Origin of the sequence: Parvibaculum sp., assembly GCF_045863935.1 — a bacterium.
Lineage (GTDB): Bacteria > Pseudomonadota > Alphaproteobacteria > Parvibaculales > Parvibaculaceae > Parvibaculum.
Genome location: NZ_BTVP01000028.1, coordinates 1 through 50315, shown reverse-complemented (window position 1 = coordinate 50315; position 50315 = coordinate 1). Strand labels below are relative to the sequence as shown.

The window sequence follows — 50315 nt, the reverse complement described above, 5'->3', positions numbered from 1 at the left end:
CGCAATGACGCCTCCCCCAGAACCGTCATGGCCCGCTTCATGCGGGCCATCCACGCCTTTCTTCTCCGCGCCTCCGTGTCTCCGTGTGAGATTTCCCTCTCTCTCTCTCTCTCTCTCTCTCTCTCTCTGCGTCCTCTGCGGCTCTGCGTGCCGACATCTTTTCTCACGCAGAGGCGCAGAGACGCAGAGCGCAAGAGAAACCCGCCACCGCCGCCACACCCAAAGGTGTCATCCCGGCGAAGGCCGGGACCCACTCGCTGTTCGTCTTGCCGCAGCATTGGCGGTTGTCCGCCATTCTCACCCCAACCCCGTCATTGCGAGCGAAGCGAAGCAATCCAGGAGCCGCGCGCGCCGAATCCGCTGCTCCTGGATTGCTTCGTCGGTCCTGCGGACTTCCTCGCAATGACGCCTCCCCCAGAACCGTCATGGCCCGCTTCATGCGGGCCATCCACGACTTTCTTCTCTGCGTCCTCTGCGGCTCTGCGTGCCGACATCTTTTCTCACGCAGAGGCGCAGAGACGCAGAGCGCAAGAGAAACCCGCCACCGCCGCCACACCCAAAGGTGTCATCCCGGCACTCGTTGCCGGAAGCCATTGGTTCCCTCAGCCAGCGCGATAACACGTGGCGCACACGCCACCCGCTTCATCCAATGCTGCGGCAAGAGGCCCCGCGAGTAGGCCCCGGCCTTCGCCGGGGTGACACTGAGGGTGAGGTGAAGCCAAACACCTCCCGAACCCACAACCCCACCACTTCATTGCGAGCCTCGCTTCGCGCGACACGGCAATCCATCGAGCGCAATCCAAAAACAAAATTGTCACCCCGGCGAAAGCCGGGGTCCATGGACAGCGAGGCACCCGGAGGCGAATGCGAAGGGAAGGGCCCGTGCACTCCGCGCCCACCACACCCAAAGGTGTCATCCCGGCGAAAGCCGGGATCCATTCGCAGTCCTTTGCGGCCCGTCACGTTTACCCGGACAATCAATGCTGGGCTATCGAAGCATCGCAGCACAGGTTTGTTCAGTCTCAGGACGATACTTTCTGTAAACTTCGTTAATGTGCAACGACCGCCGGGCTGAAACGCGAAATTAAGGGGGGAAAAGGATGGGAAAACTCTCCCAGATTGATTGGAACATCATCGATACAAGAGTACGCAATACTCAAAGGGCGCGGAATCTCCCAACCTTGTCAACAGCCATGCTGTGGCTTGTGCTAGATCAGTTCTTCCCTGATCTGGGAGACGATCTGATTGAGACGATCACAGATGGTCCGGACGATCGTGGTGTCGATGCGATTCATGTGGTTGAAGGCGACGGTCACGCCGAAATTTACTTATTCCAGGCGAAATACCGTGAGACCGCGTCGGCGACGGACAAAACGATCAACGATGCTGAAGCGATGAAGCTGTCTTTATTCATCGAGGAGCTATTCGAACGATCGGAACATCTTCAACAGAGCGGCAATCTCTTGCTCAAACAAGCAATAGCTCGCATATGGGAGATTCACGAGCGGGGAGATTTCTGCAGATATCGCATTGTATTTTGTTCTAACGACCGAGGACTGTCAGCATCTGCCGCTGAAATTCTCGGGAGCATTTGCACAAAGCACCAGCAAGTTGCATTCGAGTATTATGGGTCAAGTGATCTCATTCGAGATTTTGCGTCGCAAGGAAAGCTCAGGGAAACAGGCTCTCTTCAGGTAATTGGAAAAGAAGCTTTTGAACGGGCCGATGGCGATGTCCGTGGTGTAATAGCTTCGGTCGATGCGAAATCATTCGTAGACTTGATAAGAACGCCCGATGGGCAATCAGTTAAGCGGTATTTATTCGATGACAATCTGCGTGTCTTTTTAGGGGCTAACGGTGGTTACAATCCTGCGATCATCTCCACGGCCACTTCAGAAGACAGCTATCTATTCTGGTATCTCAACAACGGGATAACCATCACGTGTCGCAACTACTCCTACAACAAAGGTCACGTGAATCCGAAGATTACTCTTGAGCAGTTTCAGATCGTCAATGGCGCGCAGACATCTCACTCGCTGATTGAAGCGAGCCGGATCAATCCGGAAGCGCTTGAAAATGTAGTCTTGATGGTTCGAATTTACGCAACAGATCGCGAAGATGTCGCGGCGCGCGTGGCGGTTGCAACAAACAGTCAGGCCCGAATCCAAAGCCGCGACCTGAGAGCTAATCATCCAATTTTGAAGAAACTAGAGCTGGCTTTCGCTGAACGTGGGTACTTCTTTGAACGAAAACGAAATATGCACGGGGAGCGCGAACCGGCAAAAAGGATAGACGCACTTAAACTCGGTCAAATAATTATGGCGTTTTACCTTCGTGAGCCAGATCGTGCAAAAGGTGAATCTGACTCAATTTTCGATCACAGGTTCTCAGCTATTTTTCATGACGGGTACGACATTGCAGAGCTTTGTCGTTTGTTCGAGCTGTACCGCGTTATTGAGGATATGCGAGAAGATTACATTCTAAGAAGCGAGGGACGAATTGAAGGTGGCGGCGAGCTGCAGTACCTAGTTTATGGCCACTGGTTCGTTTTGTTTGCGGCTCGCCTATTATTAGTGCAGTCAGGCAAAAGTACTCCAGTTGGCAGCGACGCAGTGGATCTGGTGATGGACGCAGTCGGTCTGGTGGCGCGAGCGTGTAGTCAGCAAAAATCAGTGGCGCACTATCAAATGTTTCGCAGTCCACGGACAAAAGACAAAATCACCGCGGAGTTGCTTGGTAAGCAAGCGAACTTCTTTGAACTTTTAGCTGAGCCAAGGACTACGGGAGACTAACCTCCTCTACTCAAACCCCTCCGTATGCACCTGATCGAGGTCCGAGAACCTTGTTACCTCCGCCTGGAACTGCAGCTTCACCGTCCCCGTGGGTCCGTGGCGCTGCTTGCCGATGATGCATTCGGCGAGCCCGTGCACGCGCTCCATTTCCTCCTGCCACTGAAGATGTTCGGGCGTGCCCTCCGTCGGCTCGCGCCGCGAGACGTAATACTCCTCGCGGAACACGAACATGACGACGTCGGCGTCCTGTTCGATCGAGCCCGACTCGCGCAAATCCGATAGCTGCGGCCGCTTGTCGTCGCGGCTTTCCACCTGGCGCGAAAGCTGCGACAGCGCCATGATCGGCACGTTGAGTTCCTTCGCCAGCGCCTTGAGGCCGGTCGTGATCTGCGTCACTTCCTGCACGCGGTTGTCGCCGCTCTTGCCCGAGCCCGCCAGCAATTGCAGATAGTCGATGACGAGAAGCCCGAGGCCCCGCTGCCGCTTCAGCCGCCGCGCGCGCGCCGCCAGCGTCGCGATGGTGAGGCCGCCCGTATCGTCGATATAGAGCGGAATGCTCTGCAGCTCGCGCGCCGCGTCGACAAGCCGGTGGAACTCGTCCTCATGAATGTTGCCGCGCCGGATCTTTTCCGACGGCACGCCGGATTGTTCCGCGAGCAGTCGTGTCGCAAGCTGCTCGGCCGACATTTCGAGCGAGAAGAACCCCACAATTGCGCCGTCCTTCGCCGTCACCGTGCCGTCCGCGTGGTGCTCGGCCTTGTAGGCCTTGGCCGCGTTGAAGGCGATGTTGGTGGCGAGCGCCGTCTTGCCCATGGAAGGGCGGCCCGCCATGATCAGCAGGTCGGAAGGCTGCAGGCCGCCGAGCCTGTGGTCGAGGTCGCGCAGTCCCGTCGAGATGCCGGAGAGCCCGCCGTCGCGCTTGTAGGCTTCGGCCGCCATGTCGATGGCGGTTTTGAGCGACTCGTGGAAGCTCTGGAAGCCGCCCTCGTATTTGCCGCGCTCGGCAAGCTGGTAGAGCATCTGCTCCGCGTCGAGGATCTGCGCGCTCGGCGTGTCGTCCACCGGCGCGTCATAGGCGCGGTTGTGGATGTCGGTGCCCACCGTGATGAGTTCGCGGCGGATGGCGAGGTCGTAGATCGTGCGCCCGTATTCTTCCGCGTTGATGATCGTCGTCGCCGCGCCGGCGAGGCGGGCGAGATATTGCGGTCCGCCGATTTCGGCCAGCGCCGCGTCGCGCTCGAAGAAATTCTTCAGCGTCACGGGTGAGGCGAGGTGGCCCTGCGTGATGAGCTTCGCCGCCGCCTCGTAAATTCGTCCGTGTACGGCATCGAAGAAATGCGTCGGCTCGAGGAACCCCGCCACGCGGTCGTAGCTCTCGTTGTTGACGAGCATGGCGCCGAGCAGCGCCTGCTCCGCATCGATGTTATGCGGCGGCACGCGGTAGTCGGCGGGGGAGCCCTCGTCATGCGAGTCGGGCGATCGGGAATAGGCGGCGGTGGTGTTGTCCATGGGCACAAGTTCTAAACGAAGCGGCCGTTCGCGTGGCCGGCAAATGCAGGGATTTCTCCGCTCGTCCCCAGCTTTCTTCTCCAGACCCTGTGGATAAGCGGGCGGAATTCCGGCAAGTCCTTGAAATCAATGGGCTTTGTCCGGTGGGAGGCTGTGGATGGCTTCGATTTTAGCCTGAGTCGCGGTTCCGCGAGGACTTATCCCGCAGACCGGGGACAACTGGCCGGCGAGGGCATGCGGGAGACGGCGAGGGGGCGGGCGAGGGGTGCCGCGGGCGGGTGGCAGGGGCGGCGTTATCCCCGCTTTCGCCTTATGTGACGTTTCGATGACATTTCGATGACAGTGGGCCGTTTCCAGGGCCCATTTGTCCCCGGTCCCGGCTCTGCCTCGTGGGCGGTTTCAATCCCCCGCGAGGAGGCGCTGCTGCTGCGGCGCTCCGGCGCTGTTGAGCCGGCGTTCCTCTTCCACCATGTAGTCGCGCGTCAGCGGCAGCACGTCGATCTGCTTTGCAAGCTGCATCTGGAAAACGACCATCCCTTCGTTGCGGAAGGATGTTTCCGATCCCGCGAGATAGAACTCCCACATGCGGCAGAAGCGTTCGTCATAGATGCGCGCCGCCGTCTCGCGCCGCTCCATGAAGCGCCGCCGCCACTCGCGCAGCGTTTCGGCATAGTGCAGCCGCAGGATTTCGACATCCGTCATGAAGAGCCCCGTGCGCTCCACGACGCCGGCCATCTCGCTCAGCGCGGGAATGTAGCCGCCAGGGAAAATGTATTTTGCGATCCACGGGTTGGTGGATCCCGGCCCGTCCAGCCTTCCGATCGTGTGGATCAGCGCCGCGCCGTCATGCGTGAGCAGGTTCGTCACCCGGTCGAAATATTCGCGGTAGTGGCCCACGCCCACATGCTCGAACATGCCGACGGAAACGATGCGGTCGAAATTCTCCTTGATCTGACGATAGTCCTGCAGGCGAAATTCCACCTGTGCCCCAAGGCCTTTTTCTTCCGCGCGGCGTTGCGCCACCTTCAATTGCTCGCGCGACAGCGTCACGCCGACGACCTCCGCGCCCGTCTCCTCCGCCAGCGTCAGCGCCATGCCGCCCCAGCCGCAGCCGATGTCGAGCACGCGCATGCCGGGCTCGATGCCGAGCTTCGCGGCGATGTGGCGCTTCTTCGCAAGCTGAGCGTCTTCCAGCGTCATGTCGGGCCGCTGGAAGTAGGCGCAGGAATATTGCTTGTCGCGGTCGAGGAAGAGATCGTAGATGCCGCCGTCCAAGTCGTAGTGATGGGCGACGTTCTTCTCCGCCTTGCCGACGGGGTTGTGCTGGTCGATCCGCCGCTTCATGCGCCTGAGCGCGCCATAGAGCTCGAAGGCCGGTCCGGCGAAACTGCGGCCGAGATTGCCGGTCAGCAGGTCGAGCAGCTCGTAGATCGTCGACGGCTTCTCGACGGTCATCCGCCCGTCCATGAAGGCTTCGCCGAGCTTGAGATAGGGGTTGAGCGCGATCTCGGTCGAGACCGTCCTGTCATGGAGTCGGATGACGACCGGCTCGCCGGTGCCGTCGCCGAACTCCGTCTGTCTGCCGTCTTGCCGTATGACCGTCAGAGAGCCGCGTTTGACGATCGTCTTCAGAAGCGCACTGAAAAGCATCTAACCCTCCCGTACCGAGGATCGAACTTCAGGTGCCTCATCCAGTCCCGGCGCGCGGGGGGATGCGGCGCGGACAAGCTTTGTGAAATTTATCTAAGGTTAATCCTCAAGCCGTTGCAAGAAGAACGCGATCCATCGCCGCGGGTTCCGAAACAAAAAGGGCGCCCTCGAGGGACGCCCTTTCATTTTCTTGTGCTACTGAAGGGATTTAGGCCTTGTCGGCCTCTTCCTCGCCAGCTGCAGCCTCGTCTTCGTCCGGCGCGAGTTCTTCGGACTCGAAGAACTCGGCGGCTTCCTGAACGTCCTCATCGGCTTCGTCGCGGCGCTGCGTCAGGTCTTCGCCTGCCGCCTGCCGCTGGGCCTCTTCCTCGGTGCGCGCCACGTTGATCGAGATCGTGGCGGAAACCTCGGGGTGCAGCACGATACGGATATCGTGAAGGCCGATGTTCTTGATCGGCTTGTCGAGAACGACCTGGTTGCGGGCCGTCGAGAAACCGCCATTCGTCATGGCGTCCGAGATGTCGCGCGTGCTGACCGATCCGTAGAGGATGCCGGTTTCGCCGGCCTGGCGCAGCACGATGAAAGCCTGGCCGTTCACCTTGGCGTGAACCTGTTCGGCTTCCTTCTTGAGTTCGAGGTTGCGGGCTTCAAGCTGCGCGCGCTGGCTTTCGAACTGCTCGATATTCGCTTTCGTGGCGCGCAGCGCCTTCTTGCGGGGCAGCAGGAAATTCCGCGCGAAGCCGTCTTTCACTTTGACGACATCGCCCATTTGGCCGAGCTTTTCGACCCGCTCCAGAAGTACGACTTGCATCGTTTATTCTCCTTTTCCGGGCCTTAGCTGATCACATAGGGAAGAAGCGAGAGGAAACGCGCGCGCTTGATGGCACGGGCGAGTTCACGCTGCTTCTTGGCCGACACGGCCGTGATGCGCGAAGGAACGATCTTGCCGCGCTCGGAAACGTAGCGCTGCAGAAGTTTCACATCCTTGTAATCGATCTTCGGAGCGCCAGCGCCGGAGAACGGGCACGTCTTGCGGCGGCGGAAGAAGGGCCGGCGCGCAGGCTGCGATGTGGTGCTCATTATTCGTTGCCTCCATCCGAATTTTCGTCACGGTCGCGGCGCGGACCACGGTCACGGTCGCCGAAACGGCTGCCGCGATCGCCACGGTCGCCCCGGTCTCCGCGATCGCCGAAACGGCTGCCACGATCACCGCGATCGCCGCGATCACCACGGTCGCCGCGGCTCTGCATCATGGCGGACGGTTCGGCCTCATGTTCCTCGACGCGAACCGTGAGGAAGCGGATGACATCGTCGCTGATGCCCATCTGGCGTTCCATCTCGGCAACCGCGGCGTGCGGTGCATCGATGTTCATCAGCGTATAGTGACCCTTGCGGTTCTTCTTCACCTTGAACGCAAGGTTGCGAAGACCCCAATACTCGGTCTTGCTGACGCTGCCGCCCTGTTCCTTGAGGATATTCGAGTACTGCTCGGTGAGCGCCTCGACCTGCTGCTGCGACACGTCCTGTCGCGCAATAAAGACATGCTCGTATAGAGCCATTGAGCCTTTTCCTTTTTTACCGGCCTCGGCGCAAAGCCCCCTTTGAGCCCTCAAAAGGCTCGAAAGGACCACCAAAGAAGCGGAGACACCGGAACCCGGACTTGTCCATCCTGCCATGCCTTGCAGGCACGACGTTCCGTTCAGCCTCCAACCAAGGCCTTCAGAAGGGGCGGAATATACGGAAAAGCCGAGGTGAAGCAAGGGGTATCTGGCTCCTTGGGCGGCTTGACTCGGGGTCCGCAGAGGGTATCACTTGGCGCCTCTGGGGACCCGAGCCCCGGATCGGCGCAAAAGCCCGGAAATCGGCCCTTTATGGGCGGCGGCGGGACCAGAGGGAGCGAGAATGACGAGGGCTTTGATCTTCCCCGGCCAGGGATCGCAGGCAGTCGGCATGGGGCGTGAACTTGCAGAGGCTTTTGCCTCCGCGCGGGAGGTCTTCGACGAGGTGAACGACGCCCTCGGCCAGAAACTCTCGAAGCTCATGTGGGAAGGTCCGCAGGAAGACCTGACGCTCACGGAAAACGCCCAACCCGCCATCATGGCCGTGAGCCTCGCCGTCATCCGCACCCTCGAACGCGAGGGCGGCTTTCGTCTCGCCGACAAGGCGGCATTCGTGGCGGGCCACTCGCTCGGCGAATATTCGGCGCTCGCCGCAGCGGATGCGCTCAGCGTTTCGGATACGGCCCGGCTGCTGAAACGTCGTGGCCAGGCCATGCAGCGCGCCGTTCCCGTGGGCGAGGGCGCCATGGCCGCTCTCCTCGGCCTTGATTTCGAGCAGGCCGCCGAAGTCGCCGCCGAAGCGGCGCAGGGCGAGGTCTGCACGGCGGCAAACGATAATGGCGGCGGACAGGTTGTCGTGTCCGGTGCGAAGGCGGCCGTCGAGCGCGCCATCGAAATTGCGAAAACCAGGGGTGCCAAGCGGAGCATGCTGCTTCCCGTGAGCGCCCCCTTCCATTGCCCGCTGATGCAGCCCGCCGCCGATGAAATGGCCGAGGCGCTCGCCGAGGTTGAACTCAAGGCGCCGTCCGTTCCGCTCGTCGCCAATGTGACGGCCTCAAGGGTCGCCGATCCTGCGACGATCCGCGATCTGCTCGTAAGGCAGGTGACGGGTATGGTGCGCTGGCGCGAAAGCGTACTCTACATGGAAGGTGAGGGCGTTTCGGCCTTTGTCGAGGTCGGCGCAGGCAAGGCGCTCTCCGGCATGGTGAAGCGCATCGCAAAAGAACCTGAACTTCTCGCTGTCGGCACCCCGGCCGATGTCGAGACCTTTCTCAAGACCGTCTGACGCATAAAGGAGTCGGCATGTTCGATCTCACAGGCAAAGGCGCGCTGGTAACGGGCGCATCGGGCGGCATCGGCTCCGACATCGCGCGGGCGCTGCACGGTCAGGGTGCGACGGTGGCGCTGTCGGGCACCCGCAAGGAAGCGCTCGATGCGCTGGCGTCCGAGCTTGGTGAGCGCACGCATGTGCTTCCCTGCAACCTGTCCGATGCGGCTGCGGTCGATGCTCTCCCCAAGCAGGCTGAGGAAGCGTTGGGCAATCTCGACATTCTCGTCAACAACGCCGGCCTCACGCGCGACAACCTGTTCATGCGGATGAAGGATGAGGAGTGGGACGAGGTGATCCGCGTAAATCTCACTGCGGCCTTCCGTCTCTCTCGCGGTGTCCTGCGCGGCATGATGAAGCGCCGCTGGGGCCGCATCATTGGCATCACCTCCGTCGTCGGTGTGACGGGAAACCCGGGGCAGGGTAATTATGCGGCCTCGAAGGCGGGCATGATTGGCATGACCAAATCGCTGGCGCAGGAAGTCGCAAGCCGCAACATCACCGCGAACTGTATCGCTCCCGGTTTTATTCGTAGCGCCATGACGGACGCGCTGAACGAGGAACAGCAGTCGCGGATCATGTCGACGATTCCCGCAGGCCGCCTCGGTGAGGCGACCGAAATCGCTGCCGCTGCCGTCTATCTGGCGAGCGAGGAGGCGGCCTATGTCACGGGCCAGACCTTGCACGTCAATGGCGGCATGGCGATGATCTAGCTGAGAGACGCTTGCAAGGCGCCGGAAACACGAGCAAATTCAGTTATATAGGGAGTAGCGTCGCCCGCGCGCGTTTGCTGGTACAGGGCAAAAAAGTGTGTTACCTAAGCCCTCGATTTGGCTTGCGGTTCTGCCTTGAAATAGGCCAGAAGAGGGGCATTCTTTCCACCGAATTCGATTACATCCAGTCCTCGATGCCTTACAGCGAGCAGCGGGATGTGCGAGGCCGGTTAAAACCAAAAGATCTGAGGACTTAAAATGAGTGATATCGCTGAACGCTTGAAGAAGATCGTGGTCGAGCACCTGGGCGTCGACGCGGACAAGGTCACCGAGAACGCGAGCTTCATCGACGACCTGGGCGCCGACAGTCTCGACAACGTCGAGCTGGTGATGGCGTTCGAAGAAGAATTCGGTGTGGAAATCCCGGACGATGCCGCCGAGAAGATCCTGACCGTCAAGGACGCGATCGAGTTCGTCAAGGCGAACGCCAAGTCCTGATACCGGTTTGATTGGCAGGGCCGGGCGCGCGAGCTCCCGGCCCTCCGGCATCTTATCGATTTCTTTCCGGCCGTCGGACCGGTGTGGGAGTGTTCATCGGCATGAGGCGAGTTGTCGTTACAGGGGTGGGTATGGTCTCTCCGCTTGGCTGCGGAGTTGAGACGACCTGGAAGCGTATTCTCAATGGCGAATCCGGCGCCCGGAAGATCGAGAAATTCGATGTTTCGGATCTGCCCTGCAAGATTGCCATGCCGGTCCCGCGCGAAGGCGAGGGCGCCTTCAATCCCGACGATTGGATGAACCCCAAGGAATCCAAACGCGTCGACGATTTCATCGTCTATGCGATGTCCGCCGCAACACAGGCGCTGAACGACGCCGGCTGGAAGCCCGAATCCGAGGAAGACAAGTGCCGCACCGGCACCATGATCGGTTCCGGAATCGGCGGCCTCGAAGGTATTGCCGAGGAAGCCTACACACTGCGCGACAAGGGTCCGCGCCGCGTCAGCCCCTTCTTTATCACTGGCCGCCTCATCAATCTTGCTTCGGGCTATGTCTCGATTGCGCATGGCCTCAAGGGGCCGAACCACTCCGTCGTGACGGCCTGTTCGACTGGCGCCCACGCAATCGGTGACGCCGCGCGGCTCATCGCGCTGGACGATGCCGACGTCATGGTCGCGGGTGGCGCAGAATCAGCCATCTGCCGCATCGGCATTGCAGGCTTTGCCGCCTGCCGGGCGCTTTCAACGGGCTTCAATGACACGCCCGAAAAAGCGTCCCGTCCTTATGACAATGATCGCGACGGTTTTGTCATGGGCGAGGGGGCCGGTGTCGTCGTCCTCGAGGAATACGAACACGCCAAGGCGCGTGGCGCAAAAATTTATGGCGAGATCGCGGGCTACGGCCTTTCCGGCGACGCCTACCATGTAACCGCGCCGCCGGAAGACGGCAATGGCGGCTTCCGTGCCATGCAGGCAGCTCTCAAACGTGCTGGGATTTCTCCTTCGGACCTCGATTATGTGAACGCGCATGGCACGTCGACCATGGCCGACACGATCGAACTTGGCGCTGTAACGAGGCTTCTCGGCAATGCGGTCGAGACTGTCTCGATGTCCTCCACGAAGTCGTCCATCGGCCATCTGCTCGGCGCGGCGGGCGCTGTGGAGGCGATCTTCTGCCTCCTGGCGATGCGGGACAGCATTCTGCCGCCCACGATCAACCTCGACAATCCGGCGACCGACACGCTGATCGACCTGGTGCCGAATGAAGCGCGCAAGAAGGAAGTGAACTACGCGCTCAGCAATTCCTTCGGCTTTGGCGGCACCAATGCGTCGCTGGTGATGAAAAAGGTCGATGGTTGACGGGCGACGGCAACACCCCGGCTGCGTCTGAGAACGGGAGCGGGACGTCTCGACCGGAAAATGCAACCGATCCCCAGGCGGGAAAGCTGCGCAACCGGCTTTTCCGCACTCTCCTCGTCGTGGCGATCTGCCTCCCCCTGTTCGGCGCCCTGCTGGCGGGCGCGGTATTTCAATACGGGAAATACCGTTTCGAGGCAGCCGGTCCTCACGGCGAAGCGCGTATCGTCATGCTCGAGCCCGGTCTCGGCGTACGCGCCATTGCCGCGCGGCTCGACAAGGCGGGTGTCATTTCCGATCCCATGATTTTCCTTGCGGGCGTTCGCCTGAACCGCGCTGAAAGCGGCCTCAAGGCAGGTGAGTACGAAATACCCGCCCACGCCAGCATGGCGGCTATCCTGCGCATCCTGCGCGAGGGGCGATCCATCCTCCATCGGCTTACCATCCCGGAGGGCCTTACCAGCGAGCAGATCATGCTGCTGGTCGAAGCGAACCCGGTGCTCGTGGGTGACATGCCTGCTGTGCCGCCCGAGGGCTCGCTCCTCCCTGAGACCTACAGCTTCACCCGCGGTGCGACGCGCAAGGAAATCGTCTCCCAGATGAGGGCAGCTGCGGACGCGCTGCTGGCGGTGCTGTGGGAGAAGCGTGCGGAGAATCTGCCTCTTGATACGCCTGAAGAAGCCATCATCCTGGCCTCCATCATCGAGAAGGAAACAGGCGTCGCCTCCGAGAGACCGCGTGTGGCTGCCGTTTTCGTCAACCGCCTCAACAAGTCGATGCGGCTTCAGTCCGATCCGACGATCATCTACGGGCTCGTCGGCGGCAAAGGCGCGCTCGGCCGTCCGATCCGGCGCAGCGAACTCGACCGCCAGACCCCTTACAACACCTATCTCGTCGACGGACTGCCGCCGGGGCCGATCTGCAATCCGGGCCGTGCCTCGCTTGAGGCGGTCCTTAACCCCCCGGAGACGGACGAGCTCTACTTTGTGGCCGATGGTACGGGTGGCCACGCCTTTTCCAAAACGCTGAAAGAGCATCAGCAGCGGGTCCGCGAATGGCGGCAAATCGAGCGGCAGAAGGCTAGATAGCGCCGGGCAGGCGCCAGATAGGCGAGAGAAAAGCCGGTTTGCGGCTGATATAGTCCTGACCAGATTGAAAGTGATTCCGGGAAAACGCGATGCCGCTCAATAGCATGACAGGCTTTGCCCGCGTGGAGGGTGCACATGGTGCCGTCCGCTGGCACTGGGAGCTGCGAAGCGTGAACGGGAAAGGCCTCGACGCGCGGCTTCGCTTGCCCCCCGGTATGGACGGCATCGAGACGACGCTCCGCACGGAGCTTGCCCGCCACCTGAAGCGCGGCAATTGCCAGATCAATCTCGTGCTCGACCGCGCGGGCGAGGCGGCGCCGCTCCGCGTCAATCGGGCAGCACTGCAGGTGGTGCTGGATGCGATCGAGGACCTCCAGAATAAAATGGAAGTCATGCCACCGCAGCCGGAAAGCATTCTCGCACTGAAGGGCGTGCTCGAGAATGCCGAGGAGGTCGAGGAAAGCGAGGAGGCAAAGGCGGAGTTGGGAGAGGCCCTGGTCGCTTCCTTCGGCGAGGGAGCGCGGGCGCTCGCCGCTGCGCGCGCGCAGGAGGGCGCGAAACTGGAAGCGATCCTGAGAGACCATGTGGCCGAGATAGAACGGCTGACGCGCGACGCGGCCGCCTGTCCGGCAACGGCTCCCGGCGCCCTGCAGGCACGGCTCAGGGACCAACTGCGGGAGCTGCTGGGCGATACCACCACGATCACCGATGACCGCGTGGCCCAAGAGGCGGCGTTGCTCGCGACAAGAGCGGACATTCGCGAGGAAATCGACCGATTGATTGCGCATGTCGAGCAGGCGCGCGAACTTCTCGCAAGCAAGGATGCTGTCGGCCGCCGCCTCGACTTTCTGACGCAGGAATTCAATCGCGAGGCGAATACGCTCTGCTCCAAGGCAGCCGATGTCAGCCTCACGCGGATCGGTCTCGATCTCAAGGCGGTGATCGATCAGTTTCGCGAGCAGATACAGAATGTGGAGTGACGACGAAAGATGACCGGAATCGCCATTCATCGACGGGGGTTGATGCTCGTTCTGTCTTCACCTTCGGGGGCAGGCAAGACGACGCTTTCGCGCCGCCTTCTCGAGAGCGATCCGGAAATCGAAATGTCCGTTTCCGCGACCACGAGGAAACCCCGTCCCGGCGAACAGGAGGGCAGGGACTATTATTTTCTTAGTACGGAAGATTTCGGCATCATGCGAAACCGGGGTGAGTTTCTGGAACACGCCAAGGTCTTCGGCAACTATTACGGCACGCCGCGCAAGCCGGTCGAGGACGCATTGGCGCGAGGGCGCGACGTGCTCTTCGACATCGACTGGCAGGGTACGCAGCAGCTCGACGAGACGGCAACCGAAGACCTCGTGAAGGTGTTCATTCTGCCACCCTCCGTTCAGGAACTCGAAAAGCGGCTGACGGCGCGCGCGCAGGACCCGGCGGATGTCGTGGCCGCGCGCATGGCGAAAGCATCCGACGAGATCAGCCACTATCAGGAATACGACTACATCATCATCAACGAAAACATGGACAGGGCCTTTACGGAGCTGCAGGCGATCCTGCGGGCCGAGCGCCTGCGCCGCCGCAGATTGACGGGGCTATCCAACTTCGTGAAACAATTGCGGGAAGCGCTTTAGCCGGGGGACGAAATGACCAAGGTGGTGATACTGGCCGGGGGGCTCGGTACGCGCATATCCGAGGAAAGCCAGCTTCGGCCGAAGCCGATGATCGAGATCGGCGGCCGGCCGATCCTCTGGCACATCATGAAAATCTATACGCATTTCGGCTTCACCGATTTCGTGATCTGCGTCGGCTATCGCGGCTACATGATCAAGGAATACTTCGCGAACTACGTGCTTCACTCGTCGGATGTGACAGTGGATATGGCGAACCATCAGATCGTCTATCATCAGAAGGCGAGCGAACCCTGGCGCGTCACCATGGTGGACACGGGACAGGATACGTTGACGGGTGGACGCATCAAGCGTGTCCGCGACTATCTTGATCCGGATGAGACCTTCTTCATGACCTATGGCGACGGTGTTGCGAATGTCGATATCCGGTCGCTTCTCGCCTTCCACAAGTCACATGGACGAAAGGCAACGCTCACCAGCGTTATTCCGCCGGGGCGTTATGGCGCACTGGAGCTCGATGGGGGCCATGTTCGCCGTTTCATCGAGAAGCCGCCAGGAGACAACGCATGGATCAATGGCGGCTTTTTTGCGCTTGAGCCATCGGTTCTTGATCGCATCGACAACGACATGACGGCATTCGAGGGCGATCCGCTGACCGGTCTCGCTGCCGACGGTGAACTCATGAGCTTCAAGCATTCGGGTTTCTGGCAGCCGATGGATACGTTGCGCGAGAAAAACTATCTCGAAGAGCTCTGGTCGGGTGGCAAGGCTCCCTGGAAAATCTGGAGGGACTGACTTGGCGATCGATGGCCTCGACAAGGCGTTCTGGAACGGAAAGCGCGTTCTGCTGACCGGTCACAGCGGCTTCAAGGGGTCGTGGGCGGCGCTTTGGCTTGCCTCCATGGGAGCGGAGGTGACGGGGTTCTCTCTCGCCCCTGAAACGGACCCAAACCTGTTCGGACTAGCCGGTATAGCCGGTACCGTTCGCTCGCATTTCGGTGATCTACGCGACGCTGAAGCCGTGCGGCGAGCGGTGGACGAGGCCGAGCCTGAGATCGTTCTTCATATGGCCGCGCAGCCGCTCGTTCGTCGCTCCTATGTCGACCCGGTCGGCACATTCGAGACCAATGTGATGGGGACGGTGAACCTCCTCGAAGCCCTGCGCGGCATTGAGACACTCAGGACCGTTCTCGTTGTCACGACCGACAAGGTCTACGAAAACACGGAAGCGGGTATTTCGTTCCGCGAAGAGGATACGCTCGGCGGCCATGATCCCTACGCGGCATCGAAGGCTGCGGCGGAAATCGTGACCTCATCCTATGCGAGGTCGTTCCTCGACGAGCGGGGCGTACGCGTCGCGACGGCGCGCGGCGGCAATGTGATTGGCGGTGGCGACTTTTCGGAAGACCGGCTTGTACCGGACATCTGGCGCGCGCTGAAGGCCGGTCAGCCGCTCGTGTTGCGCAATCCGGCGGCGGCCCGGCCCTGGCAGCACGTGCTCGACTGCCTTTGCGGCTACTTCACTTATGCGAGGGGGCTGACCGACAGGGTCGACCTGCCTCCCGCGCTCAACTTCGGGCCGCCACACGACGCACCGCCGTTGACGGTTTCGGAACTTGCGGATGCGGTGCAATCGGCACTTGGTGCGATCCCTGTCTGGGAGCCGGCGAACGACGCCGGCCCGCGCGAAATGATGATGCTCGAAATCGACAGCCGGAAGGCACGGGCCGTTCTTGGCTGGAAGGATCAGCTTGCCGGAACGCCTTGCGTGTCATGGCTCGCGGACTGGTATCGCGCGCTGAATACCGGGAACGATATGCGTGCCTGCACGCTTGCCCAGATTGCCGCCTACGAAGAACTTCATCGAGGCGGGACTTCATGAGCGCGCGCTTCGATATTCAGCACACGCCACTCGATGGCGTTGTCTCCCTCCGCCGCAAACGCATGGGCGATGAGCGAGGCTGGCTTGAGCGGCTCTTCTGCGCGAATGAGTTGAGGGAAGCGGGCTGGTGCTGGCCGGTGGCGCAGGTAAACCGTACGCTCACCGTGAAGGCGGGAACCGTGCGCGGGATGCATTTCCAGCTTCCGCCGCACGAGGAAGCAAAGCTTGTTACTTGTCTTTCGGGCGAAGTCTTCGACGTTGCGGTGGACATGCGTCCGGGCTCTGCGACCTATTTGCGCTGGCATGGCGAACGGCTTACGAACGAAAATGCGACGAGCCTCCTTATCCCGCCGGGTTTCGCTCACGGATTTCAGACGCTGACCGACAATGTCGAAATGTTCTATGTCCACTCGGCCGCCTTCATGCCTGGCGCCGAGGGCGGGGTAAGGGCAGACGACCCCGCGCTTGGCATCGATTGGCCGCTCGAAATCGGCGAACGCTCGGAGCGCGACCGGAGCCATCCCCTCCTCGGCGACCGGAAAGAATGAGGTAACCAGGTGAAATGCCGTCATTGCGGTGCGCCGCTCGAAAAGACCTTTGTGGACCTTGGTGCCTCGCCGCCCTCCAATGCCTATCTGACGAAAGAGGCGCTCGGCAGCCCCGAGGTCTGGTATCCGCTTCGCGTTCTCGTCTGCACCGGTTGCTGGCTCGTCCAGACAGAGGACCATGCGGGCCGCGAGGAGTTGTTCGCGAGCGACTACGCCTATTTCAGTTCAACCTCGGCGGGATGGCTCGCGCATTCGAAGGCCTATGTCGAGGCGATGACCGAACGCTTCGGCCTCGGGTCCGGCAGCATGGTGGTCGAGGTCGCTGCGAATGACGGCTATCTCCTCCAATATGTGAAGGCGGCCGGCATTCCCTGCTACGGCGTCGAGCCGACAGCGAGCACGGCTGCCGCCGCCCGCGAGAAGGGCATCGATATCGTCGGGCGATTTTTCGGCGTCGAGCTTGCCTCGGAACTCGCCGCGTCGGGACGGCAGGCGGACCTCACCGCCGCCAACAACGTCCTTGCGCATGTGCCGGACATCAACGATTTCGTCTCGGGATTTGCTCGTCTGCTCAAGCCGAAAGGCGTTTCGACCTTCGAGTTTCCGCATCTTCTCAATCTCGTCCGCCAGAACCAGTTCGACACCATCTATCACGAGCACTACTCCTATCTGTCGCTCGCCTCCGTCGCGCGTATCTTCGCCGCTAACGGCCTTGCCGTGTTCGACGTGGAGGAATTGCCGACCCATGGCGGCAGCCTGCGCGTCTATGCGCAACGGAGCGGCACCGGCGTCCATACGCGCACGGAACGGCTTTCGGCGCTCGAAAAGCTGGAAGCGGATGCCGGTATCGAGAGCCTCGCCTTCTATGAGGGGTTTCAGGCAAGGGCGGAAAAGGTGAAGGACGATTTCGTCGCCTTTCTCATCGATGCGAAGAGGAGAGGCCTCAAGGTCGGTGCCTATGGTGCGGCCGCGAAGGGGAACACCTTGATGAATTTCGCCGGCATCCGGCCCGACCTGATCCCCTATGTCGTGGACCGCGCGGCGGCGAAGCAGGGAAAGTATATGCCCGGCAGCCGCGTGCCCATCGTCGGCGAGGCGCATCTGGAGGCAGACCGGCCGGACATCATAGTGATCCTCCCCTGGAACATAAGCGAGGAAGTCATGCGCCAGCTCGACCATGCGCGGGGCTGGGGTGCGAAGTTCGTGACGGCCGTGCCGGAACTAACAATGAAGTCGATCTGACAGGACCGGTGCTGGAATGGCGAAGATTACGATCGGTGTACCTGTCTACAATGGTGAAGCAACGCTGGAGCGGAGCCTTGAGTCCCTTCGGACGCAGACATATCGCGACATTGAAATCATTGTCTCGGATAATGCATCCACTGACTGCAGCGCCGAGATAGCGCAAAGCTTCGCGGATAGGGATCCGAGATTTCGTGTCGTCCGACGTAAGACCAATGTCGGACCAGTCCCCAATTTCTTTTCATTGCTGGAAATGGCGGAAACCGATCTCTTCATGTGGCGCGCGGACGATGATTGGTCGAACGCTGAATATATTGCGGAGCTCAAGGCGAAGTTTGACGCTGACGGTCGGATAAGGCTCGCGGGCCCTGAAGCCGTTATCGTTCGCCGGGACGGTTCGATTGCGAACGTCAATAGTTTTGTCGCACCGTGGCAGAGACTTCGCATTCTGCGGGTTGGACACGTGCTCATGAATCTCAACGCAAGCAGCATCTACGGGCTCTGGCACAAACCCACCTTGATGGAAATACTGTCTCGGACGCGCGCGAATTACCAATATATTTGGGCGTGGGACCATATGGCGATGCTGCCGGTTATCCTTTCCGAAAGCGTCACGGGCAGTAATTTAGCGAAACTTTATGTCGGCCAGCCTGATGCGGCTAGGTACTCTGCAAAGGAGCCTGCGCGCATCATGTGGGAAATGCGCGGCGCCTTCCGCAGGGCATGCTTTGCGGAACTGTGGCAGCTCGACTGGCCACTGTGGGAGAAGTTACTCCTTGCACCTTATCTTTTGAGGTATGCGAATGTCCGTGTTTACCGGTTCTGGAAGACGGTGAGACGGCACATCAGACAGATTGTGTAGACCCGAGCTTGAAATTTGGACTGAGATGTCAGGTCCTGTTAATCGGCTGGGGTATGATGAACAATTCTGGTACAAAAAGTTGGAAATTATGAAAGTTGAGGAAGCCGGACGCTGAGCATGCGGATATTGTTGACTGGGGCATCCGGCTTTGTTGGGCGCCAAGCGGTTGCCTACTTGTCTTCTGCCGGTGTTGAGGTTCATGCCGTTTCTAGCCATGTGCCAGCTCATGAATCTGGCGTGACATGGCATAGCGCAGATCTCCTCAGGGACGGCGTAGCCGAAGCCCTGGTTGAGAAAGCCCGGCCGAACATTATCCTGCACCTCGCGTGGTGCGTGGAGCACGGCAGGTTCTGGACTGATTCCTCGAACTTGGGCTGGGTCGCCGCCACCATGCGGCTGGCATCGGCAGCGGCGGAATATGGCGTAGGCCGCTTTGTCGGGGTTGGAACTTGCTACGAGTATGACTGGCCTGTCGACGCTCCCTGCGACGAATACCGGACGCCGGTCGCTTCTCACACTTTGTACGATACCAGCAAGGACGCCTGTCGCCGTGTGCTGGAGGCGAGGTTCACAGGAGGAGAAACAAACTTCGCATGGGCGAGGCTGTTCTTCCTCTACGGCCCCCATGAAGCGCCAAACCGTCTAGTGCCGTCGGTGGTGCGTAATCTGATTGAAGGCAAGGCAGCGCCCTGTTCGCGTGGTATGGCGGTTCGCGACTTCATGGATGTTCGGGATGCCGGTGCGGCGCTGGCCTCGCTTGCTTTATCCAAGGTGGAGGGGCCGGTGAATATTGGGAGCGGTGACGGACACAGCATCGCGGAAGTAGCCTCCAAACTTGGTGAACTTTCGGGAAGGCCAGAGCTCGTCCGTATAGGAGAACTACCGGATCGGTCAGGTGAACCGCCATTTATCGTCGCCAATGTTGGTCGCCTGCGCGGCGAGGTGGGATTCCGGAGCACTTATTCGCTTGAGGACGGCCTTTCGGACACGCTTCATTTCTGGCGAATGCAAACAGGGGGCGAAGCTATCCAATGAACGCGACATGCCCTGTGTGTGGTCAGACTGCGGCGACGAGGCTGGATGAGCCGCTTTCTATGCCGATCCTGATGAATCGGATTTATGAAACTGCCTCTGAGGGGCGGTCGGCTGCGCTCGGACCTCTTGAATTCGTCGCTTGTTCTCGTTGCGGCTTTACATGGAATCTTGCCTTTGACCCGTCATTGATCGTCTACGATGAGGAGTATGAGAATGACCAAACCTACTCACCGTCGTTCCGCGAACACATGCGTGCGCGTGCGTGTGACGTCGTCGAATCAATTCCCGCCAACAGAGCGGTCGTCTATCTAGAAGTCGGTTGCGGACAGGGCCGCTTCATCGAAGAAGTAGTCAGGATCGCAGGCGTCCGCATGCAGTCGGCGGAAGGATTTGATCCGGCCTGGCGCGGAGCGGATGGAACGGGACCGGCAGGTAGTCGCATACACCGGGTTTATTTCAACAAGGGAACGGCATCGCGCCTTAAGAGTGGACCCAACGTGGTAGTGACACGTCACACCATCGAGCATGTACCAGACCCGATAAACTTCCTCAGAGCGATACGTGAAGCACTCGGACGAGACTCAACGGCTCGGCTCTGGGTTGAGACGCCCTGTGTGGAATGGATATTGAAGAACCGAGCAATGCAAGACTTCTTCTACGAGCACTGTTCGTTGTTCACCGCTGGTTCTCTGGCATTTGCGCTGGAGAAGGCAGGATTCGCCACGCCGCGTGTTCGGCATGTATTTGGCGGTCAGTATCTTTGGGCAGAGGCGGTGGCAGCGGAGTCAGTGAGGATGTCGGACCCCGTCGCCTCGGCTTATGAACCTCTGGACTTTGTCCGAAGGGAGTTCATCCGGCGTTGGCGGAACGAAATATCCAATGCTGGGGACGAGGGGAGAGTCGCTCTCTGGGGCGCGGGTGCGAAGGGAGTGAGCTTTTCGCTGCTTGCAGATCCAGAGCAAAAGATTATCGATCATGTCGTTGACGTAAACCCGGCCAAGCAAGGGAAGTATCTGCCAGTTTCCGGTACTCTTGTTGTGTCGCCGGCGGAATCTGCTTTGAGAAAAACGAAGACAGTGTTTGTCATGAATTCGAATTATATGGACGAAATTACCGCAACTGCTCGCGAAGTTGGTCTCAACGCGAGATTGGTGCCGATCGAGTGAGGAGAAAGCAATGAAGATAGAAATTGATACTGAGAAGCGGACAGTTAACGCAGACGGAAGAACTCTGGACCTGTACAGCGACGCAGCTTTCGGAATTCTATCCGATCTCTGGGTCAAAGTCGGCTGGAACCAGAAATACTCGTACGGTTTTTCCTGGCTAGGTGTCCCTATTATCCAGTTGCCCGAGGACATGATCCGGTATCAGGAAGCCGTCTGGGCACTGAAGCCGGACGTAATTGTGGAAACCGGTGTAGCGCATGGCGGCTCGGCGATATTCTCCGCGAGCCTCTGCCGTCTGATGGGGCATGGCCGAGTGATTGCCGTCGATATAGAGGTCAGGCCGCACAACAGGAGTCGAATAGAGGAGCATCCGCTCGCCGATTTGATTACGCTGATTGAAGGTTCGTCTACAGACGATTTGATCGTCGAGCGTATTCGGAATCACATCAAGCTTGGCGAGAAGGTCCTTGTTGTTCTCGACTCCGACCACTCCTATGAGCATGTGATGGGCGAATTAGAAGCATATGCGCCGCTTGTTTCAGAGGGCTCATGGATCGTGGCAACGGATGGGCTGATGCAGTATCTAACGGATGTTCCTCGCGGGCAAACCGATTGGAACAACGACAATCCTGCAAGGGCCGCCAGAGATTTTGCAGCGAAGAACCCAGAGTTCAGAATCGAACAGCCTGCGTGGCCGTTTAACGAGTCGACGTTATCAGAAAATATTACGCACTGGCCTGATGCGTGGTTGCGAAGGGTTGGCTAGAAATATCGGGTATTGGCAAAGACCGCGAGACGCTCAACGCGTCTCGCGGTCGATCCTCAAGGCTTCAGCACCACGCGCCCCATGACCGTTCCCTTGCGGAGGTCGTCGAGCGATTTCGAGCCTTCGCCGAGCGGGCGTTGGCTCACGGGGATCGGGTCGATCTTGCCTGCCTTCACGAGCTCCATCATCTCGTGCGTTTCGGCGAGCGAGCCGACATAGGAGCCGCCGATCGTGATGGCGCGCATGGGGAAGAGCGGGATCGGCATCGCGAAGCCGCCTCCGAAAAGACCGACAACGACCACCCGGCCGCCTTTGCGAACGACGCTCGTCGCGAATTTGAGAGAGGCTTCCGAGCCGACGAAGTCGACGGCGGCAGGCACGCCGCCATTCGTGTCGGCGAGCACCTTGTTGATCGCTTCCGGGTCCTTCGGATTATAGACCTCGTGGGCGCCGCTGCCCTTTGCCGACTGCAGCTTGTTCTCGTCCACATCCGCCCCGAGCGGCGCTGCAGGAAAGAGTGCCTTCGCAAATTGCAGGCCCATCATGCCGACACCGCCGAGCCCGACAACCATCACGCGCTCTTCGGGGCTGATATCTCCAAGCTTCTTCATGGCGCTGTAGGCGGTGAGGCCGGAGCACATGTAGGTTGCCGCAAGTCCGTCCGCGACGCCCTTGTAGTCGAGCAGGTAGCGCGGATGCGGCACCAGAACGTGAGTGGCAAATCCGCCGGCGACCTGGATGCCGAGATTGCGCGGCTTGTTGCAGAGATGCTCTTCGCCGCGCTTGCAGGTCGGGCATTCGCCACAGCCGATCCACGGATAGGCAACGCGGTGCGCGCCGATCTCCACGCCTTCGGCGTCAGGTCCGGCGGCAACGACCTCCCCCTCGATCTCGTGGCCGAGCGTGAAGGGCAGTTGACGCCCCCCGCGCACGTCGAGCTGATTGCCGCCGCCCATGTCGAAATGGCCGTCATGGATGTGAACGTCCGAATGACAGACGCCGCAATGCGTCACCTTGAGCAGCACCTCGGTGCCTTTCGGCTCGGGCGTCGCGCTCTCGACGATCTGCAAGGGCTGGCCGTATTCGACGATGGCTTCGGATTTCATGGGGAACGCCTCCTGAATGCTACGTTTCTGGCCGCCGGGCGGCTTGCTGATCGACAATGTGGCACGCGGCGCGCGGTACCACAACCTTGCTTGCGATGTGTTCAGCGGCTCGCGGCGAAGGCACGCGCGAGAGCGCAGAACGCCTCGACGCTGAGTTCTTCCGCACGTCTCGTGGGCTCGATCCCCGCTGCCTCAAGGAGAGGCAGCGGGTCATGACCGAGCGACTTGAGGCTCGCCCGAAGCATTTTTCGCCTCTGCCCGAAGGCAGCAGCAACAACACGCTCGAGCAGGCGCGGATCGGCCTCGGCAAGCGGTGTTTTGCGGGGCACGAGCTCGACGAGGGACGATGTCACCGCCGGCGGCGGCGTGAAGGCCCGGCGGTCAATGTCGAAGAGGATACGCGGCACGGTGCGCCACTGCGCCAGAACGGCGAGTCTTCCATAGGCCTTGCCGCCCGGTTGCGCGACGATCCGCTCCGCGACCTCTCGCTGGAACATCAGCGTCAGGCTGTCGTACCAGGGGGGCCATGGCTCGGTTTGCAACCAGCCGACCAGCAGTGGCGTAGCGATGTTGTAGGGAAGGTTCGCGACGATCCGCGCCGGCGCCTTCACAAGGGTCTTCATATCTGTTGCAAGTGCGTCGCCTTCGACGATCTCAAGACGTCCGGGATAGGCTACCGCAACTTCTTCCAGAGCAGCGATACAACGCCTGTCGCGCTCGATGGCAACGACACGTCGCGCACCTTCCTCAAGCAGGGCACGCGTCAGCCCGCCGGGTCCGGGCCCCACTTCGAGTACATCGTGATCGTCAAGCGAGCCTGCGGACCGGGCGATGCGTCCGGTGAGGTTGAGGTCGAGCAGGAAATTCTGTCCAAGTGATTTCTGGGCGGCGAGGCCGTGCCGGGCAATGACCTCGCGCAGGGGCGGCAGGGGCGGCAGGGGCGTCATCGTCATGTTGCAGCGGCCCGGCAGCGTGCGATCCCGTCCGCCATGCGGATCGCCTCGATCAGGCTCCCCGGATGCGCCCGCCCGCTTCCGGCAATGTCGAGCGCGGTACCGTGGTCGGGCGAGGTCCGTACGATCGGCAAGCCGAGCGTCGTATTGACGCCATGTTCGAAGTCGATTGTCTTGAGCGGGATCAGGGCCTGGTCGTGATACATGCAGAGCACCGCATCGTAGTGCTTCCGCGCGGCGGCATGGAAAAGCGTGTCGGCTGGGGCCGGCCCGCGAATTTCGGCGTTTGGAGCCTGTGCTTGCATGGCCTTGATCGCAGGAGCGATGATTTCGATTTCCTCGCGCCCTAGATGCCCTTCCTCGCCAGCGTGCGGATTGAGCGCAGCGACTGCTATCCGGGGGCGGGCAATTCCGAAATCGCGGGCAAGAGAGCGGGCCAGAATCACACCCTGACCGACGATCTTCTGAACGCTGAGCGCCGCCACTGCCGCCCGGAGCGAGAGGTGGACCGTCACGGGCACGACCCGGAGACCCGGACAGGAGAGCATCATCACAGGTGTCGCTCCGCCCGAGCGCTCGGCAAGATATTCCGTATGGCCGGGCATCGTCAGGCCCGCTTCGTAGAGTGCCCGTTTGTGGATCGGATTGGTGACGATGCCGGCGGCCTTGTCCTGAAGGACGAAGTCGCAGGCGAGATCAATGGACGAAAGCACCGCCGCCGCATTTGCGGCCGACAGAAGACCGGAAACCGGTTTTTCCGCAAGCAGGATCGGAGAAGGCAGGACAGGCAGGGCGTCCGGGAAGACCGTTACCGCTTCTTTCGGTACGTCGATCTCTCGCACGGGCACATCGATGCCGAGACACAGCGCCGTTTCGCGATAGAGAGAGGCATCTCCCACGACGAAGAAGGGAGGAAGAGAACGGCTGCCGCGTTCAATCCAGGCCTTGAGCGTAATCTCCGGGCCGATTCCAGAGGGTTCCCCCATCGTCAGCGCGAGCGGCAGCACAAGGTCGTTGTCACGCATCATTTTCGGCACCCAACGGGCCGTGCTGTCGGAGCGGCGTCAGCGATAGACGACAACCGCGTCGCGCCGCAGATCACGCAGGTGACGACGGCCCATCATCGATAACTGCTGCTCGTAAAGCGTGTTGTCGATCTGCTCCCGCGTCGGCATCTCGCCCTGAGCAGCCCTGTGCCCGCAGATCACCAGCATTTCGACGCCTTGCTCCGAGCGGATCGGGACCGTGGCCTTGCCGACCGGAACGCCGGAAATTGCTTGCCGGGTCTGAGCGGGGAGCCTGCCGGCAATAATGGTTTCGGGCGGAGTCGACCGGCCACTCACATATTTGGTGATCAACTTCGCAGCTTCGTCGCACGATGAAACCTGTGTGCGGAACTCCTCCGCTTCACGCGCGCGCCTCGCAACCGCCTGCGGCTCTGCATCCGGCGTCAGCGGCAGAACAACCCTCATTAACGAATATTGATCCATCATCGGGTCGCCGCCAGTGCTTGTCTGCATGGCCTTGAGCTGGACGATATAGAAGCCGGTAAGCGTCCTGATCGGGTCGGAGACCATGCCAGGCTGCATCCGGGTGACCACCTCGCTCACCTTGTCAGGCAATTGGCTCGCATGGACCCAACCGATATCTCCGCCATTGGCGGCAGACGCGGACTGGCTGAACTGCCGTGCCACGGCTTCGAAGGGCGCGCCTTGGCGAATCTGCTCCACGAGCCTTTGCGTACCGGCGGCGATTTCTTCCGCATGCGCCGGATTATCGAAAGTAATGAGAATTTCCGATACGAAATACCGCGGTTGCCCGGATTCCTCCTCAAGCCGTCGCATAACCTCTTCGATTTCACCTTCTCCGACCGTGACGAGAGGGCCAAACCGCTGCTGAATGACACGGTTCCAGGCGATGTCGTTGCGAATTTGCGCTTCGAGAGTGGAGCGCGTAACGCCACCTGCTTCCAGTGCCTTGGAAATCTGATCCACGGACATGTTCGAGCGCTGCGCGATCCGCTCGAACGCCTTGTCTACCTCGTCCTGCGAGACCTCAATGTTGAGTCGCCTGGCTTCCTGCCACTGCAGGTACTCGTCGACAAGCGAGCGCAACACCTGCCCGCGGATTCGGGAAATGTTCTCCGGCGTGTTCGGAATGCCGGAACTCAGGATAACGAGCTTGATCCGCTGGTCGAGATCGTAGGATGAAATGACCTGATCGTTGACGATCGCCGCGATCGCCTGCGAGTCGGACGCTGCCGTCTCCTGTGCATGGGCTGGCCAGGCAGAGAGCGCGATGACGAGCGCCGCTGCCACACCCGGCAGAGACCGGAACAGCTTGCGCACCCCTCGCCGGGAGACGCTCACAAATACATCCGTTAATTCCATGGTTTCTTTCTTCTGGACGCGGCTCTGCGTCCGATCTCCACCTGTTCCGGGCCGACAGAATACTTGAATCAAGCCCCCAATCAACCGATCCGAAGCGCGAAAAAACGCTATTTTTCAGGCGCTTGGGAGAAGGGCGATGTGCTTAACGAAACCCGGTTGTCTCGGCTGCATTGCCGGTCCCCAGCGTTTTGAAGGTGATCTGGAAGAGAACCGAACTGTCGGGCTCGATGTCGCGGTCGCGGTAGAAGGATTGGCTGAACATGAGGGACACGTCGAGGCATTCGTCCTCATAGCCAATCCCTACGCGGTTTGCGACCGTCCGGTGATCCGCGAGGTCCTGCCGCGTCTGACCGAACAGACGCCAGTACTCGTCGAGTTTGATAATCGAACCCAGATAGTGTTCTTCACGTTCCTGGAACGTGACCGACTGGTCGGCGGCGAAGTAGCCATATCCGATCTCGGCGCTGACCGGTCCGCGACGGCCAAGCAGGTTCACCTCGTTTCGCCTGATCTTGAACCGTTCGTCATCGATGCGGAAACGGTAGACAGCGAGGAAATCGTTTGAGGGCGAAAGCATGATGCGGCCGACATAGTCCGAGGTCTCGTCCCGCAGCCCGGTCTCGGCTGCAACGCTCGTGTTGTCTTCGAGGCGATAGCTCTGCCCGAACATTGCGTTCGCCTGCCCGCCGTTCGGCGTGTAGATGGAGTATCGGACGCCGACATTGGCGCGTGCACCGGTTTCCCACCGGTCGAGGCCGGAAAACCTGTCTTCCGAGAAGAGATTGGTATCGTCAAACTCGAAGCTCAGGGAGTCCTCATCGGGGATCTCGACCGTGTTCCCTGTATTGGGCGAATAGATGAGCTGAACGATGGGCTCGATCACCTGATGCATGCCGCCATCGGAACGGGCAAGCGGATAGCTCCACTCGGTTCCTATGGTGGGAAGCGCGCGTGCGATGGTTTGCGCCTCAAATTCCGTTCCAGGGACGGCCGTATTCGGAACGTCCTCGACCGAATAGACATCGCCTCTCAGGCTTCCGAAGAACCTGTGAACGAATCCGTTCGAAGATGTCCCGCGCCGGTCCCACCGAACGGTGCTGGAGACGCGCCTGTATTGCGGTCCGACGCTGCGCCCAAGGATCATGGCGTTGGTGGATATGCCGACGGTCCCCCCCAGGACCTGATCGGCAAAAGTATAGTCATGCTGAAGAACGGGCGCGACCCATGGCGTCGTCGACTCGCTGTCGGTCGTGAGCAAGCCCTTGAAGTAATAGGCGTCGGCGGTGAAGCTGTTGCGACCGTCGACATAGGTAGCGTTCAAGTTGTTTACAAGATCCGTCGTTCCGGAGAGATCGTACTTCCGCAAATAAGTGTCGTCCGTCGCGAGTTCGGTCCGGAAGCCCCAGCTCCAGTTTTCATCGATATCGAACTTCCCATTCCCGAACAGGCTTCCGCGAAATTCATTCTCGCCCGGCGTACCGGCTTGCTGCGACGTAGGCCACGTTCCCGTGGCAAAGGAGGTCAGGCTTCCGCTTTCGAACCGTTGGCGATATTCGCCCTGATAGACCGCACCTTCTTTCGTCGTAAAGCGTGGGATGAGCGTAAGGTCCTTGTCCGGCGAAATTGCCCAGAAATAAGGCACTTCAATTTGTTGCCCGAGTTCGGTCGAACTGGCGACCGACGGCGTCAGGAAGCCGGACTGACGCTTTACGGTCGGATCGGGTTGCGAGAAGTAGGGAACATAAAGGACAGGAACACCGAAGAACTCCATGAAGGCGTCTTCGTAGATAATTCTCTTTTCCTGCTTGTTGTGGACGACGCGGAAGGCCTTGATCTGCCAGATGGGCGTCGTTTGTCCTTTCTCCTCGCAAATGTCGCAGGGGCTATAGACGCCGCGATGCAGCGTCGTGATGTTGCCGCCGCTTCGCACGACGCTATGCCCGGCGAGGCGGGAGTTGTCGGTGAGAAGGACTCTGAGCGTATCGATGACGCCATCGCGCATTTCGTTGCGCAGAACGAGATGATCCGCAAAGGCGACATCGCCCTGTGGATCCAGCAGCGCGACATTTCCGTCCGCCGACACCACCCCGGTGGTTTCATTGTAGGTGACGCGATCCGCGAGCAGTACGCGCTCGCCATAAGCAAGCTCAACGTTGCCGGACGCAGTAACAACCCGCGCATCGCGGTCGTAGGAAAGTTCGTCGGCCTGCATCAGCACTTCGCCGGATTCAGGGAACGACACCTCGGGCGACGGGCCGGGGCCACCGGCGTTCTGGGCGTTAGCAGGCGCCACAAATGGCAGCATCAGCATCGCCGCCAGCAAAAAGGGGCTGCGTTTTTCGCCCACACTCATCCGCTGCCCCTCGGTCACGTGTCCGTATGCCCCCGGTCGTCCAGAATCGCCCGTTCCCCGGATAATTCACGATTTCTAACCGTCTTCGAGGTGAAAGAGAACCGCAAGTCCCAAAAGCATGACGACAATGGAGGGGGCCCATGCGGCGAGCGCCGTGGGAAGGATGCCCGAAAGCCCCAGGGCCAGCGAGAGATTGCCGAGGAAATAGACCAGAAATCCGGACAAAATTCCGCCGACGACCATCTTCAGAAGCCCCCCCATACGGGTGATCCGCATGGAGAAGACGGCGGCCACCAGAACCATGGTGCAGAGCAGCGCAGGCAGCGCAAGGAGCTGGTGGAAATAGATCTGGTAGCGCCGGGCGGAGAAACCCGCCGCTTCCGACGTATTGATGAAATGCGGCAGCTCCCAAAATGAGATGCTTTCTTCGCGGGCGAAGCTTTCCTCGATCTGGTCCACGGTGAGCGACGTTTCCTGACGGTAGGTGTCGAAGTGCCGCGGCTGGTCCTCGACCATCAGCACCCACACATCCTCAAGTTGCCAGTAGCCCGGTTTCAGTGAGGCGGCCGCCGCATCGATACGTCCAAGGAACGCATCGCCTCGTCCGTAGAGGAAGATGGTGACTCCGCCGAGCTTCAGCCCCCGTCCATCCATTTGTTCCGCATGGACTACCGACTGTCCGGTGGAATCGGCCTGTCTGAGCCACAGCCCGTTCGCCGAGACGGCAATGAAACTGGTTCTCTGGTCGAGGTACTTCGATTCGAGCTGCCCGAATCGCGTCGTGAGTGTCGATGCGACCGGGTTGAAGATCGTAACGACGAAAGCGCCGATGGCAAACGCGACGGCAAGAGCGGGCGCAATGAATTGCCAGACGGAAACGCCAGCGGCACGCGCGATGACGAGTTCATTGTTCCGGCTGAGACGCAAAAATGCCGCCATTCCGCCGAACAAAATAGCGAAAGGTAGCGTCTTGCTTCCGAGGCGCGGGACCTCGAGCAAAGCCATTGAAAAGAGCAATCCGAAGGTGACGCCAGGTTTGTCTGCGCCCCTTCGCAGCAGCTCCACCAGCTCGATCATGAAAATAAGCGAAAGAAAAATCGAGAAGGTGATCATCGCAACGCCGAAGAACTGACGGCCCAGATAGCGGGAAAGCGTCCACGAGAGGTTCATTGTCTTGCCCCCGGAACGACCGCCTTAAATCGGTGCAGCAAGAGATCGAAGCGGACGCCCACGATGATCGCGATGCAAAACCCGCAGACTGCGAGCGGAAAGAGATACATAAGAGGTGTCAGGTGGCTTGCTGTGGCAGCGCCGTTTGACAAGACAAATCCCAAAAGACGGGCAGCGAGCGCAATGACGGCAGCAAGTGCCATGCGCGACGCATAACCTCGCCGGTTGAAGGGAGCGGGCAGCAGGGCAGCGAGCGCGATCAGGGTCAGCAGCGTCGGGTAGATGCCTTCGACGAGACGTTCGTGGGCTTCGGCGAGCAGCTTGGGACGGTGCGTCCGCGCGTAGGTGTCGGTGGGCGCCGGGTTGACCAACTCACCGAAATAGCGCTCGCGGCCCTCGTAGCTGAAACTTGGGTTGGCATCCATGTACTGCGAAAGATCATAGGTATACTTGTCGAAATAGAGCAGCGTTGCCGCACCCACATTCCGGTCTCCCTTACGCGAGACACGCTGAATGTTCCCGTTGAACATCACAAGAAGCGGCCCCTGCGGGCCATCGACGAGGCTGCCGGTTTCGGCCATGTAGGTAATTGGCTCCTCGGGATTGCGGCTGTCGTGAACGAGTATCCCGTAGGTGGTGCCATCGGACGCCCGCTCCCGCACGTAGACGGTGAGACCTTGGGTGGGGTTTGTGAAAGTCCCCTCCCGGATCATCGCCGTTGCGACATCCGAACGGATCTCATAGAGGCGGCTCTTGAGCTCCCGCAGACCCGCCGGCGCCACGTAGATGCTGAACAGCAGGATCAGCGCCGAGGTGGCGAGCGCGATCGCGAGGAGCGGTGCGGCAATGGCCGAGCGGCTCACCCCGGCCGAAAACATCACGACGATCTCACTGTCGCTGATCAGCTTGTGGAGCGTGTAGAGCATCGCGCAGAAAATGGAGATGGGCAGAACGATCACGAGCGTGCTTGGAAGAGCAAGCGAGGTCAGCTCGAAGAAAGTCAGAAGCGTCTGCCCCTGGGTGATGAGCACGTCGAGCATTCGCAACGCCTGGGTCAACCAGATGATTCCGGTCAGAACGATGCTCGCGACGATGAACGGTCCCAGCGCCTGCAGAAATATGTACCGGGACAGGCTTGTCAGCATCAAACTCCGGCTCCCACCGGTCATCCGGGGCCTACGCCCAACGGTAGGCGGGGCGCGGATACCTCTCTGTGCATCGAGGTGCCCGGCGGTGGAAAGGCGCGGTACGTCTTCCCCTTGGCACCGATTAAGATAGGATACGCGCCGTGTTGCCGGGCAGCATTGGGATCATGGTTATCCCATTTCACCTCCCGGTAAAAGTGCGTGATGCCAGCGCCAGCGTGCGGCAGATCAGACGAGGCCTGAAATGAATGTAACTTTCGCCGATATTTCGCTTGCCAGGCAGGGAACCCTTGCGGTTCTCGTTACCGAAGGGGCGTCGCTGCGCGGCGTTGCCGCCGACCTCGACGCCAAGCTTGGGGGGGCGTTGAAGCGGGCGATGAAGGCGGCGAACTTCAGCGGCAAGTCCGGCACGGTCCTTGAGCTGGTAGGCCCGCAGGGCGTGAGCGCCAGCAGGGTCCTGTTGGCCGGACTGGGAAAATCCGGCGATCTCTCGGGGGCGGGGCTCGAAAAGGCGGGCGGTGAGCTCGCCGGCCGTGCCGCGAAGGCGAAGGAGACCTCGCTGTCGATCGTACTCGACGGCATTTCGGCGCCCAAGATGCCGGCGGCCGATGCAGCGGCCCATGTCGCTCTCGGGGCAAAACTTCGTTCCTACCGCTTCGACAAATACAAAACGAAGAAGAAGGACGACGACAAGAAAGGTGAGCTCAAGTCGCTCACCGTTCTGACGCGCGCGCCTGCAGCCGCGCGCAAGCAATATGCACCGCTCGCGAAGATCGCGGAGGGTATATTCCTCACGCGCGACCTCGTGAACGAGCCGGCAAACATTCTGCATCCCGGTGAATTCGCCAAGCGCGCCAAGGCTCTCTCCAGGCTCGGCGTGAAAGTCGAAGTGCTCGGCGAGGCGCAGATGAAGAAGCTCGGCATGGGCTCGCTTCTCGGCGTTGGCCATGGCTCGGAGCATGAGAGCAAGCTCATCGTGATGCGCTGGTCGGGCGGCAAGCCCGGCGAAAAGCCGGTTGCTTTCGTCGGAAAGGGTGTCTGCTTCGACACGGGCGGCATTTCGCTGAAACCGGCAGCCAGCATGGAAGACATGAAGGGCGATATGGGGGGCGCTGCCTGTGTTACGGGTCTCATGCACGCCCTTGCCGCACGCAAGGCAAAGGTGAATGTCATTGGCGTCATCGGCGTGGTCGAAAACATGCCGGACGGCAAGGCGCAAAGGCCGGGCGACATCGTCACCTCCATGTCGGGTCAGACGATCGAAGTCATCAACACGGACGCCGAGGGCCGCCTCGTTCTGGCCGACGCGCTCTGGTACACGCAGGATCGCTTCAAGCCGAAGTTCATGGTCGACCTCGCGACGCTGACGGGCGCGATCATGGTTGCGCTCGGCAAGGAATATGCGGGTCTCTTCTCCAACGACGACAAGCTTTCCAAGCAACTCTCCGACGCGGGAGAGGCGGAAGGCGAGAAGGTCTGGCGCATGCCGATGGCCGAAGCCTACGACAAGATGATCGAGTCGCGTTTCGCCGACATGAAGAATGTGGGTAGCCGGGATGGCGGCTCGATTACCGCTGCGCAGTTTCTGCAGCGCTTCGTGAACAAGGTTCCATGGGCGCATCTCGACATAGCCGGCACCGCCATGGCCTCGCCGCAGACGGCGACGAATCAGAGCTGGGGGTCGGGCTGGGGCGTGCGAATTCTCAACCGCCTGGTGGCGGACCACTACGAACACTAAAGGAGCGCCTGTGACGGAGGTTCTGTTCTACCATCTGCAGAACGCCCCTCTGGAACGGGTGCTGCCGCAACTGCTGGAACGCTCGCTGGAGCGCGGCTGGAAAGCCGTCGTGAAGGCGGGCGGTCCGGAGCGGCTGGATTCGATCAACAATGTTCTCTGGACCTATAGCGACGACAGCTTTCTGCCGCATGGAACGCGCGAGGACGGGCCTCCGGCGCTCATGCCCGTCTATTTGACGGCCGAGGACGACAATCCGAACGAGGCCAATGTCCTGTTTCTCGTCGATGGAGCGGAACCGGTGGCGATTGGCGACTATGAACGCTGCGTGCTGATGTTCGACGGCAAGGACGAGGCCGCGGTGGCCGCCGCGCGCAAGCACTGGAAGACGATCAAGGCCGAAGGTCACGACGCGACTTACTGGCAGCAAAGCAGCGAGGGCCGCTGGGAAAAGAAGGCTTGACCGCCATCCGGAAGCGTGGCTCCTCGAAAACCGGCGAACCGCCATACATCCCTGAACGATTGATTTGTCCGTCAGCCGGACCCATCATGCCGCTCGGACAAGGGTGAGCATCAAGGGGGAGGGCATCATGCCGAAATGGCTTCGTGTTGTGCTGGGCGCATTGGCGGTTCTGCTGGTGGTTGCGGGCGCCGGCTACTATTGGTTCGTCGTCGAAAGCACCGTGCCTGCCGAGGCCGAATATGAACTCGACATCGGCAAGATTCGTCGCATGGTCGCGGCCGTTCCCGGCGACAAGCCCGGGAAGATCGAATTCGAGAACGTCGCCTCATTCACGTTCCCGGCGACGGCCATCGTAGCGGGCGACGGCTGGGCGCAGCGCGACATGCCTGTCTTTTCCTACCGGCTCGTTTATCCCGATAGCAGCGTCATCATCGATACGGCGCTCACCGAGGAAATCGGTGGCGAAAACGTTGCCTCCTTCGATAGCGAAGCCCATGCGCGCATGTCGAAGGCAATGGAGAGTGCGTCGCTCATCCTCATCACGCATGAGCACATGGATCACATCGGTGGCCTTACCGGCCATTCCGATCTGCCTGCTGTCCTGCCGGCAACGCGGCTGACGCAGGAGCAGGTCGATCACCCGGAACGAAGCGTGCCCGCCAAGTTTCCCGAAGGTGCGCTGGACGGTTATCAGGCGCTTTCCTACGACCATTACGAGGTCGCGGCGCCGGGTATCGTGCTCATCAAGGCGCCGGGTCACTCACCGGGCAGCCAGATGATTTATGTTCAGATGACGGACGGAACTGAGGTCCTCTTCATCGGCGACGTGGCCTGGAAATATCGCAACATTCAGGTTCTGCGCGAGCGTGCCCGTCTGGTGACGCAGTTCTTCCTGAGGGAAGACCGCATGGCCGTTTTCGGTCAGCTCAAGGCGCTGAGTGCGCTTGCCGAGGCCGAACCCGAAATCGCGATCGTGCCGGGTCACGACGGCGAGATGGTGGGCAATCTCGTCGAAGCCGGCCTGCTGATGGAGGGGTTTGGCAGCCCGGAATAGGCCGGCTGTCATACGAATGTCATGAAAACGTCACAAAACGCTCCGGCGTGACGGAGGGCGGGTATAACCCGGTCGCCAGCCGATACGGAACAACCCGCGAAAAGAGGCGACGAAAAAGTAATCCCCGGTTTTCAGCGAAAACGAGGGCGGCGGCAGATTATCCGTTGACGGATCAATCTACCGCCGCCGCTTCCTCGTAGCTCGAACTCGCCTCCAGCCAGATATCCTCGGCCCGCGCGAGTGCCTTGAGAGCGTCTGCCCGCTCCTTCGCCGTCGCGGCAGAGGCCGCGGGATCGCCCGCAACTTTCGGATCGCCCAGCTTCGCTGTCAGCGCCTCGACGAGCTTCTGGATGCGAGCAACCTCCTGCTCGGCGGCCTGCGCCTTCTTCTTGAGCGGCGCCATCTGCTCGCGCTTCTGCGCGGCGAGGCGGCGGGCTTCCTTCTTGTCGTTCGACGGACGGGGAGGCGGAGGCGGTGCGTCCGCTTCGGCGTCGTCTTCGGCGACCAGCGGCTTGATGCGCCTTGCGGGATCGAGAAGCCATTTGCGGTAATCGTTCAGATCGCCGTCATAAGGTGCGACGGACCCGTCCGCCACGAGCCAGAGGCGGTCGGCGCAGGTTTCGACCAGATGCCGGTCGTGGCTGATCAGGATGAAGGCGCCGTCATATTCGTTGATCGCCATGACGAGCGCTTCGCGGCTGTCGACGTCGAGATGGTTCGTCGGCTCGTCGAGGATGATCATATGCGGCTTGTGAAAGGTCGCGATGGCGAAGAGGAGACGCGCCTTCTCGCCGCCCGACAGCTTCTCGACCTTCGTATCCGCCTTGTCGGCGCCGAAGCCATAGGAACCGGCACGGGCGCGCACCTGTGCAATCGTCGCATTCGGCATCAACTCGCGGAAATGCTCATAGGGCGTGTCGCCCATGTTGAGCTCGTCGAGCTGGTGCTGCGCGAAATAGGCGATGCGAAGTTTCTTCGACGCATATTTGTGACCGCCAGTGACGTGCAGCCGGTCGCAGAGCAGCTTGGCAAAGGTCGACTTGCCGTTGCCGTTCGCGCCGAGCAGTGCGATGCGGTCGTCCTGGTCGATGCGGAGATCGAGATTGCTCAGCACCGGCTTGCCGGGCTCGTAGCCGACACTTGCATGTTCGAGCCGGATGATGGGCGAGGCGAGCGGCTTCTCGGGCACAGGGAAGTGGAAAGGCAGCACGCGCTCCTGAAGCACATCCGCGATGGGCTCCATCCTGGCGAGCGCCTTCATGCGGCTTTGTGCCTGCCGCGCCTTCGACGCCTTCGCCTTGAAGCGCTCGATGAAGCTTTCCATGTGGCGGCGCGCATCGTCCTGCTTCTTCTTCATGGAAAGCTGAAGCATCAGCTTCTCGCGCCGCGTCCGGTCGAAGCGGTCGTAGTTGCCGCTGTAGAAGGTGAGCTTCTGGTTCTCCAGATGCAGGATGTTCTGCGCCACATTGTTCAGAAGGTCCTTGTCATGGCTGACGATAAGGACCGTGTAGGGGTAGCTCTTCAGATAGTCCTCAAGCCAGATCGTGCCTTCGAGGTCGAGATAGTTGGTCGGCTCGTCGAGAAGCAACAGGTCGGGCTCGGAGAAGAGAACGGATGCAAGCGCGACGCGCATCCGCCAGCCGCCCGAGAAATCGGCGCAAGGCCGGGCCTGTGCCGCCTCGTCGAAGCCAAGGCCGGAAAGAATGGTGGCCGCGCGGGAAGGGGCCGAATGAGCGCCCATATCGGCAAGCCGCGTATGGATTTCGGCGATCCGGTGAGGGTCGGTCGCCGTTTCGGCTTCCGTCAGTAGCGCCGCGCGCTCCGCGTCGGCCGCCAGCACCGTGTCGATCAGAGAGGTCGGCCCCGCCAGCACCTCCTGCCGGACCATGCCGATCCGCCAGCTCTTCGGATAGGAAATACTGCCGCTTTCCGGCCCGTATTCCCCCGTGATGAGCTTCAGCAGGGTGGATTTGCCGGTGCCGTTGCGGCCGACAAAGCCCGTCCGCTGGCCGGGGGGCACGGCGGCGGTGACATGGTCGAGGAGCAGGCGCCCCTCCATTCGGAAGGTCAGATCGTTGATATGCAACATGATGGGCGGGCTTTTAGCACCACCGGTTGCCCGCGTCACCAAGCCCAGCTATAAACCGCGCCAAATCTTCCACCTGCACAATTTGGGAAAGCTGAGCATGGCCCTCCAACGGACCTTCTCGATCATCAAGCCGGACGCGACCCGGCGCAACATCACCGGCAAGATCATCGACCGCATCGAAAGCGCGGGCCTCCGGGTCATCGCCTCGAAGCGCCTCCATCTGTCGAAGGCGCAGGCCGAGGGCTTCTATGCGGTCCACAAGGAACGCCCCTTCTTCAACGATCTCGTCTCCTTCATGACGTCCGGCCCCGTCGTGGTCCAGGTGCTCGAAGGCGAGAACGCCGTCGCGAAGTACCGCGAAGTGATGGGCGCGACGAACCCGGCCAACGCCGATGCCGGCACGATCCGCAAGGACTTCGCCGAGTCGATCGAGGCGAACTCGGTCCATGGCTCCGACGCGCCGGAGACGGCCGCCGAAGAGATCAAGTACTTCTTCAAGGACGAAGAGATCGTCGGCTGATTTCGATTGGCCGCTGAATTCGGAAAGCCCCGCCCTCGAACGGCGGGGCTTTTCTGCATTCGGGGCGCCGTATAGGGTCTCTTTTCGTGCAGCGGCGGCGAGGAAACAATGAACGGACTGGCTGACCGACTCCGGGAGTACTACGAGGGCAACTCTGAGGAGGCCCAACGCTTCCGTTACGGTCTGATGGCTTTTGACGTCGTGACGATTCTTTTCATCGTCGCAACCTCGTTTACACCTCGTTCGGTTTACATAGAGATTGCGGACGCGGCGATCGGCGTCCTGATCCTCGCGGATTTCACCGCCCGGTTCACCATCGACCGAAACAGGATCAGAAATTTCGTCCATCCGGCAAACCTTGCCGACATGGTGGCGATCGTCTCGTTCCTGGCGCCGGTCGTCGGTGAAGGTCTGGGCTTCCTGCGCATTCTGCGAACGGTAAGGCTTCTGCGGACATACCGGACGCTGGAACTTCTCCGTCAGGACTTCCGGTTCTTCCGGGCGCATGAGGAAGTGATCATCGCGGCAGTCAACCTCTGCGTCTTCATCTTCGTGATGACGGGACTTGTCTACGAGACGCAGCGTTACACCAACAAGGACATCGGCAACTATGCGGATGCGCTCTATTTCACGGTGACGGCGCTCACGACGACGGGGTTTGGCGACATCACTTTGCCGGGTACCGGGGGGCGCCTGCTCTCGGTCATTGTCATGATCTTTGGCGTCACGCTCTTCCTGCGCCTCGCACAGGTGCTCTTCCGTCCCAACAAGGTCACGCATGAATGCAAGGTCTGCGGGCTCATGCGTCACGACCCGGACGCCGTGCATTGCAAGCACTGCGGCGCGACGATCCACATCGCGACCGAGGGGCTGGGCTGAGCGGCGTCAGGCCTCGGCGCTGCGCCGATTTATCGCCTCTGCAAATCTGGAAAGAGCGTGCCTGAGCGTCGAGGACAGCTCGGGATCGGCGGCGATGCCGCCTTCGGGAAGCGCCCGGCCGGGAAGGGGCAGTGTGACAGAAGCGGCCTCGATATGGAGAGCCGACATCACGGTCAGCGTTTCCGTGAGCGAGGCTACGGCATAGGTCGAACGCGGCGAGGCGTTGAACAGAACGACCGGCTTTTCAACGAGTTCGCTCGTGCCGACAACCCAATCGAGCGCATTCTTGAGCACGCCGGGAAGCCCATGTGCATATTCGGGCGTCGAGAAGATGACACCGTCGGCCGCAGCAAGCGCCGCGCGGTAGCGCATAACGGCAGGGGGTGCGTGGTCGTCGGGAATATCCGGATTGAAATGCGGAAGGTCGCCGATGCCATCATAGATCATGACGGAAATCTCCGGAGGCGCGAGCGCCGTCGCAGCTTCCAGGAGTGCCGTGTTCGACGATGCGCGGCGCAGACTTCCCGAAATGGCGAGGAGGGAGATCACTTCTCTGCCGGGACGAAGAGAGAGCCTGTTACCGCTTCGCCATCATGGTCGAGCACCACATGCTCGCCCACCACGCGGGCGCGGCCTTCGACCACGAGCTTCAGCGCCAGCGGATAGAGCTTATGCTCGGCCTCGAGGATGCGCGCGGCCAGCGTTTCCGCCGTGTCGCCGGGCAGCACGGGCACGGCGGCCTGCGCGACGATGGGGCCTTCGTCCATTTCCGGCCGCACGAAATGCACCGTGCAGCCCGTGATCTTCACGCCCGCGTCGAGCGCTCGCTGATGGACGTGCAGTCCCTTGAAGGCGGGCAGAAGGGAAGGGTGGATGTTGAGCTGCCGGTCGCGCCACTTCTCGACGAAACCGTCCGTCAGAATGCGCATGAAGCCGGCATTGCAGACGAGGTCGACGCCTGCATTGGCAAGCGCGCGGTCGAGTTCGGCGTCGAAGGTTTCGCGCGTCGAGAATTCCTTGTGGTCGATGACGAGCGTGGGGATGCCGGCGGCTTTGGCAACCGCCAGTCCGCCCGCGCCCGGCCGGTTGGAAATCACGAGCGCGATACGCCCACGAAAGCCCGGCTCCTCGCAGGCCCCGATCAGCGCCTTGAGGTTCGATCCACGGCCGGAAATGAGAACGCCGATCCTCACGCCTTGCTGCCCAATGCGCCTTTCACGCTGACGCGGGGTGCGCCCGCTGTCGCCTCCGTGAGACGTCCGATGTAGTGGACAGTTTCACCGGCCTCGGCGAGCGCATCCGCGACTTCGAGCGACTGGTCCTCGCGCACGACGACCACCATGCCGATGCCGCAGTTGAAGGTGCGGCCCATTTCGGCGTCTTCGAGCCCGCCCAGTTCCATCAGCCAGCGGAAGACCGGCGGCATCGCCCAGGACGCGCCGTCGATTTCGACTGCGACGCCCTCCGGCAGCACGCGGGGAATATTCTCGACGAAACCGCCGCCGGTGATATGCGCCATCGCCTTGACGGCTTCGGTCTCGCGGATCGCCTTCAGCATCGCCTTCACATAGATGCGCGTGGGCGCGAGCAGCACTTCGCCGATGCTGGCGCCATCGCCATGCGGGAAGGGAGCGGAGTAGGAGAGGCGGTTGTCCTCGACGATCCGGCGGACGAGCGAATAGCCGTTTGAATGGAAGCCCGAGGATTCGAGACCGAGCAGCACGTCGCCCGGCGCCACGTCGCCACGGGGCAGGATCTTGTCGCGCTCGACGGCGCCGACCGCGAAACCGGCGAGGTCGTAGTCGCCCTTGGCATACATGCCCGGCATTTCCGCCGTCTCGCCGCCGATCAGCGCGCAGCCCGCCTGACGGCAGCCCTCGGCGATGCCCGCCACCACGTCGCGGGCCACATCCACATGGAGCTTGCCGGTCGCGTAGTAGTCGAGGAAGAAGAGCGGCTCGGCGCCCTGCACCACGAGGTCGTTGACCGACATGGCGACGAGGTCGATGCCGACCGTATTGTGGATGTCGGCCTCGATGGCGACTTTGAGCTTGGTGCCGACGCCGTCATTCGCCGCCACAAGGACCGGATCCTTGAAGCCGCAGGCGGCGAGGTCGAAGAGCCCGCCGAAACCGCCCAGGGCGGCATCCGAGCCTGTGCGCCTGGTGGAGGCCGCCAGCGGGCCGATGGCGCGAACCAGTTCGTTGCCGGCGTCGATATCGACGCCCGCCCCGGCATAGCTATAGCGGTTCGGACGGTCCTTCGGGGGGGTGGGGGCCATGTCGCTCTCTACGGGACTCGGTTGGGCTGCGGAGCGCACAAATCACCCGAAATCGCCCCCCGGCGCAAGAGAAAGGCGAAAAAGCCCGGAGCGCCGCCTTCGCGCTCGCTTCGCGGTGCTATAGTGTGCGGCGCGGCGGCAGGATGAATCGCCGAATGTTGAGACGGATCAAGGGTCTATCCATGATTTCTGCCTTCAGGCTTCTGCGTGCGCCGCTGTGCGCCCTTGCTCTTGCCACCCTTCTGGCCGCGCCTGCGGCCGCTGCCGACATCTTCACCGTGCGCGGGGTGCATGTGGACAAGACGGCCGAGAGCGCCACGGCCGCCCGAAGCGCCGCCCAGGTCGAGGGGCAGCGCCTCGCGCTGATCGCCATGATGAAGAAGCTGACCCTGCCGGACGACTGGGCATCGCTTCCCGCCGTCGACGACGCCACCGCTCAGAACGCCGTGCGCGGCTTTCAGGTGGCGAGCGAGAAGACGAGTTCCACCCGCTATATCGCCGAGATGATCGTGAGCTTCCAGCCGGAGGCCGTGCGCCGCCTGCTGCGCGGGGCGGGTATTCCTTTCGCCGAGACGCAGGCCCGGCCCGCCCTCCTTCTGCCCGTGCTCCGGCAAGACGGGAAGCTTGTGCTTTGGGAGGAGAACAATCCCTGGCGCGATGCCTGGGCGTCGCTTCACCCGGCAGATGAACTGGCGCCGCTGATCCTGCCCATCGGCGAAATCATGGAAATGAGCGCGGTGCCGGCGGAGACGGCCATCTCGGACAGCGAAGAAGCGGGGACGGCGCTTTCGGACCTCGCCGCGAATTACGGCGCCTCCGAGGTGGTCGTGGCGGTGGCGGCGCTCGGCGCCGACGGCACGCTGCAGGTGACGCTGACGCATCGCGGCGGTGCGGCGCCTTCCGAACCTCTGAACGGCACATATCGAGCGGAGGGCCGCGACCTGCCCCAACTGATGACTGCCGCTGCTGCGGACATGCTGAGCGGCATCGCGGTTCAGTGGAAGCGCCAGATCATCGTTCGCGACGGCAAGCTCTCGACGCTGACGGTGCAGGCCGATTTCGCGACCCTTTCCGAATGGGAGACGATCCGGAAAGGACTGACCTCGACGCCCCTCGTGCAGGACATGGAAGTGGCCGGCATTTCTCCGCGCGGGGCGGAAATCCGCATCTCGCACAAGGGCAGCACCGAAATGCTGGCGCTCTCGCTCGCGCAACAGAATGTCACCCTGTCCGACCGGACGGCGGCACCGGCCGAAGCAAGGCCCGTGGAAGACGATGTGGCACCCATGGGTGCCGCGGCCGTCCGTTCCGCGCCGCGCTGGCGCCTCAGCATCCGGCAATAGCCGATGGAAAGGGAGCCCCTCGCATGAGCATGCAACGGCAGATCGCCATCTGGGCGGCCGTCATCGCCGTGTTCATCATCGTGCTCTGGCTGCTCAAGGGCATTCTCCTGCCTTTCGTTGCCGGCATGGCGATTGCCTATTTTCTCGATCCCCTGGCCGACCGGCTGGAGGAATACGGTCTCTCGCGCGGCGCGGCGACGGGCGTCATCACGATCACCTTCATCCTCATTGCGGTCGTCCTGCTGATCGTGCTGGTCCCGGTCCTCTACAACCAGCTCATTGCACTCATCGAACTGGCACCCACGGTGCTGCAACGCGGACAGGAATTTCTGCTCAAGGTCGGCGACGGAGGGATCGGCCGCCTGCTGGGCGTGCAGGGCCCCGATGTCGAGCGGGCGATTTCTGAAAATCTCAGCGGCTCGTTCGACTGGCTGGTGAACATCGTCACGTCGCTCGGCTCGCAAGGACTGCAGATCGTCGGCCTCGTCTCGCTCGTCGTGGTGACGCCGGTCGTCGCCTTCTACATGCTGCTCGACTGGGATCGCATGGTGGAGCGCGTCGACGCGCTGCTGCCGCGCGATCATCAGGAGACGATCCGTCAGCTCGCCCGTGACATCAACACGGTCCTCGAAGGCTTCGTGCGCGGGCAGGTCATTGTCTGCCTCGTTCTCGGCTTCATCTATGCCGTGGGCCTGACGCTGGTTGGCCTGAAGTTCGGCCTCGTCGTCGGCATCCTTGCGGGCATCATCAGTTTCATTCCCTATCTCGGAACGATCCTCGGCTTCATTGTCGGCGTCGCCCTGGCGCTCTTCCAGTTCTGGCCGGACTATTTCCAGATCGGCCTGGTGGTCGGCGTCTTCGCGATCGGCCAGTTCATCGAAGGGAATTTCCTCTCGCCGAAACTTGTCGGCAACCGCGTTGGTCTGCACCCCGTCTGGGTCATGTTCGCCATTTTCGCCTTTGCGGCCCTGTTCGGTTTCGTCGGCGCGCTGCTCGCGCTGCCGATTGCCGCCGCGCTCGGCGTCCTCGCCCGCTTCGGCGTCGCGCAGTACCGCCGGAGCCAGCTCTATCTCGGCGCCTCGCCGGGCGAGGTCATCCCTCCACGCGACACCGACAGCTAGCCATGATCCGCCAGCTTGTTCTCGAACTCGGCCATCGCCCGGCATCGGGCAGGGAGGATTTTCTCGTCGCGCCTCCCAATGAAGCGGCCGTCGCGCTGATCGATTCATGGCCGGACTGGCCGGACCGCATCGTCGCGCTTTCGGGGCCTGAAGGCAGCGGCAAGACGCATCTCGCCGAAGTGTGGCGCGCGGCATCGGGCGCGGTCACGGTGACGCCGGCGGAACTCGACACAGCCGGCATCCCGACGCTGGTCGCGCGCGGCAACCTGATCCTCGAAGACCTCGCGGCCCTTGCCGCCGACGGCGAACGCGCGCTCTTCCACCTCGTCAATCTCGTAAGGGCGGAGGGCGCCTCGCTCCTCATCACCTCGCGTGTGCCGGTTGCGCGGCTGCCTCTCACCTTGCCCGATCTCGTCTCGCGCCTGCGGGCCGTGCCTCAGGCCGAACTGGGCCCCCCGGACGATGCGCTTCTGACGGGCATCCTCGTGAAGCTCTTCGACGACCGCCAGCTCCGGGTGACGCCGCAGGTCGTCGCTTACCTCGCAAGCCGCATGGAACGGTCCGTCGCCGTGGCGCGCGATATCGTGGCCCGGCTCGACCGCGCCTCCCTCTCCGGCAAGCGGCCGGTGACGGTGCCTTTGGCCGCGGAAATCCTCGGCCGGGACTGAGCCGGGCACAAACGTAAGCGCGGAGTCATGACTCAGTCATATGTTTGTCATAATATTAAGCGATAGCAGAGACTTGTTGCCGCTTTTGCAGAAGTGATCTCATGACCTCCGCCCCGCAGAGCCCCGCCGTCGAGCCCGTCGACCAGGAGCCGGTTTCTCCCGCCCCGGAGACGCCGCCGATGCGTCTGGACAATCCCGACCGCTTCATCAATCGCGAGGCGTCCTGGCTCGCTTTCAACATGCGCGTGCTGGAAGAGGCGCAGAACACGAACCACCCGCTGCTCGAACGGCTCCGCTTCCTGTCGATCTCCGCATCGAACCTCGACGAATTCTTCATGGTCCGCGTGGCCGGCCTTCGCGGCCAGGTGAGCGCGGGCGTGACGACGCTGAGCCAGGACGGATGTACGCCGGCCCAGCAACTCGACCTCGTGAACACGATGGCGAACGAGCTCATGCGCGAGCAGCAGCGCCAATGGGTCTCGCTCCGCCACGAGATGCGCGACAACGGCCTTGCCGTCCTCGAACCGGAGGAGGTGACGCCGGAGGAATTCACCTGGCTCGAGACCCGCTTCCTCGAACAGGTCTTTCCCGTTCTGACGCCGCTTGCGATCGACCCGGCCCATCCGTTCCCGTTCATTCCAAATCTGGGCTTTGCGCTTGCCCTGCAGCTTCGCCGTGTTTCCGACGGCAAGCTGATGGATGCGCTCCTGCCCGTGCCGACGCAGGTCGAACGCTTCATCCGCCTGCCGACCCGCGACGACGCGCCCGGCATCCGCTTCGTCAGCCTCGAAAACATGATCGGCCTGTTCCTCGACAGGCTCTTCCCCGGATACAAGGTGATCGGGCAGGGTGCGTTTCGGCTTCTGCGCGACAGCGATATCGAAATCGAGGAAGAAGCCGAAGACCTCGTGCGCTATTTCGAAAGCGCGCTGAAGCGCCGCCGCCGCGGCAGCGTCATCCGCCTGAAGATCGAGGCGCGCACGCCGGCCTCGCTTCGCCAATTTGTGGTTCACGAACTCAGCGTCACCGAGCGCGAACTCGTGTCCGTCGAGGGCCTTCTCGGCCTTGCCCAGACGAGCCAGCTCATCGTCGACGACCGGCCGGACCTGAAGTTCCCGCCCTATAACGCGCGCTTCCCGGAACGCATCCGGGATCACGGCGGCGACTGCTTCGCCGCGATCCGTTCCAAGGACATCATCGTCCATCACCCCTATGAGTCCTTCGACGTTGTCGTGCAGTTCATCCGCCAGGCGGCGGCCGACCCGGACGTCGTTGCAATCAAGCAGACGCTCTACCGGACCTCGAAGGACAGCCCCATCGTGCAGGCGCTGATCGAGGCGGCCGAAGCCGGCAAGTCGGTCACGGCTCTGGTCGAATTGAAGGCGCGCTTCGACGAGGCGGCGAATATCGTCTGGGCACGGAATCTCGAACGGGCGGGCGTGCAGGTCGTCTTCGGTTTCATCGAACTCAAGACACACGCGAAGATTTCGCTGGTGGTGCGCCGCGAGGGTGGGCAGCTCCGCTCCTATGTGCATTTCGGCACCGGCAATTATCACGCCGTTACCGCAAAAATTTATACCGATTGCTCGATGTTCACCTGCGATCCGCGTCTGGCCCATGACGCCTCTCAGGTCTTCAACTACATCACCGGCTATGCGGAGCCGAAGCATCTCGAACTTCTTGCAATTTCGCCGATCAACATGCGCTCGCGCCTGATCGCCGATATCGATGCCGAGATCGGGCACGCCAGGGCGGGACGCCCGGCCGCCATCTGGGCCAAGATGAACTCGCTCGTCGATGCGCAGATCGTCGACAAGCTCTACGAGGCGAGCCAGGCCGGCGTCCAGATCCACCTGATCGTGAGAGGCATTTGCTGCCTGCGTCCCCGCGTGCCCGGCCTTTCGGACAATATTCGCGTGAAAAGCATCATCGGACGCTTTCTGGAGCATTCGCGCATTGTCTGCTTCGGCAATGGCTATGGCTTGCCGAACGACCGCGCGAAGGTCTATATCGGGTCGGCGGACTGGATGCCGCGCAATCTCGACCGCCGGGTGGAGATACTTGTCCCGATTTTGAACCCCACGGTTCACGATCAGGTCCTCGACCAGATCATGGTTGCCAATCTGAAGGACAACCAGCAGAGTTACGAACTGCATCCGGACGGCACGTATAAGCGAATCATGGTGCGCGAGGGCGAAGAGCCGTTCAACGCCCATACCTATTTCATGAATAACGCGAGCCTCTCCGGGCGTGGCACCTCTCTCAAGAAAAACATTCCACCCAAGTTCGACATCAAGTCGGCTTAAGCCTGTCTTGCGGCAAGCGGCGGAGGACAAGCTGTGAGCCGCGCAAGAGCCGGAGGCCGCTTCGGCATCGTCGATCTCGGATCGAATTCCGTCCGCCTCGTCGTCTATGCGGGCGTCGAACGCAACCCCGTCGTCGTCTTCAACGAAAAGGTCATGGCAGGGCTCGGGCGCTCCCTTGCCTCCACTGGCCGCCTCGACCCCAAGGGGATCGAGCGCGCTCTCGATGCGCTGCGCCGTTTCATGGCGCTCAGCGAGCAGATCGGTGTGCCGAGGCTTGTGGTGGCGGCGACCGCCGCGGTCCGCGACGCGGAAGACGGACCCGCTTTCCTGGAACGCGCGGAGAAAATCTGCGGCTTCAAGATCATGCTCCTGTCCGGAATGGACGAGGCCCGTATTTCGGCGCAGGGCGTCCTTTCAGGCATTCCGCAGGCGGACGGGCTCGTCGGCGATCTTGGCGGCGGCAGCCTCGAGCTGGTGCCGGTCGCGGACGGAAAGCCCGGTGCGGGGGCGACCCTTCCGCTCGGGCCGCTCCGCCTGATGGACCTCTCGCATGGCAGCCTCGCCGAGGCCGAAGCCCTTGTCGAACGCACGCTCGGCGAGCAGAACTGGTTGAAGGATTTTCAGGGCAAGCCGATCTATGCCGTGGGCGGTGTCTGGCGAAATCTCGCCCGCATCCACATGGCCCAGCGCAACTACCCGATCCATGTTCTCCATCAATATGTCATTCCGGCGCGCGATGCCGCCGACATTTCCCGTGTCATCGAGAAGCTGGGGCCGAAGTCGCTCGCGCAGATTCCCGATGTCTCGGAACGCCGCGTCGAAGCGCTGCCTTTCGGCGCGCTGGTGCTCGACAAGCTGATCGGCGCGTCGAGGGCGAAGGAAATTGTCGTTTCCGCCTATGGGCTGCGTGAGGGCCTTCTGTTCGAATATCTCGACAAGAAGGAGCAGCAGAAGGATCCGCTCATCGAAGGCTGCCGCGATCTCGCAGGGCGACTCGCGCGCTTCCCGCAGCACGGCAACGAATTCTTCAAATGGACAGCGCCGATCTTCGCCGAAGGGGTGCTGGACGAAACGGCGGAAGAAGCTCGCCTTCGTCATGCCGCCTGTATTCTTGCCGATATCGGCTGGTACGTGCATCCGGACTACCGCGCGCATCATGCGATGACGCAGATATTGCTCGCGCCGTTCTCCGGCATCGACCACCGGGGCAGGCTATATCTGGCCCGCGTCGGCTATCACCGGCATGAGGGCAGGGGAGAGCCTGAAATGCTCGGCAACCTTACGCCATTCATGACCGAACGCGACAACGAGCGCGCCCTGGTCCTCGGTCTCGCATTGCGCCTTGCCTTCACGCTTTCCGGCGCCACCATGGGCATGCTGCCGAAGACGCGCTTCGACGCTGGCAAGAACACACTCACCCTTATCGTGCCGAAGAAGTACGAGGCGCTGGTGGGGGAGGTGGTCGCGAAGCGTCTGGCCGCGCTCGCCCGCGCGCTGGGCCGCAAGAGCGACATCCGGATCGGAAAGTAGCGTCCGACCGCTTTCGCTGGCGAGCGGGGCCCTTCCGCTCTAGAATTAACTTCGACGTAACCCAATGCCGGACGCTGAAGGCGCGGCGGGATTTGCGCGGCCCCCTTCAGAAGATCCGTCGTCCGGTCCACCGGAGGAGACGATCATGGGAATGTCGGTCAAGCTCTTCACCTATCTGCGCGACAACAATGTCGACTACGAAGAGGTCAGGCATCCGCGCGAGGTCTCGACGAGCCGTATCGCCGAGCGCCTGCAAGCTCGACCTGGCCAGTCTTTCGCACATGCTGGACGAGCGCATCGGTCTGGCGACGGAAGCCGAGATCGAGAGCTGCTTCCGCGATTGCGACGCGGGCGCGCTGCCGCCGCTGGGCGAGCCTTACGGGATGAAGGTCTGCTACGACGATGCGGTCGCGACGCAGCCGGAAATCTATTTCGAGGCGGGAGACCACAAAACGCTGGTGCATATGAGCGGTGCGAACTTTGCCCGGCTGATGGGCAATGCAAGTCATGGCTCCATCGCAAGGCATATGTGACGCGGACTGCCGCTAGCTCTTCGGCGTCTCGATCAGGACGATGCGCTTGCCCTTTGCGCCGATCGCGAGTTCGCCGCGCTTGAGGCGCAGCGCGTCTTCGCCGAAGAGTTCGCGCCGCCAGCCTTTCAGGGCCTGCACGTCGGCTTCCGCATGGGCGGCGATCAGTTCGAGGTCGCTCACATTGGCGACGAGCTTCTGCGCCACGTCGTGCTCCTCGCATTTCTGCTTGAGCAGCACCTTCAGGAGCTCGACCAATGGCGCAATTCCCGCCGGGAGAGGCTCCGGCCCCTCGACCACGGGGATATCCTCTTCCTTCATGGCGAGGCCGCGCTCGACCGCTTCCATCAGGCTGGCAGCGGCGCGGCTGTTCGAAAATCCCTTGGGCACGGCGCGCAACGCGTCGAGGTCGCTCACGCTCTTGGGAAGCTGCGTTGCGATCTCGGAAAGTGCATCGTCCTTCATGATGCGCGAGCGCGGCATGTCGCGCTCCTGCGCCTGCCGTTCGCGCCAGGCGGCAATCTCCACCATCACGGCGAGGCCCCGGCGCCCGCGAAAGCGCATCTTGAGCCGCTTCCACGCGTTCTCAGGCCGCATGGCATAGGTCTCGGGGTCCTGCAGCACGGCCATTTCCTCGGCCACCCAATGCGAACGCTTGGTCTGGGTGAGGCGCTTGGCCAGCACCTCGTAGATGGTGCGGAGATAGGTGACGTCCGCCATCGCATACTGGAGCTGCTTCTCGGAAAGCGGCCGCCTGGACCAGTCCGTGAAGCGCGAGGACTTGTCGACGCTGCCGCCCGTGAGCCGCCGGACCAGAGTCTCGTAGCCGACCGAGTCACCGAAGCCGCAAACCATGGCCGCGACCTGCGTGTCGAAGAGCGGATCGGGGATCGCATCCCCCTCGTGATAGAATATCTCGATGTCCTGCCGGGCCGCGTGGAAAACCTTCACGACCTTCCGGTTCTTCATCAGGGCGTAGAAGGGGGCAAGGTCGATATCGGGGGCCAGCGGATCGATGATGATCTCGTCTTCCGGCCCCGCGAGCTGGATCAGGCACAGGATCGGCCAGAAGGTCGAATCCCGCATGAATTCGGTATCGACGGTGACAAATCCGGCCGTCGAAAGCCGGGCGCAGGCGGCCTTCAGGGCCTCGTTTGTCGTAATGATTTCCATGCGCCGCTCTATAGCCGATCTCGTGGCTCCTGTCGCGGCCAACGAAGCCGGCCTGGCAGGCGCCTACAAATGCCTGCGGGTGACGCCGACCACGCCATTCTGGATGAAATCGATCCCCGCCGCCTCCAGGGCTTTGCGGATGGCGGCGATGGTTGCAGGGGTGGACCGGATGGTTCCCCGTGCCGCCTCAACCCGCTTTATCGTGGGCAGCGAAAGGCCGGAGGCCTCCGCCAGGTCGCTTTGTCCCCAGCTCAAGAGGGCTCGGGCAGCCTTTATCTGTTCGGCAGTTAGCATTCCCGCTGCTTTCTTTCATATCTCTGCCCCCGGTTTTTCTTGTCGTGTTGCCCCGTTGCGAATTCTGTACTCACTCAATTATTAGTTGCGTCTATGATACTAAAAGTGTCATTGTACCATTGATCGGATGTGGACCTTGATTTCTTTATATTCTGTACTGGTTGACTATACGCTTTCGACTTGAGGCTAAACACAGGCGATTAAAGACCGTTCTACGTGGGCGTCAGAGTTTAAGTAAAAGTCGACTGAAATCCTGGGTCTAACCAAGCATTGTGAGCATCTCATGATTGCGAACAGCCCGGTGGCCATCATCGAACTTGTCGTCAGAAACGTCCGCGACGTTTTGAAGGCAGCCCCTGTGGGGGAACGGGACCTCCTGACCTGGAAGTCCGCTCTCGCGCAGAAGCTGACATCTTCCATTCTTGCCGCCCTCCCGCACAGGTCGATCGAGGCGGACGCGCGGTGCGCCGAGTTGCTGCTGGCCGTTTCGAACATGTGTCAGGACAAGGAGGGGGATTATCTCGATATCGGGCTTACCATATCGGCTAGAGCTCTGTTCTGCCGGGCTTTCGAAACCGACAGCGATACGCCCCATGACGTGCTGGTGAAGACTGACATTCTCCTGGCCTTCGTGCGAGAGGCATGGATCGCCGACGATTCCGATTTGATCCGTCACCTTTCGAAGCTGCGGACCCTGGCCGCCCGGGTGATTGCCGGGCGAGGGAACTCGCCAACATCGCCGCCAAAGCCCCGCCATCGTCGCAGCCCCCCCGACCGCACAATTCTGGAACTGGTGACCGGTACCCGACGCATCCCGGACCAGCCGCCCGGACATATGAACCAGCTGGCCTGAGCGCCTCGCCCGCCGCCCTTGACAAGGGCCGCCCATCCGTGCGCTTTTCCCGTTCGCCGGAGGTACACCGTCGGTTATCTTCCGCCGATTCGTTCTGGAATCCCAAGGCCTTAGAATAATGAGCAGTTTCCGCAGCCACACCTGTGGCGAGCTTCGCAAGTCGCATGTGGGTGAGACGGTCCGTCTCGCCGGCTGGGTCCACCGCAAGCGCGACCATGGCGGCCTCCTTTTCATCGATCTGCGCGACAATTACGGGCTGACCCAGCTCGTCTTCGATCCGGATCGGGCAGAGGCCTTTGGCCTTGCGGAAAAGGTCCGTTCCGAATTCGTCGTCGGCATCGAGGGGAAGGTCATCGCGCGTTCGGCCGAGACCGTGAACCCGAACCTGCCCAGCGGCGAAATCGAGATTGCGGTCTCCTCGCTCGAGGTGCTGTCCGAGGCGCAGGATCTGCCGCTGCCGGTCTTCGGCGAGCCGGACTATCCCGAAGACATCCGCCTCAGCTACCGTTTCCTCGACCTGCGCCGCGAGACACTGCACCGGAACATCCTGCTCCGCTCGAAGATCATCGCCTCCGTCCGCAGGCGGATGACCGATGCGGGCTTCAACGAATTCCAGACGCCGATCCTCACCGCGTCCTCTCCGGAAGGCGCGCGCGATTTCCTGGTGCCGTCGCGCATGCACCCCGGCAAGTTCTATGCGCTGCCGCAGGCGCCGCAGCAGTTCAAGCAGCTCATCATGGTG

The 50315-nt window shown here is 61.5% G+C and carries 47 protein-coding genes; 29 read left to right on the top strand and 18 right to left on the bottom strand.

Annotation, left to right across the window (positions count from 1 at the left end):
- Window positions 1-1100 precede the first annotated feature (1100 nt).
- Window positions 1101-2792: an AIPR family protein gene (locus tag ACKUUH_RS12450; RefSeq protein ID WP_407950242.1), complete on the top strand. Its 1692-nt coding sequence runs from the start codon at window positions 1101-1103 to the stop codon at window positions 2790-2792.
- 6 nt (window positions 2793-2798) lie between these two features.
- Here the strand turns inward: ACKUUH_RS12450 and ACKUUH_RS12445 are convergent, their stop codons facing one another.
- The 5 genes from ACKUUH_RS12445 to rpsF form a co-directional block, all read right to left on the bottom strand.
- A complete protein-coding gene (locus ACKUUH_RS12445) occupies window positions 2799-4301 on the bottom strand; it encodes a replicative DNA helicase (RefSeq protein ID WP_407950241.1) in 1503 nt (500 codons plus the stop codon).
- 399 nt (window positions 4302-4700) lie between these two features.
- Window positions 4701-5951, bottom strand: a complete 1251-nt coding sequence (locus ACKUUH_RS12440; protein ID WP_407950240.1) for a class I SAM-dependent methyltransferase — start codon at window positions 5949-5951, stop codon at window positions 4701-4703.
- A gap of 208 nt (window positions 5952-6159) precedes the next feature.
- Window positions 6160-6762 (bottom strand): 50S ribosomal protein L9, encoded by a 603-nt coding sequence (gene rplI, locus ACKUUH_RS12435; RefSeq protein WP_407950239.1) that lies wholly within the window; start codon window positions 6760-6762, stop codon window positions 6160-6162.
- 23 nt (window positions 6763-6785) lie between these two features.
- Window positions 6786-7031: a 30S ribosomal protein S18 gene (gene rpsR / locus ACKUUH_RS12430; RefSeq protein ID WP_407950238.1), complete on the bottom strand. Its 246-nt coding sequence runs from the start codon at window positions 7029-7031 to the stop codon at window positions 6786-6788.
- Entirely contained in the window at window positions 7031-7510 is a 480-nt protein-coding gene (gene rpsF / locus ACKUUH_RS12425) for a 30S ribosomal protein S6 (protein WP_407950237.1), read from the bottom strand. The genes rpsR and rpsF overlap by 1 nt, the downstream gene beginning before the upstream one ends.
- A gap of 343 nt (window positions 7511-7853) precedes the next feature.
- Between rpsF and fabD the strand changes: the two genes are divergently transcribed.
- The 15 genes from fabD to ACKUUH_RS12350 all read left to right on the top strand — a co-directional run bounded on the left by fabD (window position 7854) and on the right by ACKUUH_RS12350 (window position 21617).
- On the top strand, window positions 7854-8795 hold the full coding sequence (gene fabD, locus ACKUUH_RS12420) for an ACP S-malonyltransferase (RefSeq protein WP_407950236.1): 942 nt from the start codon (window positions 7854-7856) through the stop codon (window positions 8793-8795).
- Window positions 8796-8812: 17 nt separating this feature from the next.
- Window positions 8813-9550 (top strand): 3-oxoacyl-[acyl-carrier-protein] reductase, encoded by a 738-nt coding sequence (fabG, locus tag ACKUUH_RS12415; RefSeq protein WP_407950235.1) that lies wholly within the window; start codon window positions 8813-8815, stop codon window positions 9548-9550.
- Between the two features lie 258 nt (window positions 9551-9808).
- A complete protein-coding gene (locus tag ACKUUH_RS12410; RefSeq protein ID WP_012112293.1) occupies window positions 9809-10048 on the top strand; it encodes an acyl carrier protein in 240 nt (79 codons plus the stop codon).
- Window positions 10049-10149: 101 nt separating this feature from the next.
- On the top strand, window positions 10150-11406 hold the full coding sequence (gene fabF / locus ACKUUH_RS12405) for a beta-ketoacyl-ACP synthase II (protein ID WP_407950234.1): 1257 nt from the start codon (window positions 10150-10152) through the stop codon (window positions 11404-11406).
- The gene (gene mltG / locus ACKUUH_RS12400; protein WP_407950233.1) at window positions 11403-12491 is read left to right on the top strand and encodes an endolytic transglycosylase MltG; all 1089 of its coding nucleotides are present in this window, start codon (window positions 11403-11405) and stop codon (window positions 12489-12491) included. Before fabF ends, mltG begins: the two co-directional genes overlap by 4 nt.
- 89 nt (window positions 12492-12580) lie before the next feature.
- Window positions 12581-13471: a YicC/YloC family endoribonuclease gene (locus ACKUUH_RS12395; protein ID WP_407950232.1), complete on the top strand. Its 891-nt coding sequence runs from the start codon at window positions 12581-12583 to the stop codon at window positions 13469-13471.
- A gap of 9 nt (window positions 13472-13480) precedes the next feature.
- Window positions 13481-14119 carry a guanylate kinase gene (gene gmk / locus ACKUUH_RS12390; RefSeq protein WP_407950231.1) on the top strand — a complete coding sequence of 213 codons (639 nt, stop codon included), beginning with the start codon at window positions 13481-13483 and terminating at the stop codon, window positions 14117-14119.
- Between the two features lie 12 nt (window positions 14120-14131).
- The gene (gene rfbF, locus ACKUUH_RS12385; RefSeq protein ID WP_407950230.1) at window positions 14132-14911 is read left to right on the top strand and encodes a glucose-1-phosphate cytidylyltransferase; all 780 of its coding nucleotides are present in this window, start codon (window positions 14132-14134) and stop codon (window positions 14909-14911) included.
- A 1-nt stretch (window position 14912) separates the two neighbouring features.
- Complete coding sequence (gene rfbG, locus ACKUUH_RS12380) at window positions 14913-15998, top strand: CDP-glucose 4,6-dehydratase (protein WP_407950229.1); 1086 nt, start codon at window positions 14913-14915, stop codon at window positions 15996-15998.
- The gene (locus ACKUUH_RS12375; RefSeq protein WP_407950228.1) at window positions 15995-16546 is read left to right on the top strand and encodes a dTDP-4-dehydrorhamnose 3,5-epimerase family protein; all 552 of its coding nucleotides are present in this window, start codon (window positions 15995-15997) and stop codon (window positions 16544-16546) included. Before rfbG ends, ACKUUH_RS12375 begins: the two co-directional genes overlap by 4 nt.
- Window positions 16547-16555: 9 nt before the next feature.
- Entirely contained in the window at window positions 16556-17788 is a 1233-nt protein-coding gene (locus ACKUUH_RS12370; RefSeq protein ID WP_407950227.1) for a methyltransferase domain-containing protein, read from the top strand.
- A 16-nt stretch (window positions 17789-17804) separates the two neighbouring features.
- Window positions 17805-18650 (top strand): glycosyltransferase family 2 protein, encoded by an 846-nt coding sequence (locus ACKUUH_RS12365; protein WP_407950226.1) that lies wholly within the window; start codon window positions 17805-17807, stop codon window positions 18648-18650.
- A 117-nt stretch (window positions 18651-18767) separates the two neighbouring features.
- A complete protein-coding gene (locus ACKUUH_RS12360) occupies window positions 18768-19685 on the top strand; it encodes an NAD-dependent epimerase/dehydratase family protein (RefSeq protein ID WP_407950225.1) in 918 nt (305 codons plus the stop codon).
- 59 nt (window positions 19686-19744) lie between these two features.
- Entirely contained in the window at window positions 19745-20851 is a 1107-nt protein-coding gene (locus tag ACKUUH_RS12355; protein WP_407950224.1) for a class I SAM-dependent methyltransferase, read from the top strand.
- A 10-nt stretch (window positions 20852-20861) separates the two neighbouring features.
- Window positions 20862-21617: a cephalosporin hydroxylase family protein gene (locus tag ACKUUH_RS12350; protein WP_407950223.1), complete on the top strand. Its 756-nt coding sequence runs from the start codon at window positions 20862-20864 to the stop codon at window positions 21615-21617.
- Window positions 21618-21673: 56 nt separating this feature from the next.
- On the opposite strand, the gene ACKUUH_RS12345 is transcribed toward ACKUUH_RS12350, so the two are convergent.
- The 7 genes from ACKUUH_RS12345 to lptF all read right to left on the bottom strand — a co-directional run bounded on the left by ACKUUH_RS12345 (window position 21674) and on the right by lptF (window position 30734).
- Window positions 21674-22723, bottom strand: coding sequence for an alcohol dehydrogenase (locus ACKUUH_RS12345; RefSeq protein ID WP_407950222.1), 1050 nt, complete (start codon window positions 22721-22723; stop codon window positions 21674-21676).
- A 101-nt stretch (window positions 22724-22824) separates the two neighbouring features.
- Complete coding sequence (rsmA, locus tag ACKUUH_RS12340; RefSeq protein WP_407950243.1) at window positions 22825-23670, bottom strand: 16S rRNA (adenine(1518)-N(6)/adenine(1519)-N(6))-dimethyltransferase RsmA; 846 nt, start codon at window positions 23668-23670, stop codon at window positions 22825-22827.
- A gap of 2 nt (window positions 23671-23672) precedes the next feature.
- Entirely contained in the window at window positions 23673-24704 is a 1032-nt protein-coding gene (gene pdxA / locus ACKUUH_RS12335; protein ID WP_407950221.1) for a 4-hydroxythreonine-4-phosphate dehydrogenase PdxA, read from the bottom strand.
- 36 nt (window positions 24705-24740) lie between these two features.
- Window positions 24741-26066 (bottom strand): peptidylprolyl isomerase, encoded by a 1326-nt coding sequence (locus ACKUUH_RS12330; RefSeq protein ID WP_407950220.1) that lies wholly within the window; start codon window positions 26064-26066, stop codon window positions 24741-24743.
- Window positions 26067-26208: 142 nt separating this feature from the next.
- Complete coding sequence (locus ACKUUH_RS12325; RefSeq protein WP_407950219.1) at window positions 26209-28419, bottom strand: LPS-assembly protein LptD; 2211 nt, start codon at window positions 28417-28419, stop codon at window positions 26209-26211.
- A 75-nt stretch (window positions 28420-28494) separates the two neighbouring features.
- Window positions 28495-29589 (bottom strand): LPS export ABC transporter permease LptG, encoded by a 1095-nt coding sequence (gene lptG / locus ACKUUH_RS12320; protein ID WP_407950218.1) that lies wholly within the window; start codon window positions 29587-29589, stop codon window positions 28495-28497.
- Window positions 29586-30734 (bottom strand): LPS export ABC transporter permease LptF, encoded by a 1149-nt coding sequence (gene lptF, locus ACKUUH_RS12315; RefSeq protein ID WP_407950217.1) that lies wholly within the window; start codon window positions 30732-30734, stop codon window positions 29586-29588. The genes lptG and lptF overlap by 4 nt, the downstream gene beginning before the upstream one ends.
- A gap of 244 nt (window positions 30735-30978) precedes the next feature.
- Between lptF and ACKUUH_RS12310 the strand changes: the two genes are divergently transcribed.
- The 3 genes from ACKUUH_RS12310 (at window position 30979) to ACKUUH_RS12300 (ending at window position 33986) form a co-directional block, all read left to right on the top strand.
- Entirely contained in the window at window positions 30979-32472 is a 1494-nt protein-coding gene (locus ACKUUH_RS12310) for a leucyl aminopeptidase (protein ID WP_407950216.1), read from the top strand.
- A gap of 10 nt (window positions 32473-32482) precedes the next feature.
- Window positions 32483-32932 (top strand): DNA polymerase III subunit chi, encoded by a 450-nt coding sequence (locus ACKUUH_RS12305; RefSeq protein ID WP_407950215.1) that lies wholly within the window; start codon window positions 32483-32485, stop codon window positions 32930-32932.
- Window positions 32933-33059: 127 nt separating this feature from the next.
- Window positions 33060-33986 (top strand): MBL fold metallo-hydrolase, encoded by a 927-nt coding sequence (locus tag ACKUUH_RS12300; protein WP_407950214.1) that lies wholly within the window; start codon window positions 33060-33062, stop codon window positions 33984-33986.
- Between the two features lie 172 nt (window positions 33987-34158).
- Here the strand turns inward: ACKUUH_RS12300 and ACKUUH_RS12295 are convergent, their stop codons facing one another.
- Entirely contained in the window at window positions 34159-36075 is a 1917-nt protein-coding gene (locus ACKUUH_RS12295) for an ATP-binding cassette domain-containing protein (protein WP_407950213.1), read from the bottom strand.
- A 97-nt stretch (window positions 36076-36172) separates the two neighbouring features.
- On the opposite strand from ACKUUH_RS12295, the gene ndk reads away from it, so the two are divergent.
- Entirely contained in the window at window positions 36173-36595 is a 423-nt protein-coding gene (gene ndk, locus ACKUUH_RS12290) for a nucleoside-diphosphate kinase (RefSeq protein WP_407950212.1), read from the top strand.
- Between the two features lie 108 nt (window positions 36596-36703).
- On the top strand, window positions 36704-37474 hold the full coding sequence (locus ACKUUH_RS12285; RefSeq protein ID WP_407950211.1) for a potassium channel family protein: 771 nt from the start codon (window positions 36704-36706) through the stop codon (window positions 37472-37474).
- Between the two features lie 6 nt (window positions 37475-37480).
- Here ACKUUH_RS12285 and ACKUUH_RS12280 read toward each other — a convergent pair whose 3' ends face one another.
- From ACKUUH_RS12280 to purM, 3 genes are read right to left on the bottom strand one after another with little or no spacing between them, the layout of a single operon-like run.
- Window positions 37481-38023 (bottom strand): NADPH-dependent FMN reductase, encoded by a 543-nt coding sequence (locus tag ACKUUH_RS12280; RefSeq protein WP_407950210.1) that lies wholly within the window; start codon window positions 38021-38023, stop codon window positions 37481-37483.
- Window positions 38020-38667: a phosphoribosylglycinamide formyltransferase gene (purN, locus tag ACKUUH_RS12275; protein ID WP_407950209.1), complete on the bottom strand. Its 648-nt coding sequence runs from the start codon at window positions 38665-38667 to the stop codon at window positions 38020-38022. Before purN ends, ACKUUH_RS12280 begins: the two co-directional genes overlap by 4 nt.
- Window positions 38664-39755, bottom strand: coding sequence for a phosphoribosylformylglycinamidine cyclo-ligase (gene purM, locus ACKUUH_RS12270; RefSeq protein ID WP_407950208.1), 1092 nt, complete (start codon window positions 39753-39755; stop codon window positions 38664-38666). The genes purN and purM overlap by 4 nt, the downstream gene beginning before the upstream one ends.
- 182 nt (window positions 39756-39937) lie before the next feature.
- On the opposite strand from purM, the gene ACKUUH_RS12265 reads away from it, so the two are divergent.
- The 6 genes from ACKUUH_RS12265 to ACKUUH_RS12240 all read left to right on the top strand — a co-directional run bounded on the left by ACKUUH_RS12265 (window position 39938) and on the right by ACKUUH_RS12240 (window position 47256).
- The gene (locus ACKUUH_RS12265; protein ID WP_407950207.1) at window positions 39938-41098 is read left to right on the top strand and encodes a DUF2066 domain-containing protein; all 1161 of its coding nucleotides are present in this window, start codon (window positions 39938-39940) and stop codon (window positions 41096-41098) included.
- A 23-nt stretch (window positions 41099-41121) separates the two neighbouring features.
- On the top strand, window positions 41122-42219 hold the full coding sequence (locus ACKUUH_RS12260) for an AI-2E family transporter (protein ID WP_407950206.1): 1098 nt from the start codon (window positions 41122-41124) through the stop codon (window positions 42217-42219).
- Between the two features lie 2 nt (window positions 42220-42221).
- Window positions 42222-42887 (top strand): HdaA/DnaA family protein, encoded by a 666-nt coding sequence (locus ACKUUH_RS12255; protein ID WP_407950205.1) that lies wholly within the window; start codon window positions 42222-42224, stop codon window positions 42885-42887.
- A gap of 101 nt (window positions 42888-42988) precedes the next feature.
- On the top strand, window positions 42989-45193 hold the full coding sequence (locus tag ACKUUH_RS12250; RefSeq protein WP_407950204.1) for an RNA degradosome polyphosphate kinase: 2205 nt from the start codon (window positions 42989-42991) through the stop codon (window positions 45191-45193).
- A 33-nt stretch (window positions 45194-45226) separates the two neighbouring features.
- Complete coding sequence (gene ppx, locus ACKUUH_RS12245; RefSeq protein ID WP_407950203.1) at window positions 45227-46723, top strand: exopolyphosphatase; 1497 nt, start codon at window positions 45227-45229, stop codon at window positions 46721-46723.
- A 188-nt stretch (window positions 46724-46911) separates the two neighbouring features.
- Complete coding sequence (locus ACKUUH_RS12240) at window positions 46912-47256, top strand: YbaK/EbsC family protein (RefSeq protein WP_407950202.1); 345 nt, start codon at window positions 46912-46914, stop codon at window positions 47254-47256.
- A gap of 12 nt (window positions 47257-47268) precedes the next feature.
- On the opposite strand, the gene rnd is transcribed toward ACKUUH_RS12240, so the two are convergent.
- Together rnd and ACKUUH_RS12230 are read right to left on the bottom strand one after the other, a co-directional pair.
- Window positions 47269-48426 (bottom strand): ribonuclease D, encoded by a 1158-nt coding sequence (gene rnd / locus ACKUUH_RS12235; protein WP_407950201.1) that lies wholly within the window; start codon window positions 48424-48426, stop codon window positions 47269-47271.
- 63 nt (window positions 48427-48489) lie between these two features.
- The gene (locus ACKUUH_RS12230) at window positions 48490-48720 is read right to left on the bottom strand and encodes a multiprotein-bridging factor 1 family protein (RefSeq protein ID WP_407950200.1); all 231 of its coding nucleotides are present in this window, start codon (window positions 48718-48720) and stop codon (window positions 48490-48492) included.
- A gap of 283 nt (window positions 48721-49003) precedes the next feature.
- Between ACKUUH_RS12230 and ACKUUH_RS12225 the strand changes: the two genes are divergently transcribed.
- On the top strand, window positions 49004-49573 hold the full coding sequence (locus ACKUUH_RS12225; RefSeq protein WP_407950199.1) for a hypothetical protein: 570 nt from the start codon (window positions 49004-49006) through the stop codon (window positions 49571-49573).
- Between the two features lie 118 nt (window positions 49574-49691).
- Window positions 49692-50315 (top strand): amino acid--tRNA ligase-related protein (locus tag ACKUUH_RS12220; protein WP_407950198.1); only part of this gene is annotated, 624 nt, incomplete at its 3' end.

Bases quoted from the DNA above. Each gene is read 5' to 3' on its own strand.
- ACKUUH_RS12450 (WP_407950242.1), top strand. From the start codon at position 1,101: ATGGGAAAACTCTCCCAGATTGATTGGAACATCATCGATACAAGAGTA.
- ACKUUH_RS12445 (WP_407950241.1), bottom strand. From the start codon at position 4,301: ATGGACAACACCACCGCCGCCTATTCCCGATCGCCCGACTCGCATGAC.
- ACKUUH_RS12440 (WP_407950240.1), bottom strand. From the start codon at position 5,951: ATGCTTTTCAGTGCGCTTCTGAAGACGATCGTCAAACGCGGCTCTCTG.
- rplI (WP_407950239.1), bottom strand. From the start codon at position 6,762: ATGCAAGTCGTACTTCTGGAGCGGGTCGAAAAGCTCGGCCAAATGGGC.
- rpsR (WP_407950238.1), bottom strand. From the start codon at position 7,031: ATGAGCACCACATCGCAGCCTGCGCGCCGGCCCTTCTTCCGCCGCCGC.
- rpsF (WP_407950237.1), bottom strand. From the start codon at position 7,510: ATGGCTCTATACGAGCATGTCTTTATTGCGCGACAGGACGTGTCGCAG.
- fabD (WP_407950236.1), top strand. From the start codon at position 7,854: ATGACGAGGGCTTTGATCTTCCCCGGCCAGGGATCGCAGGCAGTCGGC.
- fabG (WP_407950235.1), top strand. From the start codon at position 8,813: ATGTTCGATCTCACAGGCAAAGGCGCGCTGGTAACGGGCGCATCGGGC.
- ACKUUH_RS12410 (WP_012112293.1), top strand. From the start codon at position 9,809: ATGAGTGATATCGCTGAACGCTTGAAGAAGATCGTGGTCGAGCACCTG.
- fabF (WP_407950234.1), top strand. From the start codon at position 10,150: ATGAGGCGAGTTGTCGTTACAGGGGTGGGTATGGTCTCTCCGCTTGGC.
- ACKUUH_RS12395 (WP_407950232.1), top strand. From the start codon at position 12,581: ATGCCGCTCAATAGCATGACAGGCTTTGCCCGCGTGGAGGGTGCACAT.
- gmk (WP_407950231.1), top strand. From the start codon at position 13,481: ATGACCGGAATCGCCATTCATCGACGGGGGTTGATGCTCGTTCTGTCT.
- rfbF (WP_407950230.1), top strand. From the start codon at position 14,132: ATGACCAAGGTGGTGATACTGGCCGGGGGGCTCGGTACGCGCATATCC.
- ACKUUH_RS12375 (WP_407950228.1), top strand. From the start codon at position 15,995: ATGAGCGCGCGCTTCGATATTCAGCACACGCCACTCGATGGCGTTGTC.
- ACKUUH_RS12365 (WP_407950226.1), top strand. From the start codon at position 17,805: ATGGCGAAGATTACGATCGGTGTACCTGTCTACAATGGTGAAGCAACG.
- ACKUUH_RS12360 (WP_407950225.1), top strand. From the start codon at position 18,768: ATGCGGATATTGTTGACTGGGGCATCCGGCTTTGTTGGGCGCCAAGCG.
- ACKUUH_RS12355 (WP_407950224.1), top strand. From the start codon at position 19,745: ATGCCGATCCTGATGAATCGGATTTATGAAACTGCCTCTGAGGGGCGG.
- ACKUUH_RS12350 (WP_407950223.1), top strand. From the start codon at position 20,862: ATGAAGATAGAAATTGATACTGAGAAGCGGACAGTTAACGCAGACGGA.
- ACKUUH_RS12345 (WP_407950222.1), bottom strand. From the start codon at position 22,723: ATGAAATCCGAAGCCATCGTCGAATACGGCCAGCCCTTGCAGATCGTC.
- rsmA (WP_407950243.1), bottom strand. From the start codon at position 23,670: ATGACGCCCCTGCCGCCCCTGCCGCCCCTGCGCGAGGTCATTGCCCGG.
- pdxA (WP_407950221.1), bottom strand. From the start codon at position 24,704: ATGATGCGTGACAACGACCTTGTGCTGCCGCTCGCGCTGACGATGGGG.
- ACKUUH_RS12330 (WP_407950220.1), bottom strand. From the start codon at position 26,066: ATGGAATTAACGGATGTATTTGTGAGCGTCTCCCGGCGAGGGGTGCGC.
- ACKUUH_RS12325 (WP_407950219.1), bottom strand. From the start codon at position 28,419: ATGAGTGTGGGCGAAAAACGCAGCCCCTTTTTGCTGGCGGCGATGCTG.
- lptG (WP_407950218.1), bottom strand. From the start codon at position 29,589: ATGAACCTCTCGTGGACGCTTTCCCGCTATCTGGGCCGTCAGTTCTTC.
- lptF (WP_407950217.1), bottom strand. From the start codon at position 30,734: ATGCTGACAAGCCTGTCCCGGTACATATTTCTGCAGGCGCTGGGACCG.
- ACKUUH_RS12310 (WP_407950216.1), top strand. From the start codon at position 30,979: ATGAATGTAACTTTCGCCGATATTTCGCTTGCCAGGCAGGGAACCCTT.
- ACKUUH_RS12300 (WP_407950214.1), top strand. From the start codon at position 33,060: ATGCCGAAATGGCTTCGTGTTGTGCTGGGCGCATTGGCGGTTCTGCTG.
- ACKUUH_RS12295 (WP_407950213.1), bottom strand. From the start codon at position 36,075: ATGTTGCATATCAACGATCTGACCTTCCGAATGGAGGGGCGCCTGCTC.
- ndk (WP_407950212.1), top strand. From the start codon at position 36,173: ATGGCCCTCCAACGGACCTTCTCGATCATCAAGCCGGACGCGACCCGG.
- ACKUUH_RS12285 (WP_407950211.1), top strand. From the start codon at position 36,704: ATGAACGGACTGGCTGACCGACTCCGGGAGTACTACGAGGGCAACTCT.
- purM (WP_407950208.1), bottom strand. From the start codon at position 39,755: ATGGCCCCCACCCCCCCGAAGGACCGTCCGAACCGCTATAGCTATGCC.
- ACKUUH_RS12265 (WP_407950207.1), top strand. From the start codon at position 39,938: ATGATTTCTGCCTTCAGGCTTCTGCGTGCGCCGCTGTGCGCCCTTGCT.
- ACKUUH_RS12260 (WP_407950206.1), top strand. From the start codon at position 41,122: ATGAGCATGCAACGGCAGATCGCCATCTGGGCGGCCGTCATCGCCGTG.
- ACKUUH_RS12255 (WP_407950205.1), top strand. From the start codon at position 42,222: ATGATCCGCCAGCTTGTTCTCGAACTCGGCCATCGCCCGGCATCGGGC.
- ACKUUH_RS12250 (WP_407950204.1), top strand. From the start codon at position 42,989: ATGACCTCCGCCCCGCAGAGCCCCGCCGTCGAGCCCGTCGACCAGGAG.
- ACKUUH_RS12240 (WP_407950202.1), top strand. From the start codon at position 46,912: ATGTCGACTACGAAGAGGTCAGGCATCCGCGCGAGGTCTCGACGAGCC.
- rnd (WP_407950201.1), bottom strand. From the start codon at position 48,426: ATGGAAATCATTACGACAAACGAGGCCCTGAAGGCCGCCTGCGCCCGG.
- ACKUUH_RS12230 (WP_407950200.1), bottom strand. From the start codon at position 48,720: ATGCTAACTGCCGAACAGATAAAGGCTGCCCGAGCCCTCTTGAGCTGG.
- ACKUUH_RS12225 (WP_407950199.1), top strand. From the start codon at position 49,004: ATGATTGCGAACAGCCCGGTGGCCATCATCGAACTTGTCGTCAGAAAC.